Annotated in this window: 43 protein-coding genes; 29 read left to right on the plus strand and 14 right to left on the minus strand. The window is 68.9% G+C overall.

Annotated elements, in window-relative coordinates; genetic code table 11:
* Positions 1-96: 96 nt before the first annotated feature.
* Entirely contained in the window at positions 97-513 is a 417-nt protein-coding gene (locus J7U37_RS21175; RefSeq protein ID WP_247636998.1) for an alpha/beta hydrolase, read from the minus strand.
* Positions 514-522: 9 nt separating this feature from the next.
* Here J7U37_RS21175 and J7U37_RS21180 point away from each other — a divergent pair, with 9 nt between their 5' ends.
* Positions 523-1,803 (plus strand): FAD-dependent oxidoreductase, encoded by a 1,281-nt coding sequence (locus J7U37_RS21180; protein ID WP_247636999.1) that lies wholly within the window; start codon positions 523-525, stop codon positions 1,801-1,803.
* 17 nt (positions 1,804-1,820) lie between these two features.
* Here the strand turns inward: J7U37_RS21180 and J7U37_RS21185 are convergent, their stop codons facing one another.
* A complete protein-coding gene (locus J7U37_RS21185) occupies positions 1,821-2,714 on the minus strand; it encodes a LysR family transcriptional regulator (protein WP_247637000.1) in 894 nt (297 codons plus the stop codon).
* Between the two features lie 130 nt (positions 2,715-2,844).
* Between J7U37_RS21185 and J7U37_RS21190 the strand changes: the two genes are divergently transcribed.
* From J7U37_RS21190 to J7U37_RS21225, 8 genes are all read left to right on the plus strand, one after another.
* The gene (locus tag J7U37_RS21190) at positions 2,845-3,240 is read left to right on the plus strand and encodes a cupin domain-containing protein (RefSeq protein WP_247637001.1); all 396 of its coding nucleotides are present in this window, start codon (positions 2,845-2,847) and stop codon (positions 3,238-3,240) included.
* A 44-nt stretch (positions 3,241-3,284) separates the two neighbouring features.
* Positions 3,285-4,487: an MFS transporter gene (locus tag J7U37_RS21195; protein WP_247637002.1), complete on the plus strand. Its 1,203-nt coding sequence runs from the start codon at positions 3,285-3,287 to the stop codon at positions 4,485-4,487.
* Positions 4,488-4,519: 32 nt separating this feature from the next.
* Complete coding sequence (locus tag J7U37_RS21200) at positions 4,520-5,281, plus strand: glucose 1-dehydrogenase (protein ID WP_247637003.1); 762 nt, start codon at positions 4,520-4,522, stop codon at positions 5,279-5,281.
* A gap of 10 nt (positions 5,282-5,291) precedes the next feature.
* The gene (locus tag J7U37_RS21205) at positions 5,292-5,786 is read left to right on the plus strand and encodes a cyclophilin-like fold protein (RefSeq protein WP_247637004.1); all 495 of its coding nucleotides are present in this window, start codon (positions 5,292-5,294) and stop codon (positions 5,784-5,786) included.
* Positions 5,783-6,826 carry an SMP-30/gluconolactonase/LRE family protein gene (locus tag J7U37_RS21210; protein ID WP_247637005.1) on the plus strand — a complete coding sequence of 348 codons (1,044 nt, stop codon included), beginning with the start codon at positions 5,783-5,785 and terminating at the stop codon, positions 6,824-6,826. Before J7U37_RS21205 ends, J7U37_RS21210 begins: the two co-directional genes overlap by 4 nt.
* 32 nt (positions 6,827-6,858) lie before the next feature.
* Positions 6,859-9,276, plus strand: coding sequence for a membrane-bound PQQ-dependent dehydrogenase, glucose/quinate/shikimate family (locus J7U37_RS21215; RefSeq protein WP_247637006.1), 2,418 nt, complete (start codon positions 6,859-6,861; stop codon positions 9,274-9,276).
* Between the two features lie 58 nt (positions 9,277-9,334).
* Positions 9,335-10,102, plus strand: a complete 768-nt coding sequence (locus J7U37_RS21220; RefSeq protein WP_247637007.1) for an SDR family oxidoreductase — start codon at positions 9,335-9,337, stop codon at positions 10,100-10,102.
* Positions 10,103-10,273: 171 nt separating this feature from the next.
* Complete coding sequence (locus tag J7U37_RS21225; RefSeq protein WP_247637008.1) at positions 10,274-11,581, plus strand: PQQ-dependent sugar dehydrogenase; 1,308 nt, start codon at positions 10,274-10,276, stop codon at positions 11,579-11,581.
* 16 nt (positions 11,582-11,597) lie between these two features.
* On the opposite strand, the gene J7U37_RS21230 is transcribed toward J7U37_RS21225, so the two are convergent.
* Complete coding sequence (locus tag J7U37_RS21230) at positions 11,598-12,491, minus strand: LysR family transcriptional regulator (protein WP_247637009.1); 894 nt, start codon at positions 12,489-12,491, stop codon at positions 11,598-11,600.
* 269 nt (positions 12,492-12,760) lie between these two features.
* On the opposite strand from J7U37_RS21230, the gene paoA reads away from it, so the two are divergent.
* From paoA to J7U37_RS21260, 6 genes are all read left to right on the plus strand, one after another.
* Positions 12,761-13,354, plus strand: coding sequence for an aldehyde dehydrogenase iron-sulfur subunit PaoA (gene paoA, locus J7U37_RS21235; RefSeq protein WP_247637010.1), 594 nt, complete (start codon positions 12,761-12,763; stop codon positions 13,352-13,354).
* The gene (locus J7U37_RS21240; RefSeq protein ID WP_247637011.1) at positions 13,351-14,301 is read left to right on the plus strand and encodes a xanthine dehydrogenase family protein subunit M; all 951 of its coding nucleotides are present in this window, start codon (positions 13,351-13,353) and stop codon (positions 14,299-14,301) included. Before paoA ends, J7U37_RS21240 begins: the two co-directional genes overlap by 4 nt.
* Before the next feature lie 3 nt (positions 14,302-14,304).
* On the plus strand, positions 14,305-16,509 hold the full coding sequence (paoC, locus tag J7U37_RS21245; protein WP_247637012.1) for an aldehyde oxidoreductase molybdenum-binding subunit PaoC: 2,205 nt from the start codon (positions 14,305-14,307) through the stop codon (positions 16,507-16,509).
* 52 nt (positions 16,510-16,561) lie between these two features.
* Positions 16,562-18,772, plus strand: coding sequence for an aldehyde oxidoreductase molybdenum-binding subunit PaoC (paoC, locus tag J7U37_RS21250; RefSeq protein ID WP_247637013.1), 2,211 nt, complete (start codon positions 16,562-16,564; stop codon positions 18,770-18,772).
* A 118-nt stretch (positions 18,773-18,890) separates the two neighbouring features.
* Positions 18,891-19,289: a cupin domain-containing protein gene (locus J7U37_RS21255; protein WP_247637023.1), complete on the plus strand. Its 399-nt coding sequence runs from the start codon at positions 18,891-18,893 to the stop codon at positions 19,287-19,289.
* A 35-nt stretch (positions 19,290-19,324) separates the two neighbouring features.
* Positions 19,325-20,053, plus strand: a complete 729-nt coding sequence (locus tag J7U37_RS21260; protein WP_247637014.1) for a RibD family protein — start codon at positions 19,325-19,327, stop codon at positions 20,051-20,053.
* 564 nt (positions 20,054-20,617) lie between these two features.
* On the opposite strand, the gene J7U37_RS21265 is transcribed toward J7U37_RS21260, so the two are convergent.
* Positions 20,618-20,821, minus strand: a complete 204-nt coding sequence (locus J7U37_RS21265) for a helix-turn-helix domain-containing protein (RefSeq protein ID WP_274533118.1) — start codon at positions 20,819-20,821, stop codon at positions 20,618-20,620.
* A gap of 136 nt (positions 20,822-20,957) precedes the next feature.
* Here J7U37_RS21265 and J7U37_RS21270 point away from each other — a divergent pair, with 136 nt between their 5' ends.
* The 3 genes from J7U37_RS21270 to J7U37_RS21280 are packed head-to-tail and all read left to right on the plus strand — an operon-like array spanning position 20,958 to position 24,052.
* A complete protein-coding gene (locus J7U37_RS21270) occupies positions 20,958-23,108 on the plus strand; it encodes a M48 family metallopeptidase (protein ID WP_247637015.1) in 2,151 nt (716 codons plus the stop codon).
* 10 nt (positions 23,109-23,118) lie between these two features.
* Positions 23,119-23,643 (plus strand): hypothetical protein, encoded by a 525-nt coding sequence (locus J7U37_RS21275; RefSeq protein WP_247637016.1) that lies wholly within the window; start codon positions 23,119-23,121, stop codon positions 23,641-23,643.
* 58 nt (positions 23,644-23,701) lie between these two features.
* Positions 23,702-24,052: a hypothetical protein gene (locus J7U37_RS21280; RefSeq protein WP_247637017.1), complete on the plus strand. Its 351-nt coding sequence runs from the start codon at positions 23,702-23,704 to the stop codon at positions 24,050-24,052.
* Positions 24,053-24,055: 3 nt separating this feature from the next.
* Here J7U37_RS21280 and J7U37_RS21285 read toward each other — a convergent pair whose 3' ends face one another.
* Genes J7U37_RS21285 through J7U37_RS21295 form a run of 3 tightly spaced genes read right to left on the minus strand, consistent with a single transcriptional unit; the run spans position 24,056 to position 25,632 of the window.
* Positions 24,056-24,748 carry a hypothetical protein gene (locus J7U37_RS21285; RefSeq protein WP_018042905.1) on the minus strand — a complete coding sequence of 231 codons (693 nt, stop codon included), beginning with the start codon at positions 24,746-24,748 and terminating at the stop codon, positions 24,056-24,058.
* Between the two features lie 52 nt (positions 24,749-24,800).
* A complete protein-coding gene (locus J7U37_RS21290; protein ID WP_055950618.1) occupies positions 24,801-25,319 on the minus strand; it encodes a hypothetical protein in 519 nt (172 codons plus the stop codon).
* The gene (locus J7U37_RS21295) at positions 25,306-25,632 is read right to left on the minus strand and encodes a hypothetical protein (RefSeq protein WP_247637018.1); all 327 of its coding nucleotides are present in this window, start codon (positions 25,630-25,632) and stop codon (positions 25,306-25,308) included. Before J7U37_RS21295 ends, J7U37_RS21290 begins: the two co-directional genes overlap by 14 nt.
* Before the next feature lie 54 nt (positions 25,633-25,686).
* Here J7U37_RS21295 and J7U37_RS21300 point away from each other — a divergent pair, with 54 nt between their 5' ends.
* From J7U37_RS21300 to J7U37_RS21330, 7 genes are all read left to right on the plus strand, one after another.
* On the plus strand, positions 25,687-26,460 hold the full coding sequence (locus tag J7U37_RS21300; protein ID WP_051074304.1) for a hypothetical protein: 774 nt from the start codon (positions 25,687-25,689) through the stop codon (positions 26,458-26,460).
* 108 nt (positions 26,461-26,568) lie between these two features.
* On the plus strand, positions 26,569-27,075 hold the full coding sequence (locus tag J7U37_RS21305; protein WP_018042901.1) for a hypothetical protein: 507 nt from the start codon (positions 26,569-26,571) through the stop codon (positions 27,073-27,075).
* Between the two features lie 2 nt (positions 27,076-27,077).
* Positions 27,078-27,686, plus strand: a complete 609-nt coding sequence (locus J7U37_RS21310) for a hypothetical protein (RefSeq protein WP_247637019.1) — start codon at positions 27,078-27,080, stop codon at positions 27,684-27,686.
* A gap of 54 nt (positions 27,687-27,740) precedes the next feature.
* Positions 27,741-28,019 (plus strand): hypothetical protein, encoded by a 279-nt coding sequence (locus J7U37_RS21315; RefSeq protein ID WP_018042899.1) that lies wholly within the window; start codon positions 27,741-27,743, stop codon positions 28,017-28,019.
* Between the two features lie 10 nt (positions 28,020-28,029).
* A complete protein-coding gene (locus tag J7U37_RS21320) occupies positions 28,030-28,683 on the plus strand; it encodes a hypothetical protein (protein ID WP_247637020.1) in 654 nt (217 codons plus the stop codon).
* A gap of 28 nt (positions 28,684-28,711) precedes the next feature.
* Entirely contained in the window at positions 28,712-29,227 is a 516-nt protein-coding gene (locus J7U37_RS21325) for a hypothetical protein (protein ID WP_238278301.1), read from the plus strand.
* Positions 29,228-29,484: 257 nt separating this feature from the next.
* Positions 29,485-29,841: a hypothetical protein gene (locus J7U37_RS21330; RefSeq protein WP_056088191.1), complete on the plus strand. Its 357-nt coding sequence runs from the start codon at positions 29,485-29,487 to the stop codon at positions 29,839-29,841.
* 14 nt (positions 29,842-29,855) lie between these two features.
* Here J7U37_RS21330 and J7U37_RS21335 read toward each other — a convergent pair whose 3' ends face one another.
* Complete coding sequence (locus J7U37_RS21335; protein ID WP_056088193.1) at positions 29,856-30,254, minus strand: hypothetical protein; 399 nt, start codon at positions 30,252-30,254, stop codon at positions 29,856-29,858.
* A gap of 144 nt (positions 30,255-30,398) precedes the next feature.
* On the opposite strand from J7U37_RS21335, the gene J7U37_RS21340 reads away from it, so the two are divergent.
* Positions 30,399-30,665 carry a hypothetical protein gene (locus J7U37_RS21340; RefSeq protein WP_247637021.1) on the plus strand — a complete coding sequence of 89 codons (267 nt, stop codon included), beginning with the start codon at positions 30,399-30,401 and terminating at the stop codon, positions 30,663-30,665.
* Positions 30,662-31,255 (plus strand): hypothetical protein, encoded by a 594-nt coding sequence (locus tag J7U37_RS21345; protein ID WP_056088197.1) that lies wholly within the window; start codon positions 30,662-30,664, stop codon positions 31,253-31,255. Before J7U37_RS21340 ends, J7U37_RS21345 begins: the two co-directional genes overlap by 4 nt.
* Before the next feature lie 205 nt (positions 31,256-31,460).
* Here the strand turns inward: J7U37_RS21345 and J7U37_RS21350 are convergent, their stop codons facing one another.
* On the minus strand, positions 31,461-32,714 hold the full coding sequence (locus J7U37_RS21350; RefSeq protein ID WP_056088200.1) for a DUF3829 domain-containing protein: 1,254 nt from the start codon (positions 32,712-32,714) through the stop codon (positions 31,461-31,463).
* On the opposite strand from J7U37_RS21350, the gene J7U37_RS25175 reads away from it, so the two are divergent.
* Positions 32,713-32,847 (plus strand): hypothetical protein, encoded by a 135-nt coding sequence (locus tag J7U37_RS25175; RefSeq protein ID WP_274533107.1) that lies wholly within the window; start codon positions 32,713-32,715, stop codon positions 32,845-32,847. The genes J7U37_RS21350 and J7U37_RS25175 overlap by 2 nt on opposite strands.
* Before the next feature lie 297 nt (positions 32,848-33,144).
* On the opposite strand, the gene J7U37_RS21355 is transcribed toward J7U37_RS25175, so the two are convergent.
* The 3 genes from J7U37_RS21355 to J7U37_RS21365 all read right to left on the minus strand — a co-directional run bounded on the left by J7U37_RS21355 (position 33,145) and on the right by J7U37_RS21365 (position 38,483).
* Positions 33,145-33,777, minus strand: a complete 633-nt coding sequence (locus J7U37_RS21355) for a tyrosine-type recombinase/integrase (RefSeq protein WP_056088204.1) — start codon at positions 33,775-33,777, stop codon at positions 33,145-33,147.
* Between the two features lie 370 nt (positions 33,778-34,147).
* Entirely contained in the window at positions 34,148-37,312 is a 3,165-nt protein-coding gene (locus tag J7U37_RS21360; protein ID WP_247637022.1) for an efflux RND transporter permease subunit, read from the minus strand.
* A gap of 58 nt (positions 37,313-37,370) precedes the next feature.
* Positions 37,371-38,483 carry an efflux RND transporter periplasmic adaptor subunit gene (locus J7U37_RS21365; protein WP_246685280.1) on the minus strand — a complete coding sequence of 371 codons (1,113 nt, stop codon included), beginning with the start codon at positions 38,481-38,483 and terminating at the stop codon, positions 37,371-37,373.
* Between the two features lie 202 nt (positions 38,484-38,685).
* Between J7U37_RS21365 and J7U37_RS21370 the strand changes: the two genes are divergently transcribed.
* A complete protein-coding gene (locus J7U37_RS21370; RefSeq protein WP_056093220.1) occupies positions 38,686-39,219 on the plus strand; it encodes a TetR/AcrR family transcriptional regulator in 534 nt (177 codons plus the stop codon).
* Positions 39,220-39,697: 478 nt separating this feature from the next.
* Here the strand turns inward: J7U37_RS21370 and J7U37_RS21375 are convergent, their stop codons facing one another.
* Both J7U37_RS21375 and J7U37_RS21380 read right to left on the minus strand, forming a co-directional pair.
* Positions 39,698-39,937, minus strand: a complete 240-nt coding sequence (locus J7U37_RS21375) for a hypothetical protein (RefSeq protein ID WP_082504486.1) — start codon at positions 39,935-39,937, stop codon at positions 39,698-39,700.
* A gap of 156 nt (positions 39,938-40,093) precedes the next feature.
* A complete protein-coding gene (locus J7U37_RS21380) occupies positions 40,094-40,828 on the minus strand; it encodes a Crp/Fnr family transcriptional regulator (protein ID WP_056488607.1) in 735 nt (244 codons plus the stop codon).
* Between the last annotated feature and the right edge of the window lie 706 nt (positions 40,829-41,534).

The raw sequence follows: 41,534 nt of genomic DNA on the forward strand, positions 1-41,534 counted from the left end.
TAGTCGTCCAGCGAACTGGGCAGCAACCAGGATTGCCGACGGTCCTGCCCTTCGACGAACCGACCCATGCCGACCTCCGCAGATGAGGCCGCAAGTCTACTTCAGATCGGGCTTTTGACACAGCCTCGACCCAACATGGTCGTTCGGCCGGACGCTTCCGTCGCCCGTAAGCGGACATAACCTTTCCTGCAGGAAATCCGTGATGGCGCTGACGAGCGCCTTGGCGTTCTCCTCCGGCACCCAATGGTTGGCCCGTTCGATGGTCCGGAAGGTCACATCCTTCGCCACCTCTCGCATCATTCCTTCAGTGAAAGGTGCGAACGCGCTGGCCGCTCCGGGGAGTGCAAGTACCAGCATCGTCAGCTTTCCGCCCCGCTTGAGGTCGTCCCTGTTGCGTTCCACGTCCACCGGGAAGGCGCGATAGATCTCGAAATCCGCCCGTATCGCGCCGGGTCGGGAAAAGGCCCGGACATATCGCTTACGAACCTTGGAAGCTGTGTTGGCCGACCTCACCTTTATCCCATGGGCAGCGCGTTCGACGTCATCATCGTAGGGGGAGGTGCCGCGGGCATCGGTGCCGCCCGGCAGCTAGCGGCCCACGGGTCATCAGCTCTGCTGCTTGAGGCGTCGTCGCGCCTTGGCGGACGCGCGCACACGCAGGAAATCGACGGGTACCCGCTCGACCTCGGGTGCGAATGGCTCCATTCGGGCGACCGCAATGCCTGGGTCGGCATCGCCGAAACGTTGGGCTTCCCGGTCGACCGAGGAGAGCCGCCTTGGGCGAAGGCTCACCCCGGCATCACCCAGGACGAGGGCGCCCAGGAGGCAGCGCAAAAGGCGTACGGCGATTGGGAGGAGCGGCTGCGCCTGGTCGCGGCAGACAGTGACCAAGCCTGCGATGCGCTTGAGCCCGGCGGCACCTGGAACGCCTACGTGCGAGCCATCGCCGGCTTCATGTGCGGCGTTGGCCCCGAGGCGATCTCCGCCGCCGACTACCTGGCCTACGACGATGCCTCGACGGGCCGGAACTGGCACCTGCCGCTCGGCTATGGCACGTTGGTCGCTGCCAGCCTACCGACCTCGACGACGCTGAGCCTCGCCACCCCCGCCGAGCGGATCGACCTGACGGCGGACGGCGTCTCAGTCACCACCCGCGCGGGCACCGTCCGCGCCGGGGCCGCCATCCTCACCGTCTCGACCGCGGTTTTGGCAGGCGACGCGATCCGCCTTCCCTCTGGGGTCGACCCCTGGCGCGAGGCCGCCGCCGCCCTGCCGCTCGGCCGCAACGAAAAGCTCTTCCTGGAGATCGGTCGCGACGCCGCGTTCGAGCCGGATACGCATGCCTACGGCAACCTGCGCGATCCGAGATCGGCCGCCTATTCCATCCGCCCGAACGGGTGGCCGGTGATCGAGGCGTTCCTCGGGGGCGACGGAGCCCGCATCGTCGAGGAGGAGGGCCCGGCCGCCGGCTTCGCCCACGTGTACGCCGAATTGGCCGCCCTGTTCGGCAGCGATGTAGCCTCGGCGATCCGGCCGCTCGCGGCGACGTCGTGGAGCCGGATGGCCTCCATAGGCGGAGCGTATAGCTGTGCCCTGCCGGGCCGATCCGGTGCGCGGGCACAGCTGGCCCGCCCCTTCCAGGACCGGCTTTTCTTTGCGGGCGAGGCGACCCACCCCTTCGACTTCACGACCGCCCACGGGGCCCACGATAGCGGGCAAAGGGCTGCCGACGAGGCGATGGCGGCGTTCCGGGGTAGGTACGGCCACGGGCGACGAGGCCCACTCGCCGCCACGGGGACCTGAGCGGCCCTACGGCGATCTCATCCCCGGTAGCGCAGCGCCTCGACCAGCACGACGAACGCCGGCGAAGGCCGGCACAGGGTCGGATAGTACAGATGATAGCCTGAGAATGGCGGGCACCACTCATCCAGCACCCGAGTGAGCCGACCGTCGTCCAGGCCGGCCTGTACCTGGTCCTGCGGCAGGTAGGCGATTCCGAACCCGTCGAGCGCCGCCTCCAGGATCAGGGCGACCGTGTTGAAGACGAGTTGCCCCTCGACCCAGACGCGGACGTCCCGCCCGCCCTTCTCGAACTCCCAGGCATAGAGCCCCCCGAGGGTGGGCAGGCGCAGGTTGATGCAGGAATGGTCCGTGAGGTCCTCCGGCCGCTCGGGACCCGGACAGCCCGCGAGGTAGGAGGGCGCTGCCACGGCGGCCATGCGCATGTCGGGCGCGATCCGCACCGCGGCCATGTCTTTGGCCACCGTCCCCCCCAGCCGAATGCCGGCGTCGATGCCTTCGGCGACGATGTCTGTCAGGCCGTAATCGACAATCGTCTCGACCTTGATGTCCGGGTTCCCGGGCAGGACGCGTCGAAGGGCGGGCCAGAGAACGGTTCGCGCCGCGTGCTCGTCCGCGGTGATCCGAATGGTCCCGGCCGGCCTGCCACGGATCTCGGCCAGGTCGACGAGGCCGGCCTCGATATCGTCGAAGCGAGGCCCCACGGCCTTGAGGAGCCGCTCGCCGGCCTCGGTCGCCGACACGCTTCGGGTCGTGCGCGCGAGGAGTCGTATCCCTAAGCGGGTCTCCAGGGCCCGGACGGTCTGGCTCAGCGCCGGCTGGGATACCCCGAGCTGCGCGGCCGCCTTCGTGAAGCTGCCCGCCCGCGCCACGGCGACGAAGGCGCTCAGGTCGTTCAGGCTCTCACGTAACATCCATAAGCCCTGCTCATGACCTCATGTTCATTTGAGCACCTAATCGGGTCCGCAACCAAACGCTAGTTTCCGGTCCAGCATCGCTGGGCGCTTTCGCGCCCGGACCCATCGATCACGACGGAGCATGGCCATGGACATCAAACGCGCGGGCTCGCAGCCCTCCGGAAAAGGTCCGGACGAGTGGTTCACCGGTACCGTCCGCGTCGACCCGCTCTTCAGCGCGACAGAGCCGGCCCGCACCAGCGGAGCCCTTGTTACGTTCGAGCCCGGCGCCCGCACGGCCTGGCACACCCATCCGCTCGGCCAGACCCTGGTTGTCACGGCGGGTTGCGGCCGGGCCCAGCGCGAGGGCGGTCCCATCGAGGAGATCCGTCCCGGCGACGTGGTCTGGTTCCCGCCCGGCGAGAGGCATTGGCATGGCGCGGCGCCGACCACCGCCATGAGCCACATGGCCATCCAGGAGGCGCTGAACGGCAGCCCCGTCGACTGGATGGAGAAGGTCTCCGACCAGCAGTACGGCGCCTGAAGCCCGCCCTCGACCTCGAACATCCAGGAAGGGGCGGCCTGCCCATGAACCCGAACCAAGCCTGCGCGGACGATGCCGCCTTCGGTCGCGAGACGGCGGCCCGCGGATGGGGCGCGGTGTTCGCCATGACCCTTTGCGTCGCGACGCTCATCGCCTCCGAGTTCATGCCCGTCAGCCTGCTGACGCCGCTCGCGGCCGACCTGCACATGTCCGAGGGGCATGCCGGCCAGGCCATCGCGGTCTCTGGCCTGTTCGCGGTCCTCACCAGCCTCGTCATCTCGACGGCCACGCGCGGGATCGACCGCCGCACCGTCCTGCTCGTGCTCACCGTCCTGATGATCGCCTCGGGCCTGATGGTGGCCTTCGCGCCGAACACCGCGGTCTTCATGGCCGGGCGTGCCCTGGTGGGCGTCGTCATCGGCGGCTTCTGGTCGATGTCGACCGCGACGGTCATGCGTCTCGTGCCGGAGTCCGAGCTTCCCCGTGCGCTGGGCCTGCTAAACGGCGGCAACGCCATGGCGACTACGGTCGCGGCGCCGCTGGGCAGCTTCCTCGGGGCGTATATCGGCTGGCGCGGCGCCTTCTTCTGCGTCGTCCCGCTGGGGGCCGTGACACTGGCTTGGCTCTTCATGAGCCTGCCTGCGATGCCCTCCGCCCGGACGGCCAACGGCGGCACCGTCTTCCGGGTCCTGCGCAAGCGCCAGGTGCCTCTGGGTATGCTCTCGGTCTCGCTGTTCTTCCTCGGGCAGTTTGCCCTCTACACCTACCTGCGCCCGTTCCTGGAGACGGTGCCGCGCGTTGATGTGGCCACGCTGTCGCTCATCCTGTTCGGCACCGGCGCGGCGGGTCTCGTCGGAAGCTACCTGATCGGGTTCCTGCTCAAGACACGCCTCTTCAGCCTCCTGATCGCCATGCCTCTCGTGATGGCGACCATCGCCGTCGCCCTGACGGTAGTCGGCGGGTCATCGGTTGCTTCGGCGACGCTGCTCGCCGGATGGGGCCTGGTCGCCACGGCGGCACCCGTAGCGTGGTGGACCTGGCTGAGCCGGGCGCTGCCCAACGAGGCCGAGGCCGGAGGCGGGTTGCTCGTCGCCGTGGTGCAACTCGCCATCGCCCTCGGGGCCACCCTTGGCGGCCTCGCCTACGACGCAAGTGGATACTGCGCCACCTTCGCGGTCAGCGCCGCCGCGCTCTGCGCCTCGGCCCTGGTCGCGGCCCTCGCCTGGCGCCAGCGGCCGAACGCCTGAACCCCGCCGAAACCGATACCAAGGAACCTCCCATGCAGATCACCTTTGAGAACAAGGTCGCCCTCGTCACCGGCGCCGCCATGGGCGTGGGTCTGGCGACCGCCCGGATGTTCGCCGAGGCCGGCGCCGCCGTCGTGCTGTCCGACCAGAACGAGGAGGCTTTGCGGTCCGTCACGGATCGGCTGGAGGCGGAGGGCCATCAGGTGCTCGGCGTTCGCTGTGACGTCAGCAAGGCTGACGAGGTGGCCGCGATGGTCCGGCGCACGGTCGACACCTACGGCCGCCTCGACGCCGCCTTCAACAATGCCGGCATCCAGATCCCGGCCAACGACGTCGTGGACGTGCCGGACGCGGACTACGAGCGGGTCATGGCGGTGAACCTGCGCGGCGTCTGGAACTGCATGCAGGCCGAACTGCGCCAGATGCAGGCCCAGGGCAGCGGCGCCATCGTCAACTGCTCGTCCATCGGAGGGCTCATCGGCAATCCCGGCCTCGCTGCCTATCACGGCACCAAGTACGGCGTGATCGGGATGACACAGAGCGCGGCCCTGGAGAACGCTCCGCGCGGCATCCGGCTGAACGCCGTCTGCCCCGGAACCATCGACACCCCGATGGTCGCCAAGATGCTCAAGGAGCAGCCAGAGGCGATGGACGTCATCATGGGCAAGCAGCCCAACAAGCGCCTCGGCCGGCCAGAGGAGGTCGCCGCTGCCGTGCTCTTCCTCTGCAGCGACGCGGCGAGCTTCGTCCTCGGCGTCGCCCTGCCCGTCGACGGCGGCTACACCGCGACTTGAGGCGCCGACCATGCGACGCAATCTGTCCTCATCGGCGATCCTCGCGGTCGGTCTGACCCTTCTTTCCGGCCTGCAGGCGCTTCACGCCGAACCTAGCCAGGAGCGCCGAATTCCCGGCACCAAGCCCGAGAAGGCACCCGCCATGAGCATGGTGCGGATACGACTGAACTCCTCGAATGGTGATAGCGTCACCGCGACCCTCGGCGATGGCGAGAGCGCCCGCGCCTTTCGCGCGCTCCTGCCCCTCACGCTGACCCTGAAGGATTTCAACGGCTCCGAGAAGATTGGCGACCTGCCCAAGCGCCTGTCAGTCCAGGGGGAGCCGGCGGGCGCCGACCCGGAGCCGGGCGACATCGCCTACTATGCCCCCTGGGGTAATCTCGCCATCTACTACAAGGACTTCAAATACTCGGACGGGCTCGTCCGCCTCGGTCGCCTGAGCCACATCCCCGACGCGTTCAAGCGATCCGGCCCGGTCAAGGTGACCATCGAGGCCGTCCCATGACCATCGGGACGCCGGGGCGGCATACATTGGCTCACACGCTTCTCGTCGTGGCCTGCCTCTCGGGGACAGCCGGCGTGACCTCGGCCGATGAGGCCCCGGGCGCGCTCGCCTACGACGCACGGACACGCGGACCGGTGCCCATCCCGCCCGGCGAGCGCGACTTGCAGAGCGTCGTCGCTCAAGCCTGGTTCAAGGTGTCGGTCGAGGGCGTCCCCCTGGAAGGCCCTTCCTTCGACCGGGCGGGCAACCTGCTGTTCACCGATGCCGGTACCGGCCGTGTGCTTCGGCTCACGGCGGACAAGCGCCTGACCACGGTCGTGCCGGCCAACGACCTCAACCTCGGCGGCCTCGCGATCCACAAGGATGGCCGCATCTTCGCCGCCGGAACCGGCGGCTTCAGGCGCGGCTCCATCGTCTCGGTCCGACCCGACGGCTCGGATATGCGGACCGTCATCCCGTCGGAGGCGGGATATGTCGTCAACGACCTCGTCTTCGATGCCGAGGGCGGTTTCTACTTCACCGATTTCCGGGGCACCTCCACCGATCCCACTGTGGGCGTCTACTACGTGGCGCCGGACCTCAAGACCGTCACCCCGATCCTGCCGAACCTCGCGCTGGCCAACGGCGTGGCGTTGAGCCCGGACGGCAAGACCCTGTGGGTCACCGAGTTCGGTCGCAACCTGCTGCACCGGGTCGACCTCGCGGACGCGACCACGCCCACGCCGCTCGGAACGACCGTGGCCTACCATTTCACCGGTCCGGCGCCCGACTCGATGCGCGCGGACTCCGACGGCAACCTCTACGTCGCCCTGTACGGGCAGGGCCGCATCCTGGCGTTCAACCGCAACGGCATCCCCATCGGGCAGGTGCTGCTGCCGGGGCGCGACGACGGCCACAACCTGCGCTCCACCAGCATGGCGCTGCGGCCCGGCACCGACGAGCTCCTCATCGTCACGAATGACGGTACCGGCGGCCAGGGCTCCACGATCTTCCACGCCCAGGCCTTCGCGAAGGCGCTGCCGCTCTTCTCGCATCGATGACGCCCGCCACCGGTCCAACGGAAACCACCACCATGAAAACCAATGAACCGGCGCCCCTGTCCGGAGCCGCGGCAACCTGGGACGGCCCCGTGACGGTCTGGACGAGGCGGGCGGTCGCCGGTCTTCTCGTCCTCGTCGGCCTCACCCTCGGCGCCGGGGGCGCGGCCCTGGCCTGGTACGGCGGCTCGCCGTACTACCTGCTGACCGGGATCGCCGTCCTGGCGAGCGGCGTCCTGGTCTGGCGTCGCGACCCGAGGGGTGTCCCGCTCTTCGCCGCGATGTTGGTGTGGACAACCGCCTGGGCCGTCTGGGAGGTGGGCTTCGACCCCTGGCAGCTCCTGCCACGGCTGCTCGCGCCTTTCGTCCTCGGACTGGCGCTCCTGTTGCCACCCGTCCGGATCGCCGGCCCCCGCAGGCTCACCGGGGCATGGGGATGGCCGGCCTTCGCCGGGGCCCTGATCCTCGCCGTGGTCGCGGGCGGTGCCCTGCACCCGACGGCACCGGCCGAGCCCATCCTGCGCCGCGGCGTCGCCGAGCGCGCGCCCGGTACCCTGCCGCAACCGCTGGCCCGCATCACGGGCGAGGACTGGCCGAGCTTCGGCAACGACCAGGGCGGCACGCGCTTCAGCCCTCTTACGGACCTCACGCCGCAGAACGTCGGGAAGCTGGAGGTCGCGTGGGAGGCCGAGACCGGTCCCGACACGCCCGGACCGGCGACCGCCCTAGAGTCGACGCCGATCATGGTCGGCGATGCCCTCTACCTGTGCGACGGCCACAACCGCGTCATGGCTCTCGACGCCGAGACCGGGCGGGAGCGCTGGCGCCACGACATGTCGAACGGCACCCCGCCCTCCGGCAAGCCGTGCCGCGGCGTCGCCCATTACCGCGTGCCAAACGCGACCGGCCTGTGCGCCACCCGCATCATCGCGGCGAGCCAGACCCCCGAGCTAATCGCCCTCGACGCCGCCACCGGCAAGCCCTGCACCGACTTCGGCAAAGACGGACGCGTCGACCTGCGCGAAGGGATCAGCACCTACCCCGCAGGTCAGTATTACGTGAGCTCGGCCCCGCAGATCATCCGCGGCAAGGCGGTGGTCGGCGGCGGCATCCCTGACGGCCAGTTCTGGGGCGGCCCGTCCGGCGTGATCCGCGCCTTCGACGCCCGCACCGGCGAACTGTCCTGGGCCTTCGATCCCGGCCATCCCGACCGGATCGGAGCGCCGCCGCCGGGCGAGACCTACACGCCGTCCTCACCCAACAGCTGGGCGCCGATCAGCGCCGACGACGCGCTCGGCCTCGTCTACCTGCCGATGGGCAACGCCACGCCGGACAATTTCGGCGGCCTGCGACGGCCGTTCGACGAGGAGGTCTCCAGTGCCGTCATCGCCCTCGACGCAGAGACCGGCCGCCTGCGCTGGCGCTTCCAGGCGACCCATCACGACATCTGGGACTACGACACCCCCTCGCAGCCGACCCTGGTCGACATGCCCACGGCGACCGGAATGCGGCCCGCCCTCATCCAGCCGACCAAGCGCGGCGAGATCTTCGTGCTCGACCGCGAGACCGGGCAGCCGATCAAGCCGGTCACCGAGGTGGCGGCACCGCAGGGGGATCTCGGCCCGGGCGAGCGCCTGTCGCCGACCCAGCCCGCCTCCCTCGACCTGCCGGCATTCCGGGGGGCGACCCTGCGGGAGTCCGACATGTGGGGCGCGACCCCCGTCGACCAGATGCTGTGCCGCATCCTGTTCCGGCAATCGCGCTACGAGGGGCACCTGACGCCGATCACGCTAGGCAAGCCCGTCCTGATCGATCCGGGCTCGGTCGGCGGCGTCAACTGGGGCAGCGCCTCCATCGACGTCGACCGCGGCATCATGATCGCGAACTGGATGCGGTTCCCCGACCGGGTCGAGCTCGTGACCCGCGAGGTAGCCAACCAGCGCAAGCTGAAGCTGTCGGACGGGCAAAGCCCCGGTGGCGATGCCGACCGACCGATGCTGAACACGCCATACGGCGCCTATGGCGGGCTGTTCATGTCGCCGCTCGGCGTGCCCTGCACCGCACCGCCCTGGGGGCTCATCGCCGCCGTCGACCTGTCGAGCGGACGCTTGCTTTGGTCCAAGCCCCTCGGGACCGCCCGTGACACCGGGCCATTCAACATCCCGTCGATGCTGCCCCTGACCGTGGGGACCCCGGTTTCGGGCGGCGCCGTCACAACGCACGGCGGCCTCGTCTTCGTCGGCGCCAGCATGGACCGCACCTTCCGTGCACTCGATGCCGCGACCGGGCGGGAGCTTTGGCAGGCCCGGCTTCCGGGTGGCGGTAACGCCACGCCGATGACCTACCGCAGCCCGGTGAGCGGGCGCCAATTCGTGGTGGTCGCGGCAGGCGGGAAGCCCCCGCTCACCATCAGCCTCGGCACCAAGCTCGTCGCCTACGCGCTGCCGCGCTGAACCCGTCCGTGAGGCCTTCCGAGGCCGCGCGGTGATCCCACAGATTCCGGATATACCGATGACCCAGACCCATGACTTCAACGGCAAGGTCGCCTTCGTAACAGGTGCGACGAGCGGCATCGGGCGCGCCACCGCCCTGGCGTTCGCCAAGGCCGGCTCGGCCGTCACGGTCGCCGACGTGTCCGAGGAGGGCAACCTGCAGACCGCCCGCCTGATCGAGGAGGCCGGTGGCCGCGTGCTCGCGGTGCGTTGCGACGTGAGCAAGTCCGAGGACGTGAAGGCCGCGCTCGACCGGACGATTGAGACCTTCGGGAAGCTCGACTTCGCCTTCAACAACGCCGGCATCGAGCAGCCGGTGGCCTCGGTGTCCGAGATCGAGGACGAGGACTTCGACCGCCTCGTCGCGATCAACCTGCGCGGGATGTTCCTCTGCCTAAAGCACCAGGTCCCGCTGCTGCTGAGGAACGGTGGCGGCGCCATCGTCAACACCTCCTCCGGTGCGGGGGTGAAGGGCATCGCTGGCCAGGCCGCCTACGCCGCAACCAAGCACGGCGTGATCGGCATGACCAAGAGCGCCGCCCTGGACTATGCGAAGGATGGCATTCGCATCAACGCGGTCTGCCCCGGCATCATCGATACCCCGATGATGCAGCGGTTCACCGGTGGGACCCCGGAGGGCATGGCGCGGGTGATCGCGCAGGAGCCGGTCGGACGGATGGGCAAGTCCGAGGAGATCGCGGCGGCGGTCCTCTACCTGTGCTCGGACATGGCGGCCTTCGTGATTGGCCACGCCATGGTGGTCGACGGCGGCCAGACCGTCGCCTGACGCGGTCGACCCCGATGGGGAGCCCACGGACCATGCACCGTGGGTCCCCGGCAGGTCTGAAATCACGTGTCCGGCACCCTACGATCCTTTGATGCCTTGTCCTTTCCCGCACCAAGACGGAAGCCGCAGCGCGCGGTCGACCGATCCGTCCATTCGACCTCGGAGCCCTCGTTGATCAACACCCGTACGTGCATTCTCATCGCCACGTCCCTGCTGTGCGCCGCACCGGCCACGGCCCAGCAGTCCAATAGCGTCGGCCTCCCGAACAGGGGCGGGCGCGCGCCCGACGGGCCGGTGACCCCGGGGCGGCCGCTTGCCACCAATGCCCCGACGGCCCCCGACCAGAAGCCGGCCTTCGACGGGCAGGTCCGGGCTCCCGCGGTCTTCACCCGGACGCCGATCTCGGTCGAGGTCAAAACCGAGAACCTCGACCATCCCTGGGGCCTCGCCTTCCTTGGGGACGGCAAGCTCCTCGTATCCGAGAAGCCGGGGGCGATGCGCATCGTCGACATGGCGACCGGAAAGCCCGTGGCGGGGGTGAGCGGCGTGCCGACGGTGGTCTACGGGGGCGACGCGGGCCTGCTCGACGTCGTCGCCGACCCGGCCTTCGCCAGAAACCGCACGATCTACTTCACCTACGTCGAACCCCGCGGCGAGCACGACAGCGGCGTCGTGGTCGCGAAGGCCCGCCTCCAGCCGCCGAAGGGCGGCAACCAGGCCCCGATGTACAGGCTGGAGGACGTGACGGTCCTACTTCGGGTCGATCCCGCCGTGGCCCAGCACGCCCATTACGGCTCGCGGCTCGTCTTCGACCGCGCGGGCTTCCTGTTCGTATCCCTGGGCGAACGGTTCTTCCTCCCCACCCGGGCGGAGGCGCAGTCGACGTATTCCTGGCTCGGCAAGGTTCTGCGCATCGACACCGAGGGCAAGCCGGCGCCCGGGAATCCGTTTGACCGCGATCAGGATGCGGAGAACCATACCCGGGCCGAGATCTGGAGCTACGGCCATCGCAACCCGCAGGGCTTGGCGATCAACCCGGTGGACGGCGAACTATGGGACGCGGAGCACGGGCCGGACGGCGGCGACGAGGTGAACCACGTCGGTCGCGGCGCGAACTTCGGTTGGCCGCTGGTCGCTTACGGCACGAACTACGACCGCACACCGATCAACGGCGGGCGCACCCAGATGCCCGACACGGTCCAGCCGCGCTACGTCTGGGAGGCGGCCGTCGGTCCGGGCGGGATGACCTTCTACGCGGGCGACCTGATCCCGGAGTGGAGGAACAACCTGTTCGTGGCGGCGATGACCGGCCAGCACCTCGCCCGGCTCGTCATCGAGGGCGACAAAGTCGTCGGCGAGGAGCGCCTTCTCCAGGATCAGCATCAGCGCATCCGTCATGTCGCCCAGGGGCCGGACGGCGCGCTGTGGGTGATCAAGGACGCAGCGGACGGCCGGCTGCTCCGCCTCTTCCCGCGTTGAGGCGGAGGGCTCGCCCTCATCCGCGATGGCGGAGCGCCTCCAACAGGACCGTGAAGGCCGGGGCGGGCTGGCGCCGGCTCGGATAGTACAGGTGGTAGCCCGGGAAGGGCTCGCACCAGTCCTTCAGGACCCGCACCAACCTGCCCTCGGCCACGTCCTGCGCCACGTGGTCCTCCGGCAGGTAGGCCAACCCGAGTCCGGCGAGGGCCGCCTCCCGGATCAGGGGTAGGCTGGTGAACACGAGTTGGCCCTCGACGCGCACATTCAGGGCCTGTCCCTTCCGTTCGAATTCCCATGGATAGAACCCGCCACGGGTCGGCCGTCGCAGGTTGATGCACCGGTGGGCGGTGAGGTCCTCGGGGTGCTTGGGTCTCGCCCGTTTCCTGAGGTAGGCCGGCGTCCCGACCACGGCCATGCGCATGTCGGGACCGATGCGGACCGCGACCATGTCCTTCTCGACGTGCTCGCCGATGCGCACGCCGCCGTCGAAGCGTTCGGCGACAATGTTGGTCAGGGCCTGCTCGGTCACGATCTCGACGTTGATGTCGGGGTAGTCCGGGAGAACGCGCGCCAGGACCGGCCACAGGACCGTCGCCGCGGCATCCTCGGGCGCCGTGATGCGGACAGTGCCGGCGGGCTTGTCGCGGAGCTCTGTAAGCGCGGCAAGCTCGACATCGATCTGTTCGAACTGGGGTCCCACGATCCGTAGCAGGCGCTCCCCCGCCTCGGTCGGCACGGCGCCGCGGGTGGACCGGGTCAGCAGGGGCACGCCGAGCCGGGCCTCAAGGCCCTTCAGGGCGTGGCTGAGGGCCGATTGCGTGACGCCCAGGCGCGTCGCGGCCCGGGTGAAGCTGCCCTCCTGCGACACCGTCGCGAAGGACAGCAGGTCGGTCAGGTCCGTGCGCGCCATTGACCGGTTTCTCGCTGCATTCCGAAGGGTGGACGAGATCGTCCGGGTCCGTTCGCGGACGATCCATAAGCATCGCTCATGTCCCTATGTGGCTGGGAGGCACTAATCAACGAGACGTGACGCCGTACCTTGGAGCCTATCCAAGGTGTGTGTATTTCCACGGGCATCCCACCCTCGACGGGCGGCCGTCGCGCCATCGCCCCCCTGCAGCAGGCTCGGAGACCAAGATGGGACGACCTGGAGATTACGACTTGAACCGGAGAGATTTGATGGTGGCTGCATCAGCCACGGCGGCCCTGGCCGCCGTCCCATCTGCGGCGGGCGCCGTGCCCGCGGGAACCGACAAGCCGGTCCTGGCCAAGGTCGGGTTCACGGTCAACGGCGAGCGCCGCGAGCTCGAACTCGACACCCGGACCAGCCTGCTCGACGCGGTGCGCGAGCACCTGCACCTGACCGGCGCCAAGAAAGGCTGCGACCACGGTCAGTGCGGCGCCTGCACCATGATCGTCGACGGTCGGCGCATCAACTCCTGCCTGACCCTGGCGGTCATGCACCAGGACGCCAGCGTCATGACCATCGAGGGGCTCGGCAAGCCGGGCGACCTCCATCCGATGCAGGCGGCCTTCGTGAAGCACGACGGTTACCAGTGCGGCTTCTGCACCCCGGGCCAGATCTGCTCCAGCGTGGCAGTCATCGCCGAGATCAAGTCCGGCATCCCGAGCCATGTCAGCGCCGACCTCAACGGGACCTACGAGGTCACCGATGCCGAGATCCGCGAGCGTATGAGCGGCAACATCTGTCGCTGCGGCGCCTACTCCAACATCGTCGAGGCGATCACCGAAGTCGCCGGGAGGCCCGCATGAAGTCCTTTACGTACGAGCGCCCGGGCACGCCCGCCGAGGCCGCCGCCGCCGTCGCCCGCACCCCGAACGCCAAGTTCATCGCCGGCGGCACCAACCTGCTCGACCTGATGAAGCTGCAGATCGAGACCCCGACCCACCTCGTCGACGTCAACGGCCTCGGCCTGGACAAGGTCGAGCCGACGCCGGAGGGCGGGCTTCGGATCGGGGCGCTGGTGCGGAACACGGATCTGGCCGCTGATGCCAGCGTCCGGAAGGATTACGGCGTTCTCTCGCGGGCGCTGCTCGCGGGCGCTTCGGGACAGCTCCGCAACAAGGCGACCACCGCCGGCAACCTGCTGCAGCGGACCCGGTGCCCGTACTTCTACGACACGGCCCAGGCCTGCAACAAACGCCAGCCGGGGTCCGGTTGCTCGGCCATCGACGGGGTCAGCCGGCAGCTCGCCGTGATCGGTGCGAGCGAAGCCTGCATCGCGACCTACCCGGGCGACATGGCGGTGGCCATGCGCGTGCTCGACGCCACCGTCGAGACCGTCGACGCAAAGGGTGCCACCCGCAAGATCCCCGTCGCGGACTTCCATCGCCTGCCCGCCGACAAGCCGGAACTCGACACGACGCTGAAGGGCGGCGAGCTGATCACCGCCGTGACGCTGCCGAAGCCCGTCGCCGGGACGCACATCTATCGCAAGGTCCGCGACCGGGCCTCCTATGCCTACGCCCTCGTCTCCGTCGCCGCCGTGATCGGCAAGGACGGGACCGGGCACGTGGCGTTCGGCGGTGTGGCGCCGCGCCCGTGGCGCGTCGAGGCCGCCGAGGCCGACCTGCCGCGGGGTGCCAAGGCGGTGACCGACAAGGTCTTCGCGGGGGCCAAGCCGACCGAGGACAACGCCTACAAGCTGAAGCTCGCCGAGCGCACGCTCGGTGCCGTCCTGACCAAGGCGAGGGCCTGATCCATGAAGTTCGACACCCCCGCAGGCACCAACCCCATCGACCAGCTCAAGGTCGTGGGGAAGGCCACCGACCGGATCGACGGCCCGTTCAAGACCACCGGCACCGCCCCCTACGCCAACGACTGGCATGACCCGCAGGCCAAGCTCGCCTACGGCGTCGTGGTAGGCGCCACCATCGCCAAGGGCCGGATTGCCGCGATGGACCTGGGCGCCGCCAAGGCCGCCCCGGGCGTCGTCGCCATCGTGACCGCCGAGAACGCTGGCAAGCTCGGAAAGGGTAAGCTCAACACCGCAAAACTTCTCGGCGGCCCCGAGATCGAGCACTACCACCAAGCCGTCGCCGTGGTGGTCGCCGAGACCTTCGAGCAGGCACGCGCCGCCGCGGCGCTGGTCAAGGTCAAGTACATCGCCACCAAGGGTGCCTTCGACCTAGCCTCGGTGAAAGACGCGGCGAAGGACCCGGGCGACGTCCAGGGCAGTCCGTCCTCCTCATCCGTCGGCGACTTCGCCGGCGCGTTCGCCTCGGCGCCGGTCAAGCTCGACGAGAGCTACGAGACGCCGGACCACGCCCACGCGATGATGGAGCCCCATGCCTCGGTCGCGTCCTGGGACGGGGACAAGGTCACGGTCTGGACCTCGAACCAGATGATCGCCTGGGGCACGCGCGACCTCGCACTGACCCTGGACGTCCCGCAGGAGAAGGTCCGGTTGGTGTCGCCGTTCATCGGCGGCGGCTTCGGCGGCAAGCTCTTCCTGCGGTCCGAAGCCCTGCTCGCGGCACTGGGCGCCCGTGCGGCCGGTCGGGCGGTGAAGGTCGCGCTGACGCGTCCGCAGATGTTCAACAACACCACGCACCGGCCTGCCACGATCCAGCGCATCCGCATCGGCGCGACCCCGGACGGAAAGATTACCGCCATTAGCCACGAGAGCTGGTCGGGCGACCTGCCCGAGGGCGGGCCTGAGGCGGCGGTCCTGCAGACCCGTCTGCTCTACGCCGCCCCCAACCGCATGACCGCCCTGCGCCTCGCCGTGCTCGACCTTCCCGAGGGCAACGCCATGCGCGCGCCGGGCGAGGCTCCCGGCCTGATGGCGCTGGAGGTCGCCATGGACGAGATGGCGGAGAAGCTCGGGCTCGACCCCGTGCGCTTCCGCGAGATCAACGACACCCAGGTCGATCCGGAGAAGCCCGAGCGGCTCTTCTCCCAACGCAGCCTCGTCGAATGCCTTCGCCAGGGCGCGGAACGCTTCGGCTGGGACAAGCGGGGCAAGCCCGGGCAGGTCCGCGACGGGCGCTGGCTCGTCGGGATGGGAATGGCCTCGGCCTTCCGCAACAACATGGTTTTGAAGTCGGCCGCCCGCGTCCGCCTCGACGGTAAGGGCATGGTCATCGTCGAGACGGACATGACCGACATCGGCAACGGCAGCTACACCATCATCGGCCAGACGGCGGCCGAGATGATGGGCGTCACCCTCGACAGGGTCATCGTGCGCCTCGGCGACTCCGATTTCCCGGTCTCCTCGGGGTCGGGCGGACAGTTCGGCGCCAACTCCTCGACGTCCGGCGTCTACGCCGCTTGCATGAAGTTGCGTGAGGCCGTGGCCGGCAAGCTCGGCTTTAACTCGGCCGATGCCGTATTCGAGGACGGGCAGGTCCGCTCGGGCAACCGCGCAGTCCCGCTCGCTGAAGCGGCTACCGGCGGGGACATCGTGGCCGAGGATGCCATCGAGTTCGGCGACCTCGACAAGACCTATCAGCAATCGACCTTCGGCTCGCACTTCGTCGAGGTCGGCGTCGACGTAGCCACGGCCGAGATCCGGGTCCGCCGCATGCTGGCGGTCTGCGCCAGCGGCCGCATCCTCAATCCGAAGTCGGCCCGCAGCCAGGTCATCGGCGGGATGACCATGGGCGTGGGCGCGGCGCTGATGGAGGAGCTCGCTGTCGACACCAAGCGCGGCTACTTCGTCAACCACGACCTCGCCGGATACGAGGTGCCGGTCCATGCCGACATCCCGCACCAGGAGGTGGTCTTCCTCGACGAGGTCGATCCGATGTCCTCGCCGATGAAGGCTAAGGGCGTGGGCGAACTCGGAATCTGCGGGGTCGGCGCGGCGGTGGCGAACGCCGTCTACAACGCCACCGGCGTGCGGGTCCGCGACTATCCCATCACCCTCGACAAGCTCCTGAACCGCATGCCGGACGCGGCTTGAGCGCTCCGGACGACAGGAGCGTCGCCGAAACCGAAGGTCGAGGAGCGAGATCATGAAGTTCGACACCCCAGCCGGCATCAACCCCATCGACCGGCTCAAGGTCGTCGGGCAGCCGCTCGACCGGGTCGACGGTCCGCTCAAGGTGACCGGTACCGCCCCATACGCTTCCGACTGGCATGATCCTCAGGCGAACCTCGCCTACGGCTTCATCGTCGGTGCCGGCATCGGCAAGGGGCGCGTCGTCGCGATCGATCTCATCGCAGCCAACGCCGCCCCGGGTGTCGTCGCCATCGTCACCCACGAGAACGCGGGAACGCTCGGCAAGGGCGAGTTCTACGTCCAGCGTTTCCTCGCCGCACCTGAGATCGACCACTACCACCAGGCCGTCGCGGTCGTAGTCGCGGAGACGTTCGAGCAGGCCCGCGCCGCTGCCGCCCTGGTCAAGGTGAAGTATGCCAGAGTGGAGGGGTCGTTCGACCTGTCGGCGTTAGTGGCGACGGCGCCGGTGGCCGAGGCCGGCCAGTTCGGGGGTAAGCCCGAGACCAGCGTCGGCGACTTCGAGGCCGCGTTCGCGGCGGCGCCGGTCAAGGTGGACGAGACCTATACGACGCCCGACCAGGCGCACGCGATGATGGAGCCGCACGCAACCATTGCCTCGTGGGACGGCGACCGCCTGACCTGCCACACCGCGATCCAGCAGATGAACTGGGGCGTTCGCGACCTCGCCAAGACCCTTGGCATCACCAAGGATAAGATCCGTCTGGTCTCGCCGTACATCGGGGGCGGGTTCGGCGGTAAGGGGACCGTGCAGACCGACCTCGCCCTGGCCGCGGTGGCCGCGCGCGTGGCGCGTCGGCCGGTCAAGTTGGCCCTGCAGCGCCCGATGATGTTCAACGCCACCATCCACCGCCCGGCGACGGTCCAGCGCATCTGGATCGGGGCGACGATGGACGGTCGGATCACCGCCATCGGTCACGACAACCTCAACGGCAACCTCGCCGGGGGCCGGACCGAGCCGTCGACCGCCGCGACGCGGTCGTTCTACGCCGGTGCCAATCGGATGACCCGCCAGCGGCTGGCGGTGCTCGACCTCGCCGAGGGCAATGCGATGCGAGCCCCGGGCGAGGCTCCGGGATTGATGGCGCTTGAGATCGCCATGGACGAGATGGCGGAAAAGCTCGGCATGGACCCGGTCGCGTTCCGGGTCCTGAACGACACCCAGGTCGACCCTGAGCATCCCGAGATGCCGTTCTCGACCCGCCCGTTCGTGGAGTGCCTCCGCACCGGTGCCGGGCGGTTTGGTTGGGATCGACGCAAGGCGGCGCCGGCCAGCGTCCGTGACGGGCGCTGGCTGGTCGGGATGGGGATGGCGGGCGCGATCCGCGCCGCGAAGATCGCCAAGTCCGGCGCCCGCGTGCGGCTCGATGCTCGGGGCGTGGTCACGGTCGAGACCGACATGACCGACATCGGCACCGGCAGCTACACCATCGTCGCCCAGACGGCGGCCGAGATGATGGGCGTCGGGATCGAACGGGTCATCGCGCGCCTCGGGGATTCCGATTTTCCCGAGTCGCCGGGTTCGGGCGGTCAGCAGGGCGCGCCGTCCGTCACCGCAGGCGTCTACGCCGCGTGCGTGAAGCTGCGCGAGGCCGTGGCCCAGAGACTGGGGTTCAATTCGGCCGACGCGATCTTCTCCGACGGCGAGGTACGCCTGGGCAATCGCGCCGTGCCGCTCGGCGATGCGGCTAGGGCCGGCGACATCGTCGTTGAGGACACTATGGAGTTCGGCGACCTGTCGAAGAGGTTCGCCCAACAGACCTTCGGGGCGCACTTCGCCGAGGTCGGCGTGGATGCGGACACTGGCGAGATCCGCGTCCGACGGATGCTGGCGGTCTGTGCCGCGGGCCGCATCCTCAACCCGAAGACGGCCCGCAGCCAAGTCATCGGTGGCATGGTCATGGGCGTGGGCGCCGCCCTGATGGAGGAGATGGCGGTCGACACCAAGCGCGGCTTCTTCGTCAACCACGACCTCGCGGGCTACGAGGTACCGGTCCATGCCGACATCCCGCACCTCGACGCGATCTTCGTCGATGAGGTCGATCCGACCATGTCGCCAATCAAGGCGAAGGGTGTCGGGGAGCTCGGGCTGGTCGGCGTCGCACCTGCGGTCGCGAACGCGATCTACAACGCGACCGGGGTTCGCGTGCGCGACTATCCCATCACGCTGGACAAGCTCCTCGACCGCATGCCCGACGCGGCCTGAAGGAAGCGGCAAGGATACCGTCATGCACATTCTCGTCGGGACCGCCTCGCTCGTCCTTGCCGCGACCCTCGCCACCGGCATGAACTGGCATTGCTCCGCCAGTCCCTCGCCGGTGGCGGTGACCGTAGAGCGCAGCGGTACCGCGCCCTCCGTAAGGGGCGCGCCGGAGAACTTCACGGGGACCGTACGCGTCGACCCGATGATCCAGGAAAGGCCACCTTCACGGATGTCAGGCGGCCTCGTCACCTTCGAGCCCGGCTCTCGAACGGCTTGGCATACCCATCCCCTCGGTCAAACCCTGATCGTCACCGCCGGGGTCGGTCGGGTCCAGAACGAGGGCGGCCCGGTGCTGGAGATCCGGCCTGGCGACGTGGTCCGCATCCCGCCCGGCATGCGCCACTGGCATGGGGCCTCGCCTAACGCGGGCATGAGCCACATCGCGTTGTCGGAGGCGCTCGACGGCAAGGTCGTCGATTGGATGGGGCACGTCACGGACGCCGAGTACCGCGGCGAGTGACCTGACCGTAACCCGAGGAAGAGTGAGTTCGCGAGATGCGTCCAAAAATCATCTGCCACATGGGAAGCTCCATCGACGGCCGGCTCCACCCGAGCCGCTGGACCCCTCCCGCCGCGGGCATCGAGCAGGACTTGGTTCACCGGTACTACGACGAGACCGCGGCACGCCTGGATGCCGAGGGCTGGATCGTGGGTCGCACGACCATGGCCGAGATCGCCAAGGGGCATCCGCGCAAACCCGAGACTGTTCCTGGTGACCTCCGCCAGACCTATGTCGGTAAGCGAAACGGCCGCGACCTGGCCGTCGCAATCGACCCTCACGGGAAGGTTCATTACGGCCGGGACGACGCTGGCGGGGACCATATCGTAGCGGTCCTTGGCGAGGGCGTCACGGACGACTATCTGGCGGAGCTCCGTGAGGACGGGGTCTCCTACATCTTCGCCGGTCCGGACGGCCGTGATCTCGTCGGTGCGATGGCGACACTGGGCGAGACCTTCGGCGTAAGGACCCTGCTGCTTGAGGGCGGCGGCATCATCAACGGCGCTTTCCTGAAAGCCGGACTGATCGACGAGATCAGCCTGCTTGTCTCGCCCGCCCTTGATGGTCTTGCGGGCGTGCCAACCATCTTCGAGTACCACGGCGAGCCCGACGAGCGGCCGGCGGCCGGCAAGGCGCTTCGGCATCGCCACACCGAGACTTTGGAAGGCGGCACCGTCTGGCTCAGGTATGCCGTCGAGGATGCTCCCGGCGCCAAAGCCTCGTGACCATGAACCGCCACCGGTTAAAGGCCAACCGACCCGATTTCGTAAGCTGGAAACGACAGGGCCGCAAAAAATTTTCGTGCGACCCTGTTATAACTCTAAGTTGATTTAGAACGCATCTTGGGTGCGCCGAAGCTGATCATTGGGTCGGCTATCACACGCGGGCGTATCCGCACTGCCGTAGTGCAGGACGACCATTATGTTGGTGATATTAATCGCCGGGTTCGCGCCATGTGTAGTAGCGCCCCTGTATCGGTCGCTAGTTCCTGCAGCGTCGTAGTATTCTTGGCTTTGACGATGAGAGCGGCTGAGTGGAGGGGTAGGCCTCTGTCGATAGGACCTATGTCTGCTTGAAGACATTAGCCACCGAAAGCAGCCAGACCGCTACCCACCCAAGTCGGTCGAAGAGCGGAGGGACAGCTCCCGACCCAACACAGTCATTAGGATCGCCATCAGCGCTTCCCAAAAGCGGCCATTCGTCGGCCGTCCGGCAATTTCGGCTCGGGATGGGTAACGGACCTTGACCTTCTGCCCCGAAGCGGACACCGAACCATTGGAGTGCAGCAGTCACCGTCTACCGGCAGAGGCCAAGCTGCCTCTGTCAATGATCTCGACCGCGCCACGACGTAGCTCGACCAGACCAGCCTCTGCCCATTGCGCCAGAATGCGACTCACCACCTCGCGGACGCTGCCGATGTCAGTAGCTATTTCCTGGTCAATCGAAAGACTGGCGCCATGGACCTGATCAAGGGTGAGAGCCGCAAGGTCGATAGGATCTCGTGCCGCAAGCACGACAGCCTCATCCCGATTCCAGTGGACGAGCGTCCGGCGAACAAATTCTGAGTGACCCGTTCTGGCTCCGAACGCATCTGAGGAGGCGGGTATCCCTGACGTAGCTAATTCGCGCATGCCCTTGCGCTTGCGTTCCGTCACGCACCTGATCGCCGCCACCGTCCTCCTGCCCCTGGGCATCCTGCTCCTCGGCCTGTGGGAGCAGGAGCGGGCCGGCGCCGATTCGGCGGACCTCGTCGCCGAGCGGGAGCACCTGACCCGGATCGTCGCGGATCTGGAGGCGCGGGCGCCGCCGGACGGGCGCCCCGATTTCCGGATGCAGTTCCGCCGCAACGGCAAGGGTTATGGCGGTCCACTCGCCCTGGTTCAGGCCCGGGCGGCCCGGGACGAGGTCGCGACCCTGACGACGGTCATGGACTGGCGCCGCCTGCTCCCGCCCGTGGTCGTCGCGGCCGGGGGGGGCGCCGCACTCCTGTCGATCCTCGTGCTCCTCGCCGGCGCCGCTCTCGGGCGGCTGGGGCGGGCCTCGCGCGACGCGCTGGTGGCCGGTTTTTCGTGGATGCGCCGCCTGCTGCCGCCGGTGCTCGCCCTCCAGGTGCTCTTTACCACGGCGGGCTTCGTCGCCGCCGTGGTCTTCGAGGCCGGGTTGCTGGCACGGCCCGGGCTGGGCGGCAGCGAGATCAAGATGCTGTTCGTGGCCGTCGTCGCCATCGGGGCGGTCCTGGTCGCGGCGGGCGCCACAGTGCTCGGCCTGCGCCGTGCGCTCTCCGCCTTCGAGCCCGACCCCCTGTCGATCTTCGGCCGGGTCGTCTCGCCCGCCGAGGCGCCGGGCCTGTGGCGGCTGATCGAGGGGCTGGGTGACCGGCTCGGGGCGTTGAAGCCCGAGGCCGTGGTGGTCGGCCTCACGGGCGGCTTCTTCGTCAGCGCCGGTCCTGCCGTGGTCGAGCCCGGCGGCGCGCCGCTGACGGGCCGGATCCTCTACCTGCCGCTGCCCTACCTCGCCCTCCTGCGGGGCGACGAGGTGGCGGCGATCATCGGCCACGAACTCGCCCACTACGTCGGGGGCGACACCGTCTACAGTCAGCGATTCCTGCCCATCTACGCCGGCGTCGGGCGCTCCCTCGACGCGGTGGCGGAGGGACATGCCGGGTCCTTCGGGCTGCTCGGTCCGTCCCTGCGCCTCGGCGTCTTCGTCATGGAGAACTTCCACCTCGCCGTGCGCCACTGGAGCCGGACCCGCGAGTTCGCTGCCGACGCGGCGGGCGCCAGCCCGGTCTCCGTCGACGCCGCCGCGCGGGCGCTCCTGCGCACCGGGGCCGTGGCCCCCCGCATCGCCGAGACCTTGGACGCCGCCGCCGAAGCGCCCGGGTCCGCCCCGGCCGACCTCGTGGCGGCGAGCCTCGACCACGCCATCGCGCGCGGCCTTGACGATCCGGCGACGCATCTCGAGGCGGAGCAGGCCCACCCCACCGACACCCATCCGCCGACCCGCGAGCGCTTGGCGGCTTTGGGACGGACCCTCGATACCGAACTCCTGGCCGCCGCGGCCGCGGTGCCACCCCCGCACGCGCTCGGCCAGCTCGCCGCCTACTTCGCCGACCCCACCGGCCTCTGCCGCGCGGCGACGCACGACTTCCTCGACGCGGTGCGGACCCGCGACGCGGCGTTCCGCGCGCACCTGGAGGCGACGGTGGCGGAGATCGGCACCGAGGCACGGGTGCTGCGCGAAAGCACCCGCCCGGGGGCCATCGCCCTCCTGGTGGCGGGCGGCTTCTTCATCGGGGTCGCCCTCCTGTGGCTCGCCGCCGGCCTGCCCGGCCTGTCCGCCAGCCAGGCGGGGGCCGTGGTGGGGGTAGCGCTGGCGTGCGGGGCGGTCCTGGGCGGCTTCGGCGGATTTCGGCTGTGGCGGGGCGAGCGCACGACGATGATCCTGACCCCCGAGGCCCTGGCGGTGCCCGGCCTCGACCGACCGATCCTCTGGGACAGCATCGCCGACCTCGACATGACGACCCGGCAGAACGGCGTCGTCACCCGCCTGCTGCTGCCGCCGGAGGCGCCGTTCCCGCAGGCGGTGCCGGGCGGCCGCAAGGTGAAGCTCGACGCAGGGCGCGGCATCGTCACCGTCACGGCCGGCCTGCCGTACCGGATGTCGGTACAGGACTTCGCCGACCTCATCGGCCGCTACCGGCAGGCGGCGCAGGCGCGCCGTGTCCTGGCCGAGACCGCGGCGGCTTCCGAATCCTCCCAGACCCCCGTGATCCCGTGAGGTTCCGACCATGAACACCGCCCCCAACCGCCCCGAGCCCTCGCGTACGGAATCCTTGCGCCTGCCGCCGCCCCGCCAGGGCTGGGGCAACATCTTCTGGACCCTGTTCGGCCTCGTGGCGCTGGGTGCCCTCCTCGTCGCCTGCGCCGTCTACACGGCCCCGCCGGTGGTGACGGATTGGCAGATCCGCGACACGGCGCGTCCCGTCGCCGCCGCGCGGGTGAGCGACGGCAAGTGCAGCACCAAGATCGTGCTCCACCTCTGCGACATGACCCTCACCCTGCCCACCCCGTCGGGCCCGGTGGTCCGCCGGATCAACACCGTGTTCACGGGCGTGCATGCGGGCGATTACAGCGTCCGGGTGATGGCCGATCCGGCCCGGCCCGACCTCGTCACCACCGATCTCGCCCTCGACCGCCTGTGGAACCGCACCGTCACGCTTCTGGTCATTGCGGGAGCGCTGGCGGCCATCATCGTCGCGGCCATTGCCGCGATGGTGCGCAACCGGCGGGCCGGCGCGGGGGCCATGGGCTGATGCGATCGCGGCTTCGGCGGGACGGATCGCTCCACACACCGCGCGAGGGGGGCGCCGCATGATCGTGTTCTGGACCGGGCGGGGCTACTGGGTCGTCTTCTTCGTGGCGCTGGCGATGTTCCTGCCCCTGATCGTCCTGCGGCAGGTCGACGGGCCGGAAGTGGACCGGGCGGTCTGCCTCACCATGAGTCTCGCGGCGTTCGCCGTTCTCGGCCTCGGCCTGCGCTGGAACCGCGGCACGACCTTCGGGCCGGCCGGGCGCGACCACGCCTTCTGGGGGGTGCCGATGCAGGTCTGGGCCGTGCCGATGCTCGTGTTCGCGGCCCTGCTCGGGACCGGTACCATCACCACGGCGGAGGCTCCGCGCGCCCGCTCTTCCTTCCAGGAATCCGGCGGCGTCGTCCGGTGAATCTCAGCCCCGCGTCACGAAGAACCAGTTCGGCGCGAGGCGGCGGTCGCTCTCGGCCCCGGAGCCGGCCGGAAACGCATCGTCCGGCCGGTACACGAACGACGTGCCCCAGGGCGTGCCCCCCGGGATCGGTTCGTCCAGGGCGATCTCGCCGCCGGGACCGCGGGTGAACCCCGCGAGCCCGAGGCGTTCGAGGGCGTGGCAGAGGGCGCGGTAGCGAGCGTAGGGAACCCCGAGGTCCCGCAGGACGTCGATCTCCCGCAGGCTGTCCGTGTCGCGCGCGCCTTGCGGACGGTACGGGGTGACGCGCCGGCCGTTGACGAGGCGGGTGCTCTCCCACCACGCCGTTCGCTCCGCCTCCGCCGGAGGATCGTCCCGCCCGCGTTCGAAGGACACCAGGGTGGGCATGGCCGCGATCTCGGCCACCACGGCGTCGAGCCGCGATCGGTTCAGGACGAAGTAGCCCGTCGTCGTTCCGAATGCCGCCCAGGTCATGCCGCCGCCGACGGCCGCCAGGGCGAGGAAGACCGCGACCCGGTGCGTCGCCGCGCGGGCGAACGCCGGCACCGCGGCGACGGCCGCGGCGATCCCCGGGACCGGCGCGTAGGCGACAAGGGCCCAGCCGAACACGACGACACCGCAGCCGCCGACGACGAGGGCCGCCCTTCGCGTCCCGTCGGACCGAGGGGCAATCATGGCGGGACGATCATCGCCGACAATCCCGGACCAGAATCCCCGACCGGCGCCGTCATCGAACGGCGGCCCGGCCGATGCGGGCGCGTCGCGCCGGGAGGTGCCGGCCCAGGAGCGCGAGGCCGAGCCAAGCCAAAACCCAAGCCAAAACCCAGGCCGAAAGCCACGCAGCGAGCCAGATCTCGTACAGGTGGGCGTCGAGGGCGGCTTCCCCGTCGAGGCCGAGCCAGCGCGCGAGCCCGTGCGGGACCGGAAGGTCGGTCCAGAGGAGGACGCGCAGGACCGGGATCGAGAGCAGGCCGACGGCGAGGACGAGGCCGGCCGCCCGGTAGAGGGGCCGCGCCGCGCCCTCCACGGTGCCGACGAGGCCGCCGACGAGGGCCGTGCCGAGCCAGAGTTCGACGGGCCGTAGGGTCGGATCGGTTCCGGGCTCCGCGGGCAGGAGGGGAAACAGCAGGAAGACCGGGGCGAGGCCGAGTGCCAGCAGCAGCCCGAGGAGCGGAACGTGCAGCAGGCGCAGGACGCGGCGGCGGACCGGATCGCCGGCGTCGGGCCCCCGCTCAACCGTCCGCATCGCGCGCGCCGTCGAGGGCCTTCAGGACGGCAGGGTCGCCCCGGTGGCGCCGTCGCAGGGTCCGCCCGTCCGCCTCGGCGGCGTCGCAGCGCAGGCGCTTCACGGCCGCCGCGATGGCCCGGCCGCGCGCCGCGTCCGTGGCATCCTCCCCGCCCCAATGGTTGCAGTCCCGCAGCCGCGTCACGTACGCCGTCACGTCGCCCGGCAGAGCGGGCTCGGCCCGGACGGCGAGCGGTCCGAGGAGCGGCGCGGCGAGAAGCGTTGCGAGCGGCCCGGCAAAACCCTTGGCGACCTTGGCGAGAACGGTCCGCATGGCACTCCATCCTGCCTTTCCTCGGGGCTCCCGCGCCGTATACAGGGAACCCGCATGAGACGCAGCCTTCTCCCCGCCACCCGCTCCGCCACCCGCTCCGCCGCCCGCTTAGCGCTCCTCGCAGCGTGCCTCCCCGCCCCGTCAGTGGCGGCGGGATGGGAGGCGGCGCGGTTCGAGCCGCCCGCGAAGACCGAGACCGCGACGTCTGGAGAGGGCAAGATGTCGGGGGAGGGCAAGCAGATCACCTGCACCACCTACCGCGATCTCATGGTGCGCGAGAGCGACACCGACACGCCGGACCCCGAGGACGCGAGCCTCGTGCCGCTCGTGAACGGCGCCGCCCCCGCCTGCGCCGCCGCGCCGGGGCCGGGTGCGCGCATCCTGGCGACCGCCGGCCAGCGCTTCCTCGGCCGCACGGGCGGGTTCCTCGTCTTCGAGCAAGCGAGCACCAACGGCACCGTCCCGTTCGCGGTGCTCGACGCGGGCACGGGCCGCACCCTGATCCGGGACACGACCGCCGAGGCCGGCATCGACACCTTCGCGGTCGCGGACGGGACCCTGCGGCTCGGGTTCCTCCGCGGCGTGCAGGGGGCCTGCTCGATCCCGAAGCACGGCGCCGGGTGCTGGGCGCGGATCGCCCGCGACGGGCCGCTTCCACCCGCCGTCGCGGCCCTGCCGGCACCCGTGAAGGCCTGCGCCGGGAGCTATCGGGCCGGAAAGGCCCCGAAGGACACGCCCAGCATCGTCTCGTTTCCCGTACGCCTCACGGGGACCGCCCCGCCCACCGTCGAGGCCGGCGGCCCGGTGCGCTGCGCCCCGACACCGTGAAGGCGATCTCCCCGTGAGGGCGGCTCTCACTTTGACAGCGTGCCCGCCCCGTCATCGAACCGTCACGCCAAGCCCGCATCCGAGGCCGTCCTACCGAGGAACCACCGCATGATCTCACGCCGCCACGCCCTCGCCGCCGCGCTCGCCCTGTCGGTCCTGTCCGCCCCCTCGGCCATGGCCGAGCCGACCATCGGCCTCGCCGAGCGCCGAGCGATCGCGGCCTACCGCCAGGACCGCTACCCCGCGCAGGAAAAGGCGATCCAGGAGGCGGCGGGCTTCGCCGTGCCGGTGGAGGTGGCGTGGGACGACCTCACGCTCCCGGGCGACGCCAAGTACTATTCCGACCCGGACTATTTCGAGAAGACGATCTTCGAGCCCCTGGCCGTTGGGCTGAAGGAGGTGGCCAAGGACAAGATGGGCCGCGACGCCCTGGCCGCGAAGCTCAAGACCATCCGCGTCCGCTTCGACGAGAACACCGCGCCCGCCTCGAACTACGCCAAGCGCCTCACGTTCGACGGCGGGGTCCTCGACGTGAACTGGCGGCCGTTCACCAACGTCGCCGACTCGAAGGACCGGGTCGAGGCCGTGGTGAAGCTGCTGGAGAAGGGCCTCTGACGGTGCGTGGCACCGCCCTGGGCCTCGCCGCCCTGCTCGCCGCCTGCGGCGCGGCGGCGGCCGAGCCGGCCGCCCGGTCCGGCACCTACGACAGCCTGACCCTGGCGGTCTCCGGCAATGCGGTGACGGGGGTCTTCGCCGAGCAACGGGGGGCGGCCGAAGCCGGGAGCCCGCAATTCGCCTGCGTGTTCCTCCTGCGCGGCACCCTCGCGGGCGACCGGGCCAAGGTCGAGACGTGGTTTCCCGACGAGCCGGAGCGCATCCCGGGGGACCTCGCCTTCACCCCGGACGGCGCCGCCCTGACCCTCGCGGAGGATCACGGCGGGTGTTCGATGACCACGGGCACCATGGTGGGGACCCCCTACGCGCTCTCGCGGCGTGCGGCGTCGACCCCGGACGGATGGATCGGCGTCGGCCTCGTGACGGCCGAGCGCACGGCCTTCGGGCCGGAACCCGGCCCGGCTCCGGCCCGGGCGCCCTACCTCGTCCGGCTCGATCCCGTCGCGGTGCTGGAGCGGCGGGACGCCTGGGTGCGCGTGCGCTACCGGGGCGAGAAGGCCCCGGTCATCGGCTGGCTGCCTGCGGCCGACCTCGCCGTGGTGACGCCCTGACCCCCTCGCCGCCCGAACGGGCCGAAGGCCCGCCCCCGACCCCAGGACGATCCCATGCGCCGAACGCTGTCCCACACCCTCCTCCCGCTGATCCTCGTGGCCGGCCCGGCCGTCGCCCAGGCCCCCGCCGTGCCGCCGCGCCCGGCCACGACCTGGGTGCCGGTTGAGGAGCCCATGAGCGCGCTCCTCAACGGCGGCCACCGCATCGTCTCCGCCTCCGGTCCGAGCTTCACCCTCGAGCGGGGCGGCAAGTACGTGGTCTGCGAGGTGTGGCCGGCGGGCGGGATGCGCGGGGCTGCCGAGACCACCTCGACCTGCCACCGCGTGAACTGAGGCCGGCAGGATGGAAGCCACGAACGCGTCCCTTCGCGCGCGGTTCGACGCCCTGTGGGCGCGGACCGTCGGCACGCCCGGCGCGGCGGCGTGGCGGGCCCTCGACGCGGGCTACGGCGCGGCGGACCGGCACTATCACGGCTGGCCCCACGTCGCGGCGCTGCTCGCGGGGCACGATTCCGTGCGGGCGCATCCCGATTTCGCGGACGTCGACGGCGATGCCATCGATCTCGCCATCGCCTTCCACGACGCCGTCTACGACACCGCCCGCGCCGACAACGAGGCCCGCAGCGCCGACCTGCTGCGTGCCGAGGCGGGGCCGGCGTCCGGGGATGCGCGCGTCCGGGCCGCGATCGCGATGATCCACGCGACGGCGGCGCACGGCCCGAGCGCGGACCCGGCGACACGGCTCCTCCTCGACCTCGATCTCGCCGTGCTCGGTGCGCCGCGCGCCGTCTACGCGGCCTACGCGGCGGCGATCCGCCGGGAATACGCCGCCGTTCCCGAGGCGGCGTGGCGGCTCGGACGCGCTCAGATCCTCGACCGCTTCCTCGCCCGGCCGCGCCTCTACCAGACCGACCTCTTCCACGACCGCTTGGAGGCGGCCGCCCGCGCCAACCTCGCGGCGGAAGCGGCCAGGCTCCGCGCCGGACCCACGGAATAGGCGGACTCACGGAATAGGAACGTCCCGCATGCGTCCCTCGCGTCGCGCCGCGCGCCTCGTCGCGCTCCTCGGCCTGCCCCTCGTGCTCGCGGCCTTCGCGGCGGAGGGCCGGTTCGGCACCACGCGGTACCGCCTCGCCGGGACCGCGTACGCCGTGCCGCACACCTACGAGTTTTCCCGAAATTTCCGCCTGCCCTGGCTCGACGCGCTCCCGGGGCTCGGCCGGGAACCGGCGGATTCGCTCTGGCTGATGCTGCCCGCCGCCGAGGTCGCGGCGGGCCTCCCCGGCTACAGCCCCCTCAGCCACGGCCATGCCGGCCCGTTCGCCGCCGACCTCGTGGTCCACGTCGTCGGCGACCCGGACGGGCGCCGCTTCGCACCCCTCCACGCCCGGCAATGGGGCATTTTCGATGCGCGGCTCGCCGAGGGCGCGCCGTGGCGGCCCGACCCGTCCGGCGGCGAGCGCCTCGTCCATTCCGAGGGCGTCGACCATCGGCGCTTCTACCGCCTCCCGTCCCGGCACGCGGCGCGGCCGGCCGACTAGGCCCCGCCCGGCTGCCTCGCCTCGGACACTTCGGACAAGCGCGAGGTCTCCACCTGCACCTACCTCGTCCACCGCGACGGCCTCACCTACGATTTCTCCCTGCGCCCGGAGAATCTCGCCGTGGCCGACCGCGTGCCGGCCTACGTCCTGGCGCGCCTCGCGGCCTGGAAGCGTCCGGCACCGGCCCGGGAGAGAGTTCCCTGATCCGCCGCTACCCGGCCTACTGGCAGCGGCTGCGTAAGGACCGTCCCTCGAACGTGGCGGCCGGGCTCGCCGTCGTGGTGGGCCTCGCCGCCACCGTCTCGGTCACCGCCTGCCTCGTGCCGGGACCGCACGGCGCCGCCCGTGCCCAGCCGCTCTACTGGCTGTCGATGCTGCCCCTGGTCTGGTGGGCGAACGGCCTGGTGCGGTTCGAGCCGCGCGCGGTGCGGTGCTGGCGGGCCGCCCTGTCCCTGGCCTGCCTCGGCGCCGGTGCGGGCCTCGCGGCGGCCCTATGGCGGGCGGAGGATTGGACGCTGCCCGCCCTCGGCTGCGCCGTCACCCTCGCGAGCGCGTGTGCGAGCCTCGCGGTCCACCGCGACAGCCTGGTCGCGCGCGAGGGGCCGGCGCGCTGAGCGCCACGGACCCGTCAGCGCCGGCGGATCGGCCGCAGGGGGCCGTGGAAGAAGCCGGGCTCCATCCCGATCGCAGCGGCGCGCTCACCGATCACGGCGAGGCCGCCCAGCAGCCCGGCGACAGGGGAATCGAGCAGGCCCGGATGGTTGAGGGCCTCGCCGATCTGGCGGCCCTCCCACCAGAATTCCGCGAAGAGCAGGGCGAGGAGGCCGAGCAGCCCCCAGGTCACCAAGCCCTGCCCGAGGAAGTAGACGCCGTAGGGCGGCGACAGGATCGTGCTGAGTTTGGCCAGACCGATCACCCCGGCAAAGCCCAGGACGAGGATCAGGAGCAGGCGGACCAGCAGGCGCCGATACAGGCGCAGGGCCAAGTCGAGTTCCTCGACGGAGGAGTGGTCGAGCTTCAGGGACATCCAGGTTCCTCACATGCGGTTCTTCCGCCTGATACGGTCCGGGAGGTGTGGCTGACGGGCGGCCGCTCCGCAACCTGCACCGGGGCGGGTGACATCCCGGGGCCGGACGCCCATGCTCGTTCGCCGATGCGAGGAGCCCGAACCGTGCTGGCTATCCTAGACCGCCTGTTCTCCCGATCCGCCAGGCCTGCCCCCGCGACGGGCCGCCTCACGCCCGAGCAGGCGGCGGCGATCGCGGCGCGCGCCGCGGCGGGAACGGGCACCGCCACCACCGGCACGGCCGTGCCGACCCGGACGGACACCGGCCTCGTCTGGGATGTCTGCGAGGTCGCCTACCGCAGCGGCTGGCGCGTGTTCGTGGACGACGCCACGGGCGCGCCCGGCCCGCTCGGGCGCTGGGGCCTCAGGTGAGCCCGAGGGCACGGGGAAGAGCGCTCGGTGCGCTCGCCCTCCTGGGGCTTGCGGCCGGCTTCGCGCCGCAGGCCGTGCAGGCGCGCGACGGGGGCGCCTACCCGCTGGCCTGCCGTGACGTCCACGCGGATTTCGCCCGCACGGAGCACTGCGCCCGCCGCGCGGGGGACTTCGTCCGCATCGATCCCGCCCGCCTCGCGCGCATGCCGTTCCGGGGCGGGGTGACGGAGATCGTCGTCGATGGAATCGGCGCGCTCTGGGCGCGCCGCGACGGGCTGGCGCTGGCGGTGTTCCCCCTCGACAACGGGCCGGACCCCTTCGCGCAGGGGTTGGTGCGCGCGCGTCACGCCGGCAAGGTCGCGTTCCACGACCGGCGCCTGCGCCGGGTCCTGGCCACGGATTTCGACTGGTCGTTCCCGTTCAACGCCCGCGGCGAGGCCCTGGTTTGCCAGGGCTGCCGCTCGGACGGGCGCCAGCCATCCGCCATGATCGGGGGCCGATGGGGGTTGATCGACCGGCGCGGCCGGCTGACGAGGCCGTTGGCGGAAGGCCGAGGCGCCGCCCGGCGCTACTTCGACTGGCCCCGATGAGGAGCGGACGACGCGATCGCGATCCCGCGCAAAGGTTCAGCGACCGCTCTCCGTCCGTCCTCATTAAGAGACGCCGATGCTACCCGTGGAACGCACGCTCCTTGACATCGGCCTGCTCGTCTCCCCGCAGACTTGCGGAGGCGTAAGGACGAGCATTTACATTGAAGGAGACATCAGTCCTGTCTTCAGCGATCTTCAGCTGACCTCAGCCTGGACGCACCCGACTCTCATTCTTATGGCAAGATTCTAGATCGCGTACCGAGCGGTTGTAGGTCTCGTTGAAGCGTTGCGCCGGTTGGCTCGGATCACTCTTGGCGCGAATGTCCCGGGCGACGTCCCGGCCATGCCCAATTACGCTTGCGACCGTGTCGGTGTAGCCGGTGCAGGATGAGTTCGCCTTCGGACTCATGCCGTCGAGGACCGTGCCGAGGTGGCGGTTGGCGTTCGAGACCTCGCCGAGTGCGGCCAGGAAGGGAGCGACATCCGCCTTCGGTCCCAGTGCCTCGAACCGCCGGACCGCGCGGCGCAGGGTGAGGCTGGTGGACAGGAGGCGCCGTGCCGGCGCATCCTCCGGCAGGGCCGCCAGGCGGCGCTCATCCCGGGCGATCTCGCGCTCGAACAGGGCCGTGCCATAGGCGTCCATCGCCTTGGCGGCCGCCTCGACGCGGGGGACGAGGATCGCGTGCTGCTCGCGAGCGAACTTGAAGCCATCTTCTTTGAACTCGCGCGTGGTCTGATAGCGCGTGAGCGCCTTCAGGGTGGGATTCACCTCGCGCAGCGCCGTCAGCAGCCGGGCGGCTTGAGCATCGACCTCCGGGACGACGCCCGGTAAGGCGACGGCCTTCTCCAACTCGTCGATGACCCCATCGAAATCCACGATGCCGAAGTGGTACCAGGCGTTGGCACCGAGCTTCGTCCCAAGCTTGAGCACCCGCTCGTTGTCGCGCCGGTAGTCGGCCAACTGCTGCTCCAGGGGATGAGACCGGACCAAGTGGTTTTGGGCCTCGGTGTAGGCATTGGCCTTTGCCACCGCCTGAGCCTCGGGCGTCTGCGCCGGCGCCGGGCGGGCGGTCGCCCGAGCCGAGCCCGGCGGTGGCGGCGGGCTCTGCAAGAGGGCCTGGGAGGCCACGGGTGCGGCGGGAAAATCGCATTTGAATGCGTCGACCAAGCTTTTGCGCACGGCCTCATGGGCCTGGGCGCACTGATAGGCCACGGTCGGACGCGCCGCCTCGTTGCGCAGGACCGAGTCGCGGAAGCTCTCGCGCATCGTGTTGATGCCCTGGCGGATGCCGGGGCGAGCGGCTTCCGGTACGCCGGGGCTGGCCGCGCATTGGGCATAGGCTTCCAGGAAGGCGTCGCAGCTCTCGACGCCCACCGGTGTCACCGGCGTGACCGCCACCACGGGTGTGGCCGAGATCCCCCACAGGAGGGCCAGCGCACAGGCCGAACGGTGAGACATGCCGAGCTTTCTCGTGGAGGCTGTGCTGCGCATTCTGGTCCTCGAAGTTGAAGCGCTTGGTCATGGAACGACGACGCTAGGGATTGCGGATGGCGACATGGACCTCGTTGCATCGATCAAGTCGGGATTGTAGCCGAGGAGATGGTCCGAACCCTCCTCGGCGATGCCTTTCCTCATAATTACGTGGGCCTGGCTGGTCTCCGCCGGGGTTCTTCATCCCGGGGTAGATCGGCAATGCTGGATGACCGCTTTGTCGATCTGCCGCCAATCAGCGGACAGACCGCAATCCACCTGGGGCGGAAAGGCTGGGTTGGTTCGAGAACGCCTATATCTGGGACGGCATCATGTCGGGGTAAACGACTGCTTCAGGTGCGCTGCATTCTTGGAGCCTGCATGGCCCCCTCAACGTTGCCGCCGAGGAGGCCGGCTTTCAGATTTCGGTCGCTTCCGCCAGAGCGAGCGCGTCTTCAACGTCCACGCCAAGGTAGCGTACCGTGCTCTCGATTTTCGTATGCCCAAGCAGAATCTGCACAGCGCGTAAGTTGCCGGTTCGCTTGTAGATCAATGCCGCCTTTGTACGGCGTAAAGAATGTGTGCCGTAGTCCTCGCGCCGTAGCCCTATGCCCGTCACCCATTCATCTACCAGGCGGGCGTACTGCCGGGTGCTTATGTGCGCCTCGTGGTCGATCCGGCTTGGAAAGGCGTAATCGTCAAGCCCGCCCCCTCGGCACCCCAACCAAGTCAAAATGCTGGTACGTGCTGGTTCAAGCAGTTCGAACTGCACGGGCGACCCAGTCTTTCGCTGAACGACGATGACGCGCGCCCGTACATGCCCGCCGCTGACAAGCTCGCCGATCTTCAGTTTGACGATGTCACAACCACGCAACTTGCTATCAATGGCGAGGTCGAACATGGCCCGGTCGCGTACGCGCCGCTCTCCGTCGAGCCAGAAACGGATGGCCCAAACCTGTTGTGGTTTGAGCGCGCGTTTGGCGCCGAGCTTCCGTCCTGCGTTCCACGGTCGGCGGCTCTTGAAGGCTGGGTCGTGCTCTGAATGTCCCATCTCTCATCTCCCAACCGGCCCATGCCGGCAGAGAGAGAAGGGGTGCTGCGGACGTAGCCTGCGTATTACCGTTTAGACGTTCGGGATGTGTGCCACGCAGCTGCCAGACTTGAAATGCAGCCCTGCTGCGTCCGACCCATGCCAGACACCCCGGCAACCGTTAGGGCTCCACGAAAGCAGCCATCCGTCGACCGTCCGACAGCCTCAGCGTAGGGCACTGCCCCTTCAGCAGGTTGCCGCTCGGAGGTCGACATTCGGCTTTGCGCGCATGTCGGCCACTCCAGTGCCTATCAACAGAAACCGCATCCCGGGCCGAAAAAAGGCCGGGTTAGACGACCGCTGCTGGTCGAGAGCGTTCGTGTTGGTAAGCTCAGTCCACAACGACGCCATGACTGACGGCCGCCTCGGTATGGTTGGCACCGCTCCTCGTACCGTCCAACTTCCGCGACCGGAAGGCGTGTGCGACAAGCACGTAGAACAGAGGCGTGACGAAGACCGCGAGCACGGTCGCCGTAATCATGCCCCCGAGGACGCCGGTGCCGATGGCACGCTGGCTGTTCATGCTGGCGCCCGTGGCGATGGCGAGCGGCACCACGCCGAGGATGAAGGCGAATGAGGTCATCACGATGGGCCGGAAGCGTAGCTCGCATGCCTCCAGGGCCGCCTCGTGCAGGGATCGGCCCTGCTCGACGAGCTCCTTGGCCACCTCGATGATGAGGATGGCGTTCTTCGCCGTGAGGCCGATCACCGTGATCAACCCGACCTTGAAATAGACGTCGTTGGGCATGTCGCGCAGCAGCATGGCGTAGACCGCACCGACCACGCCGGTGGGCACCACCAGCAGGACGGCCAGCGGGATCGACCAGCTCTCGTAGAGGGCCGCGAGGCAGAGGAAGACGCAGAAGAGCGCCAGCGCGAGCAGGTACACGGCTTGGCTCCCCGAAAGCTTCTCCTGCAGCGACTGCCCGGTCCAGGCAAAGTCGAAGCCCGCGGGCAGTTGCCCGGCAAGGCGCTCCATCTCGGCCATGGCGTCGCCGCTGGCGAAGCCGGGGGCGGCGCTGCCCGAGATCTTGATACTCGGATAGCCGTTGAACCCGACCACCTGTGCGGGACCCATGGTCCACGCGATGCTGGCAAAGGATTGCAGCGGCACCATCTGGCCCTTCGCATTGCGGACATGCAGGTCGAGCAGATCCTCGGCCTTCATCCGGCGCCCGGCTACCGCCTGCACTATCACCCGCTGCATGCGGGCCTGATTCGGGAAGTCGTTGACGTAGGCCGAGCCGAGGCTCGTCGAGAGCGCGTCGTTGATGTCGGCGAAGGTGACGCCAAGCGCGCTCGCCTTCTGCCGGTCGAGGGAGAGCTCGATCTGCGGCGCCGTGGGTAGGCCCTCGACGTAGACGCCCGCAAGGACCGGGCTCTGGCTCGCCGCCTTCAGCAGCTGGTCGCGTGCAGCCGCTAGCGCGGCATAGCCCTGCTGCGCCTTGTCCTGCAGGCGGAAGGCGAAGCCGCTCGAATTGCCGAGTGCCTCGATAGCCGGCGGTGACAGCGCCATGGCGATGGCGTCGGGCAGGCCGCCGAGCACCGCGTTGGCGCGGGCGCTGATCGCCCCGGCCCCGTCCTTCGGTCCACGCTCCTTCCAGTCCTTCAACGTGACAAAGGTGATGGCCGCGTTCTGGCCCTGGCCCGAAAAGCCAAAACCCAGCAGCGTGACGCGCGCCGCTACGGCCGGTTCGGCTTCGAAGTGTTCCTCGATGCGCTCAGCCACGTCGAGCGTGCGGCCGGTGGCCGATTCCGGCGGGGTCTGCGCGTCGACGATGACGTAGCCTTGGTCCTCGATGGGTAGGAAGCTCGACGGCATGCGCACGTATCCCCAGCCGAGCGCCGCGACGAGTGCGGCGTAGACGAGGAGCGAGCGCACCGGCCGCCGCAGCATCCCGGCGACGCCCGCCCGGTAGGCCAGCGTGCCGGAGTGGAAGCGGCGATTGAACCAGCCGAAGAACCCACCCTTATTAGCATGGCCATGGCCGGCCTCGACGGGCTTCAACAGGGTCGCGCAGAGGGCGGGCGTGAGCGACAGGGCCAGGAAAGCCGAGAAGGCAATGGAGGTTGCCATGCTGACCGCGAACTGCCGATAGATCACCCCGACCGAGCCGGGAAAGAAGGCGAGCGGCACGAACACGGCAATCAGCACGGAGGTGATGCCGATGATCGCGCCGGTGATCTGCCCCATGGCCTTGCGGGTGGCCTCCCTCGGGGAGAGGCCTTCCTCGCTCATGATGCGCTCGACATTCTCGACAACCACGATGGCGTCGTCGACCAGGATGCCGATGGCCAGGACCATGCCGAACATCGTCAGGACGTTGATGGAGAAGCCGGCCGCCAGCAGCGCGCCGCAGGTGCCCAAGAGTGCCACCGGAACCACGATGGTCGGGATGACGGTGTAGCGCACGTTCTGCAGGAACAGGAACATCACCGCGAAGACGAGCGCCATCGCTTCAGCAAGGGTCATCAGCACCTTCCTGATCGACACTTCGACGAAGGGCGTGGTGTCGTAGGGTACCGTGACGCTGACATTCGCGGGCAGCGTGCGCTGGAGCTGGGCGATCTTGTCTTTTACCCCGGTCGCGGCGGCGAGCGCGTTGCCGCCGGGTGCGAGCTGGATGCCGATGCCGGCGGCCGGGCGACCGTCGAGGCGGGTCTGCATCGTGTAGGACTGGCCCGCGAGCTCGACCTCGGCCACGTCGCGCAGGCGCACCAGCGAGCCATCCGGGTTGGCGCGCAGGACGATCTCCTCGAACTCGGCGACCGTCGTCAGCTGCCCCTTCACCAGCACGCTGGCGGCGATGCGCTGACCTTGTTTGGCAGGCTGGGCGCCGACGAGACCGGAGGCCACCTGGGCGTTCTGTGCGCCCACCGCCGTCGTCACATCGCCGGGCGTCATGTTGAAGCCGACGAGCTTCATCGGGTCGATCCAGATGCGCAGCGCCTTCTCGGACGAGAACAGGATGGCGCGGCCGACGCCCGGCACGCGACGCAATTCGCCCAGGATGCGCCGGGCGGCGAGGTCGCCGAGATCACTCTCGCTCAGGGAACCGTCGCGCGAGCTCACGACGACGAACTGGAGGAAGCTAGTGCTGGCCTCCTCGACGATGACGCCCTGCTGCGTCACGGCCCGCGGCAGGCGCGCCTCGATCCGCTTGATCCGGTTCTGGACCGCGACCGTGGACTTCGAGGGATCGGAGCCCGGCGCGAAGGAAGCCATGATCTGCGCCTGGCCCGAGGTGTCGCTGGTAGACTCAAAATACATCAGCCCCGGGATGCCGTTGAGCTCCTCCTCAATGATGCGGGTCACGCCGTCGTAGAGACGCTCGGGCGGGGCACCCGGGTAGACGGCGGTCACCTGGATCGTAACGGGGGCCACGTCCGGGTACTGCGAGACGGGCAGGAAGGCGATGGAGATCGCGCCCACCAGCATGATGAAGATGGAGATCGCCCAGGCGAAGATCGGGCGTTCGATGAAGAAGCGGGTCATGGGAATGCGCCTGCGCGAGCGGAATACCGGGACGGCACCGCGGCTGTTGGGACGGGGATCAGGACTTGCGGGATGCCTCGGTTGACCAGGCACCCTTCCAGGGGACCGGGTTCACCGGCATCCCGGGCTGGATCTTCTGGAAGCCCTCGACGACGACGACCTCGTCGGCCTTCAGCCCCTCCTCCACGATCCATCCCGCACCCGTCAGGGCGCCGGTGCGGAGCGGCCGCAGCGCGGTCTTTCCGTCCACGACGACATAGGCCTGCGCCCCCCCGGCGCTGCTGCGCTGGATGGCCTGGGCGGGGACGACGACCGCGCCGGGAATCGTTCCCTGCCGAACCTGGATGCGGACATAGGTGCCCGGCAACAGGGCGACACGGGCGTTCGGGAAGGTGGCACGCAGACTGACCTGACCGGTGCCCGGGTCGACGCTGACGTCGGTGAACAGGAGCCGGCCGGCATCGGGGTGCAGGGACCCGTTGGGAAGAACGAGCCGCACCTCCGCCGCTTCCTTCCCGGCTGCCTGTTCAACGAGCAGGCTCGGGTCCGAGGCGGCCGCGTTGAAGTCGGCGTAGATGGGATCGACCTGTTGGATGAGCGCGAGCTTGGTCGCTTCCGCCTGGCCCACCAGTGCCCCCTCGGTCACCAGGGCCCGCCCGATGCGGCCGCCGATGGGGGCACGCACGGTGGCGTAGTCCAGGTCGATCCTGGCGCGCGCAAGCTGGGCCTTCGCGCTCGCGACGTCCGCCTCGGCTTGGCGCAAGGTTGCGATGGCGATGTCGTGTTGGGCGGTGCTGGCGGCCTGCTTCTCCAGAAGGGTCTCGGTGCGCTCCGACTGGCGCAACGCCTGGGTCCGCGTCGCCTCCGCGCGCGCCACGCCTGCCGTCCTGGCATCGACCTCGGCCTTGTAGACGGCCGGGTCGATGCGGAAGAGGACATCCCCCTTCCTGACAAGGCTGCCTTCCTCGAAGGCGCGCTCCTGGATAATCCCGGAGACCTGGGCCCTCACCTCGGCCACCCGCGTCGATGCTAAGCGCCCCGGCAGGTCGAGGGTGCGCGGCACCGTGGCCGCCGCCGCCACGACGGTCGAGACATCCATGGGCGACATCTCGGCGGCAGGTGCGGCCGGATTGCTCGCCTCCGGCTTGCAGCCGGTTAGGGTCATCGCCATGAGGAAAGGCAAGACGAGCCGGACGATGACCGGACGCCGATGATCAGGCCGTCTCATATTGTGGCATACCTCAGGTAGGAACGGGTCGTGGATGGCGTCGGATCGCGCTCGGACTGGTCTTGCGGTTCCGCGACTTCCTGGTTGGCATCGCACACCGCCGCGTTTAAATCCATACGTATGGAATGAAAAAGGGAATGGCTGAATGGGTCGCGCAAGGACCATCGACCGCGACCGGGTATTGGATGTCGCGGAGCAGATCGTCAGCCGGGACGGGGCCACGGCCTTGACCTTCGACGCCGTGGCGAAAGCCTCGGGCATCACCAAGGGGGGGGTACAGTACTGCTTCGGCACCAAGGACGATCTGATCGCCGCTATGGTGGAGCGCTGGTTGGCAAGATTTGACGCCGAGGTCGCACGGAGCACCCCGCCGGATGCTGACAACGTCGCGCGCGCGCGCGGTTACGTCGTGGCATCCAAGCGGATCGATGAAGCTACCCAGACCAAGATGGCCGGGATGCTCGTGACGCTGCTGCAGTCGCCCGGGTACCTGCACCGCGCCCGCACTTGGTACGCGGAATGGATTGGTATGTTCGACCCTGGCTCGGCGTCCGAGAGCCGCGCGAGGACGGCCTTTCTCGCTGCAGAGGGCGCCTTCTACCTACGCAGCCTCAACCTCATCGAATTGGACCAAGCTGGGTGGGATGACGTCTTCGACGACATACTCAAGCTCGTCTGAGCGGCATTTTCGAAGCTCGACGCGCCAGACTTTCCTTGCCGAACACACCTTCGCGACGGTCCAGCTCAAATTGCGAACGGAAAGGGGGCTGGAATGCGGAGTCCTGTCGTACCGTATGGTCTACTTCGATCGGAGCATCGCCCAAGAACGGACAGACAAAAATCGACCCTACTCGGACCTTCAAGCCGCACGCTTTGAACGTCCGGAGTTGACGCTAAGCGGACAATCAATCGTGACCTTCAGGATGCCGCGATGGTCTCAGTTCGCGGAAGAGGATGAGGCGGTTCGAACCGGTCGATGAACCGCATGCCATCCCAGAGGTCGACGGCATGCTGATCAACAAGGGCTCGTGCCTTGTCCGTAGCTTCGCTGTCGTCCGAGGCTGAAATCGGCGTGTTCAGAACCCCGCCTCCGCCAGCGTTGAGCATCACGGCTCGGTAGCACGGTGCCCCATCCGGCTCAGCAGATGGAGGCCCAATCACCGGATCAGCCACGTGCCCGTATAGGTCACAGCGGCCGAGTAGATGGGATGGCCATCCTCGTCCGTCACCAGAACCGAGAAGGCTTGGTGTTCGCCGTCCTTGGGCACCTCGTGCGCTGCGATCTGAGGCAGGACCGACTTTGCTTGACGAGCAGCTTCTTCAGGACCGGCGAGGTCCATGCCCTCGTCGTCGCGAAGCGTTTGGCCGTCATGGATATCGAAGAAGTAGCGAGGCATAGGGCTCTCCGCGCGCAGCAGGCGGGAGCACACGAGGTCTCACAGGCGCGGAAAGCCGAGAGTATGGCCGCGATAACTTTTGATATAGGCGTTGTGTCGACCTAAAAACTAATAAATGGGTGTTTTCCCCTTGGTTCCAAAGAACGGTCGGGTACCTCACATAGCGGGGTATGGGGGAGCCTTAGGATGCAGGTGGAGGTAGTTCGGATTGAACCCCGCATAGGCCTTGATGGCAGCGACATCGGGTAAGGTGACACGCCTTTCCTTGAACACCACCAGCCCCAAACGTCGTAACTCCTGGAGCACCCGGTTGATGTGGACGTTCGACAGCCCGGTTGCATCACCGAGATCGAGTTGGATGAGGGGAAACTGGTAGCTGTTCTCTGTCGCAAGCCCCACCACCTGGAGGCGGATCAGGAACTCACAGAACAGGTGTGCGACCTGCTCGTCGGCCGAACGACGGCCCATGCACACCAGCCATTCCCGAAGGATCGCTTCATCGACGAGGCCAGCCCACTGCAAGGCACGGTTCAGGCCCGGATGTTTCCCGCTGAGGTCATTCATCACCGAACGCGGGATACGCACCACGTCGCAGGAGCTGATTGTTCCGATGCTGTGATCCATCTCGCCGAGGATCGACACGTTCAGGTCGCAGAAGTCTCCCGGGATAAGGAAGGCGACAATCGACCGTCCACCGCCTGGAAGCACCTTATAGCGGCAGGCAAACCCTTTCTGGATCAGGTGGACGTGATCGGGCACGTCTCCTTCCGAGATGAGTGCGGTTCGGGATGGGACATCGCGAACGCGCGCACTCGCATCCGTGAGAGCCTTCTCTTCGGACCCAGACAGGACGAAACGGCGTCCAAGCTTCTGGATGAACGGATTGAGCATCTGCCCTCCCGGGCCATGCCCTATGGCCACTATGCCGAGCTAAGCGGCAGTGCACCAGAAAGTTGCGCCGAAATCTGGAATATAATTCCAAGCTTGTACAGCCTGACGACTACGCAAATCCGCAGAGCGATTTTACGGATAGCGAGGCTCGTGCCGTCCGCCTGAAACTGTCACTTCTGCGCTGTAGACGATGTCTCCGGAGGCATTACGGGCTGAAATCTTGAACGCCTGTTGATCGCTTCTCGGCAGAACGTTTTTGGCGATATCTGCGAGCGCCCTAAGGACCTCTGTCCGGGCAGTCTCTACGTCGGGAAGGTCCATCCCTTCCTCATCCCTGAACGGGGCGCGACTATCATCGAAGTCGAAATAAATTTTCAACAGCGCTACCTTCGATAAAGTTCTATTTCCTAGCGAAGACGACAGCGTATTAAACCGTACTGCGCTTGTCATTGGCTCTTGTTAATCGGCGTTCTGTCGGTCGGGTATCTCACATTAACCTGAGCGCGCCAGGTCAGGTCACGTCCGCTTCAGACGTGATGCGGACGTTCGGTAGGCCATCGACGAACGTCTGCATTCCACCGAGGCCGTGTCAAAACGGATTGGGCGCGGAACTTTATGAATGTCGGCTGCGGATGAATCGCCACGGCTCGTGCTTGTTCAGGCTCGGATGGCCTGGATGAGCCAAGCTGCGCCGAACAGGCGGATC

Source organism: Methylobacterium sp. 37f (assembly GCF_023093475.1).
Taxonomy (GTDB): domain Bacteria; phylum Pseudomonadota; class Alphaproteobacteria; order Rhizobiales; family Beijerinckiaceae; genus Methylobacterium.

Excerpts from the sequence above, each read along its gene's own strand:
- J7U37_RS21315 (WP_018042899.1), top strand. The coding sequence starts at position 27,741 with ATGCGCCGAACGCTGTCCCACACCCTCCTCCCGCTGATCCTCGTGGCC.
- J7U37_RS21370 (WP_056093220.1), top strand. The coding sequence starts at position 38,686 with ATGGGTCGCGCAAGGACCATCGACCGCGACCGGGTATTGGATGTCGCG.
- J7U37_RS21180 (WP_247636999.1), top strand. The coding sequence starts at position 523 with ATGGGCAGCGCGTTCGACGTCATCATCGTAGGGGGAGGTGCCGCGGGC.
- J7U37_RS21275 (WP_247637016.1), top strand. The coding sequence starts at position 23,119 with ATGAACACCGCCCCCAACCGCCCCGAGCCCTCGCGTACGGAATCCTTG.
- J7U37_RS21320 (WP_247637020.1), top strand. The coding sequence starts at position 28,030 with ATGGAAGCCACGAACGCGTCCCTTCGCGCGCGGTTCGACGCCCTGTGG.
- J7U37_RS21350 (WP_056088200.1), bottom strand. The coding sequence starts at position 32,714 with ATGTCTCACCGTTCGGCCTGTGCGCTGGCCCTCCTGTGGGGGATCTCG.
- J7U37_RS21325 (WP_238278301.1), top strand. The coding sequence starts at position 28,712 with ATGCGTCCCTCGCGTCGCGCCGCGCGCCTCGTCGCGCTCCTCGGCCTG.
- J7U37_RS21365 (WP_246685280.1), bottom strand. The coding sequence starts at position 38,483 with ATGGCGATGACCCTAACCGGCTGCAAGCCGGAGGCGAGCAATCCGGCC.
- J7U37_RS21380 (WP_056488607.1), bottom strand. The coding sequence starts at position 40,828 with ATGCTCAATCCGTTCATCCAGAAGCTTGGACGCCGTTTCGTCCTGTCT.
- J7U37_RS21185 (WP_247637000.1), bottom strand. The coding sequence starts at position 2,714 with ATGTTACGTGAGAGCCTGAACGACCTGAGCGCCTTCGTCGCCGTGGCG.
- J7U37_RS21190 (WP_247637001.1), top strand. The coding sequence starts at position 2,845 with ATGGACATCAAACGCGCGGGCTCGCAGCCCTCCGGAAAAGGTCCGGAC.
- paoA (WP_247637010.1), top strand. The coding sequence starts at position 12,761 with ATGGTGGCTGCATCAGCCACGGCGGCCCTGGCCGCCGTCCCATCTGCG.
- J7U37_RS21355 (WP_056088204.1), bottom strand. The coding sequence starts at position 33,777 with ATGGGACATTCAGAGCACGACCCAGCCTTCAAGAGCCGCCGACCGTGG.
- paoC (WP_247637013.1), top strand. The coding sequence starts at position 16,562 with ATGAAGTTCGACACCCCAGCCGGCATCAACCCCATCGACCGGCTCAAG.
- J7U37_RS21195 (WP_247637002.1), top strand. The coding sequence starts at position 3,285 with ATGAACCCGAACCAAGCCTGCGCGGACGATGCCGCCTTCGGTCGCGAG.
- J7U37_RS21335 (WP_056088193.1), bottom strand. The coding sequence starts at position 30,254 with ATGTCCCTGAAGCTCGACCACTCCTCCGTCGAGGAACTCGACTTGGCC.
- J7U37_RS21360 (WP_247637022.1), bottom strand. The coding sequence starts at position 37,312 with ATGACCCGCTTCTTCATCGAACGCCCGATCTTCGCCTGGGCGATCTCC.
- J7U37_RS21290 (WP_055950618.1), bottom strand. The coding sequence starts at position 25,319 with ATGCGGACGGTTGAGCGGGGGCCCGACGCCGGCGATCCGGTCCGCCGC.
- J7U37_RS21205 (WP_247637004.1), top strand. The coding sequence starts at position 5,292 with ATGCGACGCAATCTGTCCTCATCGGCGATCCTCGCGGTCGGTCTGACC.
- J7U37_RS21220 (WP_247637007.1), top strand. The coding sequence starts at position 9,335 with ATGACCCAGACCCATGACTTCAACGGCAAGGTCGCCTTCGTAACAGGT.
- J7U37_RS21270 (WP_247637015.1), top strand. The coding sequence starts at position 20,958 with ATGCCCTTGCGCTTGCGTTCCGTCACGCACCTGATCGCCGCCACCGTC.
- J7U37_RS21200 (WP_247637003.1), top strand. The coding sequence starts at position 4,520 with ATGCAGATCACCTTTGAGAACAAGGTCGCCCTCGTCACCGGCGCCGCC.
- paoC (WP_247637012.1), top strand. The coding sequence starts at position 14,305 with ATGAAGTTCGACACCCCCGCAGGCACCAACCCCATCGACCAGCTCAAG.
- J7U37_RS21280 (WP_247637017.1), top strand. The coding sequence starts at position 23,702 with ATGATCGTGTTCTGGACCGGGCGGGGCTACTGGGTCGTCTTCTTCGTG.
- J7U37_RS25175 (WP_274533107.1), top strand. The coding sequence starts at position 32,713 with ATGCCGAGCTTTCTCGTGGAGGCTGTGCTGCGCATTCTGGTCCTCGAA.
- J7U37_RS21375 (WP_082504486.1), bottom strand. The coding sequence starts at position 39,937 with ATGCCTCGCTACTTCTTCGATATCCATGACGGCCAAACGCTTCGCGAC.
- J7U37_RS21260 (WP_247637014.1), top strand. The coding sequence starts at position 19,325 with ATGCGTCCAAAAATCATCTGCCACATGGGAAGCTCCATCGACGGCCGG.
- J7U37_RS21305 (WP_018042901.1), top strand. The coding sequence starts at position 26,569 with ATGATCTCACGCCGCCACGCCCTCGCCGCCGCGCTCGCCCTGTCGGTC.
- J7U37_RS21300 (WP_051074304.1), top strand. The coding sequence starts at position 25,687 with ATGAGACGCAGCCTTCTCCCCGCCACCCGCTCCGCCACCCGCTCCGCC.
- J7U37_RS21210 (WP_247637005.1), top strand. The coding sequence starts at position 5,783 with ATGACCATCGGGACGCCGGGGCGGCATACATTGGCTCACACGCTTCTC.
- J7U37_RS21240 (WP_247637011.1), top strand. The coding sequence starts at position 13,351 with ATGAAGTCCTTTACGTACGAGCGCCCGGGCACGCCCGCCGAGGCCGCC.
- J7U37_RS21285 (WP_018042905.1), bottom strand. The coding sequence starts at position 24,748 with ATGATTGCCCCTCGGTCCGACGGGACGCGAAGGGCGGCCCTCGTCGTC.
- J7U37_RS21230 (WP_247637009.1), bottom strand. The coding sequence starts at position 12,491 with ATGGCGCGCACGGACCTGACCGACCTGCTGTCCTTCGCGACGGTGTCG.
- J7U37_RS21215 (WP_247637006.1), top strand. The coding sequence starts at position 6,859 with ATGAAAACCAATGAACCGGCGCCCCTGTCCGGAGCCGCGGCAACCTGG.
- J7U37_RS21295 (WP_247637018.1), bottom strand. The coding sequence starts at position 25,632 with ATGCGGACCGTTCTCGCCAAGGTCGCCAAGGGTTTTGCCGGGCCGCTC.